Genomic DNA, 57,671 nt, shown 5'->3' with positions numbered 1-57,671 from the left:
TTAACGGCTGGGGTAACAAATATCCGCACGCTGCAGACGACGCCTTGAATCTGGCGCTATTTTCGCATCCGATTTTTAAGGGCCACCCCACCGCCACGGTCGATTTGGTGTTGGAAGGCGGCAGCGTGGAATCCGACGGCCAAGGCACGCTGATGACCACCAAGAATTGCCTGTTCAACCCCAACCGTAACCCGGATTTGTCGCCAGCCGCCATCGCCAGCCAGGTAAAAAACTATTTGGGCGCCGAACGCATACTGTGGGTGGAACAGGATAATTTGGCCGGCGACGACACCGATGCTCATATCGACACGCTGGCCCGTTTTTGCGACGCCGAAACCATCGCCTACAGCAGTTGCGACGATGCCGAAGACGCGCATTACGCCAGCCTTAAAAACATGGAAGCGCAGTTGAAGACCTTTAAAACCGCGGCCGGAGAGCCTTATAAGCTGGTCGCCCTGCCGCTGCCCAAGCCGATCAGCGACGAAAACGGCCAACGCCTGCCGGCCAATTATGCCAATTTCCTGATTATCAACGGCGCGGTGTTGGTGCCGGTTTATGACGACGCCAACGATAAACTGGCGTTGGAACGCTTGGCCGCCAGCTTTCCGGATCGTGAAATCATCGCTGTGCCCTGCCGGCCCTTGGTACATCAATACGGCAGCCTGCATTGCGCCAGCATGCAAATTCCGGCCTTTGTAAGCTTGAATTTCGAACCCTGATCCAATTTGCCGCCAGGGTATGCACTGCGTACCCTAGCCTTTTTCATAATGCACTCGATTACCCTATGAAAAAACCCATCATCGCCTGCGCCGTACAACAACCCTGCAATCGCGGCAGAGACGCCAATCTCGCCTACTCGATCAGCCAGATCGAGGCCGCCGCCAAACAAAATGCCGATCTGGTGGTGCTGCCGGAACTGCACCTGGACCATTATTTTTGCCAAAGCGAAGATACCGATTGCTTCGACATGGCTCAGGCCATCCCCGGCCCGACCTGCGAAACCCTGAGCCAAGCGGCGGCCGACAACCGCGTGGTCATCGTCTCGACGATATTCGAAAAACGCGCGCCCGGCCTGTACCACAACACGGCGGTGGTGTTCGACAAGGACGGCGGCATCGCCGGCAGGTTCCGAAAAATGCACATCCCGGACGACCCGGGGTTTTACGAGAAGTTTTATTTCACCCCCGGCGATCTGGGTTTCAAACCGATTGACACTTCAATAGGCAAATTGGGTGTGTTGATTTGCTGGGATCAATGGTATCCGGAAGCGGCACGGCTGATGGCCTTGGCTGGCGCGGACGTGTTGATTTATCCCACCGCCATAGGCTGGAATCCGGACGACGACGCGGCCGAAAAACTGCGCCAGCTGGAGGCCTGGATTACCGTACAACGCGGCCACGCCGTCGCCAATGGTTTACCCTTGATCGCCTGCAACCGGATCGGTTATGAAGCCGCGCCGGGCCAAGCCAGCGGCATCCAGTTCTGGGGCAACAGCTTCATTGCCGGCCCGCAAGGCGAATATCTCGGCAATGCCGACGACCGGCAAGACACGCTGCTGACGGCCACGCTCGATCCTAAACGTAGCGAAGACGTGCGGCGGATCTGGCCGTTTTTGCGCGACAGGCGCATCGATGCCTACGGCGAGCTGGTGAAGCGTTATATAGACTGATGTCGAGTTTATTGGCCATGGCCGAATCAGCATGATCGAATTAGTGTGGATAGGCAGCGCCTATCTGATGGGACTGATAGCCAGCCGCTTGCTGTTTCCGCCGCTGGTAGGTTATCTCATTGCCGGTTACGCTCTACATGCCTCGGGTTTCACGACCTTCACGGCCATACCGCATATCGCCGATATCGGTATCGAATTGTTGTTGTTCACGGTGGGACTCAAAATCAAACCGCGCTCGTTAATTCGAAGCGAGGTTTTAAGTGTCGGCGGCTGGCATTTACTGATAGTCACAGCCGTTTCCGCGTTGATGTTTTTCTGGCTGGGCAAGCAAATTACCGGCGGCTTGGTGCTGGGCGTCAGTCTGGCATTCTCCAGTACCGTGCTGGCCATCAAGGTGCTGGAAGACAACGGCGAACTGTCTTCGTTTCACGGCCGGGACGTGCTGAGTATCCTGATCCTGCAAGACATGATCGCCATCGCCTTGCTGGCCTTTACCGACGACCATCAACCCACGCCGTGGGCGCTGGAGCTGCTGTTAATCCCGTTTCTGCGTCCGGTCGCCTATCGCCTGCTGGAAGCCAGCCGTAACGCGGAATTGCGCCTGCTGCTGGGCGTGACCATGGCCTTGGCCGGCGGCGTGTTCGCGGAACATCTGGACATTTCCGCCGACATCGGGGCTTTGTTAACCGGCATCATGCTGGGCGGACACAGCAAAACCGAAGACATCGCCCATAAGCTCTGGGGTTTGAAAGAGCTGTTTCTGGTAGCGTTTTTCCTGCAGATAGGCCTGAACAATTTACCCACCCAACAACAGGCCTTGACGGCTTTGGCCTTGTTGGCCTGGTTACCGCTGCAGGGCGGATTGTTTTTTTTCCTGTTCATCGTCGCCGGACTGCGGGCCCGTACCGCGTTTGTGTCGTCGCTGGCGTTGACCACCTACAGCGAGTTTGCCTTGATCACCACCGAGTCGGTGGTGAACTCCAGTCTGCTGGGGCCGGAGTGGCAACCCATCATCAGCTTGGCGGTGGCCGGCTCCCTGGCCATTGCCGCGCCGTTGAACCGCTATTCGCATATCCTGTTTGCCTGGCTGGAGCCGGTGTTGACGCGTTTCGAACGCAAAAAACGCCAACCTCATCTTGATCGCATTCCGGAATCGCTGGGTGCGGCGGAATGGCTGGTAGTAGGCATGGGCCGCACCGGCGTTTCGGCTTACGCCGCCTTGCACGCCCAAGAAAAACGCGTAGTCGGCCTGGATGCCGACCCCACGGTGGTTGAAATTCACTTGGCGCAAAACCGCCGGGTGATTTATGGCGATTCCGAGGATACCGAGCTATGGAGCGGCTTGCCACTGGATAAAGTCAAGGGCGTGATTCTGACCCTGCCGCAATTTTCCTTGCGGTGTTCGGCGGTCACCCAGCTCAGACAGCGCGGTTTTCGAGGTAAAATCGGCACTATCGGCTATTACGACGACGAACAGGAGGAGCTGATGCGGCTAGGGGCCGACTTTGTGATCCATCCCTTGATCGAGGCGGGCAATCAGATGGCCAGACAGATGCTGAAAATCAAAAATCCCGATGCGTAGCACAGCCGCTCGCCGAGCTAAATCCGCTCAATTAGCCCGCCGGTTTTTCGCTGCCGCCCTTTAACGACAAGCCTATGTTTCGTAACAATCGATTGATCAGATTGATTATCGGCAGCTGCCTGGATCTGGCGCCAATCCTAGGCGTGGTAATGGTATTTCAGCTTGCCGTGATTCGCCAGCCCATCCCGAATATCGGCGAATTGATCATGGGTTCTTTGCTGGTGGTATTGGGTCTGACTTTTTTCATGCTGGGCCTGGAACAGAGTCTGTTCCCCGTCGGCGAATCCATGGCCAATGCCTTTGCCCGTAAAGGGAGCGTATTCTGGCTGCTGCTGTTTGCCTTTTGCCTGGGGTTCGGCACTACCATTGCGGAACCCGCCCTGATTGCCGTCACGGCCAAAGCCGCCGATATTGCCGGCGGCGCCCACCTGATAGCCGATAACGAGGCCGCCAAAACCGCTTATGCGCTTGGCCTGCGTCTGACGGTTGCGACTTCGGTCGGCGTTGCCATCGTGATCGGCGTATTGCGCATTCTGATGGGATGGCCGTTGCATTATTTCATTATCGCCGGCTACATTGCGGTCACGGCCATGACACCGTTCGCGCCGGCCGAAATCATCGGGATTGCCTACGATTCGGGGGGCGTCACCACCTCCACCATCACCGTGCCGCTGGTCACGGCGCTGGGTATCGGTCTGGCTAATTCCATCAAGGGCCGCAATCCGATCACGGACGGCTTCGGGCTGATTGCCTTCGCCTCCTTGACACCGATCATTTTCGTCATGGCTTTCGGCATGATGACATGATCGGCTGGCTGCACCAGTTTTTAGAGGCCTTATTGGAAACCGGTCGCGACGTGCTGCCGATTGCGGCCATCATCATCGGCTTCCAGTTGCTAGTGATACGTAAACCGCTGGTGCATCCGGGCAAAACCCTATTGGGATTCATCAATGTATTGATCGGTATTACTTTTTTTCTGGACGGGTTAAAAATGGCGCTATTTCCGCTTGGCGAATTGATGGCCCAACAAATGACCTCGCCGGCGTTTCTGAATATTCCCGGTAGCACAGCGGCTATCGATTGGCGCAATTACAGCTGGGTTTACCTATTCGGTGCCTGCATCGGCTTCGCCACTACCCTGGCGGAACCTTCATTACTGGCGGTGGCGATCAAAGCCGAGGAAATCTCCGGTAAGGCTATCAGTGCCTGGGGCATCCGTTTGGCCGTATCGCTCGGCGTGGCTTTTGGCATTGCTTTAGGCACCTTCCGTATCGTCACCGGCACCGAGCTGTATTATTACATCGTGGTCGGCTACATCGTGGTGGTGGTTCAAACCCTGTTCGCGCCCAAACTAATAATCGGCTTGGCTTACGATTCGGGCGGCGTCACCACCTCGACCGTCACGGTGCCGCTGGTGACGGCACTGGGCTTGGGCCTTGCATCCACCGTTCCGGGCCGTAATCCCTTGCTGGATGGCTTCGGCTTGGTGGCCTTCGCTAGCTTGTTTCCGATTATTACGGTTCTAGGCTATGCTCAACTCGCCGAATGGCGCGGCAGAAAACGCAATTCAAACCACACGTGAGGATTACCATGCGCTTCAAATTGATCATAGCATTTGTCGACGACACCAAAACCGAGTTGGTGCTGGATACCGCCCGTAAAAGCGGCGCCAAGGGCGCCACGGTGATTACCCAGGCTCGCGGCGAAGGCATCAAGCAATCCAAGACATTCTTCGGCCTGACGCTGGATGTGCAGCGCGATGTTTTATTATTTTTGGTGGAAGAGCATTTGAGCCGCTATATATTGGAAAAAATCGCCAAGGCCGGCGAATTCGATACCCAACCGGGTTCGGGTATCGCCTTTAAGATCGATGTGGAAGACGCCATAGGCGTGATGCATCAAGTCGAACAACTTACTCAAGAACTGGAAGATGAAATATGATCGATACCGCCAAAACCATACGCGTCAGAGATATCATGAGAACCGATTTCGCCCGCATTCATGGCTCCGAAACGGTTAAAGACGCGCTGATCAAAATGAAATCCCATAAAACCTCGGTGTTGGTGGTGGAAAAACGCCATGAATTCGACGATTACGGCCTGATAACCAGCGGCGACATTGCCCGCCACGTGTTGGCGAAAGACAGAGCGCCGGACCGGGTCAATGTCTATGAAATCATGACCTGCCCGGTAATCCAGGTAAATCCCGACATGGATATTCGGCATTGTTCCCGCTTGTTTTCAAACTATAACCTAGTCCGCGCTCCCGTCGTCGAAAACGGCACCGTAATCGGCATGGTCAGCCCCAACGCATTGGTGCTGGATGGCATGTATAAGAACCTGTAACAAAATGGCGGGCGGCTCGCCGGCGGCAAATCCGCGTATTCCGATCAAAAACAGCCGCCAATGCCGATATGGTTGCGCCAGTATGGAAACAAGACTAGGTCATAAGGATGGTTCTTGCCTATAAGGTTTTTCGTAGTGATTTCAGGCACGCATTACTACCGTTTCCACCTAATCATTGAAAAAATAGCGGTCGCAATAATTTCATTTGCGCGTTCGGTCGTATGGGCGAAATCCAGAAATACCTCGCCTTGCCTGTTGTCAAGAATATGCCGTAAATCTATTGACACAACCCCTTTAGAATTCAATAAGTTGCTCTGATCAACAAACGCGTCAATGCTAAGCGTATATACAAACTCCATTCCAGGGGGGGTTAATAAGAAATTGTCGATAAGAAATTGTTCGTGTTTAGTGCGAGCACTAAGCGAAAATATGGATGGCTGAAGAAAATGATAAAAATCAGCGCCCGATGTTTTGCTATATTGATGTGCCTGCAGAATGTTTTTAGCAAAATTACTACTTGCCTTAATTGCTCTTGCCTTTATCTCATCGGCGTTACGAACATTTGATGGAGGCGATTTTAACTTAATATATTTTAGTAACTTTGAAAAGTTATATAATTTTATGCCCTCCAAGGCCGGCAGCACTATTGACTCAACAATATCATTTTCTCCCGAGTTAGACGGAGAGTTTCTGTTGAGCCCACGTTCGTAACCTCTGTATACGTTATTGATAATATCGCAGCCGCCATCGAAAAATATTACGATATCCCCTTCTTTTAAGCTTGTCTCTTGCAATAAATAAAGCTGCTGCTCGACATTCATCGACGCCAAACCGTAATTAACGACTTTATATTCAGCTGATATTTCGTTGATTTTGCGCTGCACTTGACTCGGAATAGTATATTCATCCGGGACCTCCTGTGAATATATTGTCGATGCACCATAAATGTACACGGTATTTATCGCACCCTCCGGGACAAATGCAGTGCGCCGATGACCGTCAATCACATTGATGTACTTGCCTTCAAAATTTATTAATCTACGGACCTTATCATCGAGCTTGGATCTTTCTCCTTTAGCGGATTCACGAATAAAGTCGGCGTTAAAATAGGGAGAATTGGCATATGCGGGCGGTTTTTTTTCCCGAAAAACCCACCGAGACTCATACATCGGTAGTTTTTTGATGATGAGAAAGCTACAAACCTCTACCATAACGATTGCAACTACAAGAGTTACAATGACAATTATTAAATTGCTTATTCTGTTGAAGCTCACTATCACTAATCCTCTCTTGCAAAGTGTAATTTTGTTTTTCGCGGAAACTTCGCTCAAATCATTTCGCCATGCACTCGAACCACTCCATCAAATATATTGTTTGGATCGGCCTGTCGATAAACTTTTGCCCTCCTTTTTAACAATGTACTGCGCAATTCGTCAGAAATCGAAATAAATAAAAGTCGCTGTATTTCCCTGGCTTATAGTAATCGCCATAAGCCAACAAAACGCTAGCGTGGTCCATAGAAGTTCCGGTCGCAAATAATGAGCCGCAAATTTAACCCTCCTAATGTCGTCAAACCGATGTAGCGCAAAGAATACTAAGATCAACAACAGCGTGAAAATATGATTGTCGACGAATGAAGTCATCCCACTCCAACTACCGATAAAGGGTGCGGTCCAAATGTCTAGCGCTTTTGCAATAGTCGGGCTACGAAAGAAAACGGCTGCAAAAGCGAAAAAATGAAATGTCAACAAAACCCCTATCCAATCGGGTATTTTACCGGATGGCAATTTGCGTATAACGGGCCGCAACAGATAATTAACCGATATGCCGATGCCGTGCAGCAAGCCCCAGATCAAAAAAGTCCAATTTGCACCATGCCATAAACCGCTTAACAACATAGTAACCAGCACATTGCGGACGGCCTTGAGCCGTCCGTGCCGGTAGCCGCCGAGAGGCAGGAAAAGATAGTCGCGAAACCAGAATGAAAGCGTAATATGCCATCGACTCCATAAGTCGCTGAGCGAACGCGCGGCGTATGGGCGGCGGAAATTATTAGGCAGATGAATTCCTAGCGCGAGCGCAAGTCCAATCGCCATGTCGGTATATCCGCTGAAGTCGCAATATATTTGGACCGAGAAACCGTAAATCGCCAGCAGCCCATCCAACGCTCCCGGCATTCCATTCTGTTTATAAACATCATCGACCGCAAAACCTACCTGATCAGCAAAAACCAGTTTTTTTACCAAACCGAGCGAAAAAATAGCAAGCGGTACGGCAAAGCGGCGTAGTGTCGCAATGCGCTGCCGTTCGAGTTGCGGCAACAGTTCATCGGGGCGCAGGATAGGCCCGGCAATCAGGTGCGGAAAGAACAAGACGTAGGCGAGTACCGTTGATGCGGAGAATGTCGCCGGAAACCTTCCCTTGTAGATATCGATGACATAGGCCATGAGGGTAAAAGTGACGAAAGACAGGCCTAGCGGTAACGGCAGATCGAGCAAATTGTCTTGCCTACCGATGAACGGGCCGATCAACTCCCGAAAGAAAAAATCCGTGTATTTGTAGCAAACGAGCGGTGAAAACAGACTGATGACAGTCGCAACCGCCCGGCGTTTGCGTGCGGCAGGACTGATTGCGCCATTCATCCACATTACGCCAAGATAGGCTATCGCCGTCAATAAGTAAGGCAGCCATATGTATTCGATTCGCCACCATGCGTAAAAGATCGTGCTACCAAGAATAACCAGGTAAATTCTAAATTGCTTGGGAATGACGAAGTGGAGCAGGAAGTAAACGGAAAAAAATACAAAAAATATCGGCGAACTAAATAGCATTCCCTTTCCTGTTTACTTGTTGATCGAGGCGTCGCCTGATTGGGAAAGCATTGGCAGGATTGCCTCGGCCATCAGCTGGTGGCCTAGTGCATTGGGGTGCGGATCGGTCGGCATCGCCCAGATGTCTTTCGGAGGCACACCTTTCATTGTGGACAGTTGGTCGCAATAAGTGTATCCATACTCGGCCGATACTTGCTTCATGATGTCATGGACAAACCCGAATTTGTAGTCAACTAAGTTGTATGAGATGGGCGTCATGGCCAGATATATACGAATATTGTTCGCTTTGGCATACTCCGAAAGTTGCTTGAGCTTTTCTTTCATTTTGAGCATGCCGGGCGCCTCTGGCTGATAGACATCGCGATAGTACTGTACCATCGATTGCTCTCCCGTCTTATCGAATAGCCGGTGATAAACTCCCCATAAAATCACCGCCAGTTGACTGTGCCGCAACAGAAAATTACCGCCGCCAGCCGGCAGATCTTCGGCGTCGCGCAGGCAGTAATGCACGACTATATCGGTTGGACGCAGGTCGGTAAGTTCATCAAAGAAACGGGATACGTAGCGCTCCGTGTTGTAATTGCCGACTCCGGCGTTTAACACCTGCACGGGTTGCTTGTCGATAGCGCTTAACGCCGTCTCGAGTTTCGCCTCGACAGTGTCTTGCTCGGGAACCCCCCAGCCAAATGTGATGGAGGCGCCGAGAAAGAGGATTCGGCGTCCGCCGGGCGGCAATTGGGAAAGCGGGCCACCGCGCAAACCATGCTCGTTAAGGCGAATTTCGACATTTTGCAATATCGCCGATTTCGACTTAACGTGATCGAAATCAAGCATAGGCTCGGAACGACGGATTTTTAGCTCTTTGCCGTAGCGCCACATCTCGATATCGTAGTTGATCATGGAGCGGTTCTTTATGCGCAGGAGCCCTTCAGCGAGGCCAAGCGCGATTGCCAGAGAAAGACAGACTAAAATGATCGAGTGAAATTTTTTATTGGTTTGCTGCATAACAACCTTCGTGAGAATTGCAATTTTAAATCCGGGCATCCTAACTTCAAAAACCTTCGCTGTGCTTGGCGCCCAGCATGCAGCTGTTTACAGGGATGCACAGCTACCATGTGCGGCCGAAGCTTGTATTTGATGCATTCATTATCGAGAGGATTTATTAATACAAAAAACTTGTTGCTATTCCAGCAATTTGCCAGTCTCTTTTAAATTGACCGCTGTGTAGCGGCGCAATCAATCCGGCTCAAAGGTAGCGCTGTAATTTATTTTCAGACGGGTATCCTGTTTTTCTTTGTAAAGGATATAGTTCTCAATAACCAGCAATTCGATCTCCGATCCCATAAAACAACGAAAAGCATCCTCGGGGCTGCAAACAATAGGTTCGCCGCGAACGTTGAAGCTGGTGTTAACGAGAACAGGGCAGCCGGTGCGGGCTTTGAACGCGGATAGGAGTTCATGAAACCTCGGATTGGTCTCGCGATCTACGGATTGTATTCTTGCGGAGTAATCAACGTGGGTCACTGCGGGTATTTCGGAGCGCGGCACATTAAGCTTATCGATTCCAAATAGCGCCAACTCCCGTTCCGTCATTTTTCTGCGCTTATTTTCGACTACATTTGCAACGAAAAGCATATATGGGCTGTCGCAATCGAGCTCAAACCAGTCCGCCATATCCTCTCGCAACACTGCCGGTGCAAAAGGACGGAAACTCTCGCGATACTTGACTTTGAGATTTAAAGTTTTCTGCATCGCCGGATTTCGGGGATCTCCAAGTATAGAACGCGCTCCGAGAGCACGAGGGCCAAACTCCATACGCCCCTGAAACCATCCCACGGCTTTTCCCACTGCCAAAGCGTCTACGGTGGCCGCAATCAAATCGGAGTCATTTAACTTTTCGAAGCTTGCGCCAGCGCTGAAGAGTTGCTGTTCAATCTCGCCATTGCTGTAACTCGGCCCAAGATAGCCGCCGGACATCGCATCTTTTCCATTTGTCCGGCGCGGTTTGTCGAGATGTGTGTAATAAGCTGCCAAAGCCGCGCCAACAGCTCCTCCGGCGTCGCCCGCAGCCGGTTGAATCCAAATTTTCTCAAATTTGCCATCGCGCAAAATTCTGCCGTTAGCCACGCAATTAAGTGCCACGCCGCCGGCAAGGCAAAGATTTTTGCTGCCGGTTTCACTGGAAAGAGCGCGCGTCAGCCGAAGCACGATTTCTTCCGTAACCCATTGAATAGATGCGGCAATGTCCATGTGCTTTTGCGTCAACGTCTGATCCGGTTTTCGGGGCGGATCGCCAAAAATCTTATAGAATTTCTTGTTGACCATCTTGAGGCCGGTGCAATAATCAAAATATTGCATATCCAGCCGAAAACTACCGTCAGCCTTTAGATCAATGAGTTTGTCCAGAATAACGTCGGCATATTTTGCTTCTCCGTAAGGCGCCAACCCCATTACCTTGTATTCGCCCGAATTGACTTTAAAACCAAGATAATAGGTAAACGCCGAATATAAAAGACCAATCGAATGTGGGAAATGTATCTCTTTCGTCGTCTCCAAACGATTCCCGCATCCGATTGCTACTGAAGTCGTTGTCCATTCACCAACGCCATCCATTGTTAGTACAACCGCTTCCTCGAATGGTGAAGCAAAAAATGCGGAGGCAGCGTGACTTTGATGATGTTCAGCGAATAGCAAACGGTGTTCTATATCCGGGCCTGCACCCAGCTTTTTCAACTCATCCCGCAGTAAAGCTTTTTGAAAAAGTTTTTCTTTCAGCCAAATCGGCATTGCCATTAAAAACGATTTAAACCCACGAGGTGCAAATGCAATATATGTCTCAAGAAGTCGTTCAAATTTTAAAAAAGGCTTATCGTAAAATACAACATAGTCAATTTGATCAAGTTTCTTACCACCTGCGATGAGGCAATAATCAATTGCGTTTCGAGGAAATCCCGCATCATGTTTTTTGCGCGTAAATCGATCTTCTTGGGCGGCGGCGATTATCTGACCATCAATAATCAGACAAGCCGCGCTATCGTGATAAAATGCGGAGATACCTAATATGTGCACGAGTTTTTCGGTAAATTTTAAAATATTGCGTATATAAATGGCGCTACTGCGGACCCCTGGCTTAAAACGACCAGGCCACCTACCAAAGCCAAAACAAATATGATCGGTAAAAGCCAATATTTCTTTCGAATGGACAGGAAAACAAAAAGTTCTCGCACAATATCTAACATAATTGACTCCTCTTTAAAATTGATTTTTCATGTTTTCCCTTTTAATTTCTGCATGGGTACGAATTTGCCAATATGTTGGCCATTTTCGATCAAATTTTAGCTTAAGCAAATCCTTTTTAAGGAGACGCATAAATAAGCCGATCGGAAAAATAGTCAATAAGAATACAATTCCCATTAGAATGGGATTAATTAAATAAGATAAAATTAAACCAAGATGATACCAAAGATTGTTAAGTGGACGTAGTGGTGCCACCCAAAAATACGCAAGGATAATAAAAACTGCAGAAAAGAATAACCATGTCATCCACCAATAATCATGCAAGTCATGGACTTTATATAGCCTCAAAAAACCTATAATGAAAAATACAGCGGCAAAAGTTATTCCAAACCCCCGTTCACTTGGTTTTTCTACATTCTGTTCTTGGCGAGTTTTCAAGTAAGTAGCCTGATCGTTTATAAATGGATTTTTTCATAGATTTTGGCGAATATTGGTTATTGGTCGATACGGTGCTTAACCATCGGCAAAAAGTGGCCAACGACACTGACTAACAACGCTATCCCATTGATCGATGCACCTCCCCGAATGGCGCGAATAGATTGTTAATCAATGCTTCAACTCCGCCCTATTTCAGGGAATATCAGCCTCCGCCGCGACAATCGAAGCGATGATCGTCAAACTTTTCCCTGTTTATTATTTAGTTAACCAAATGGGCAACACATAAAAAGCACGCCAGAAACAAGAAAGTTGAATACGACTTTTAAGTCATAGGCGAACTCAAGAGTGACCAATTCAAAACCGGGTGAATTTTGTTCGTTAGCCTGTGGTATTGAAAGCATATAACCTATCCTATAGGGTAAGTTTTTAGCTATTCAGGCTAGGATAAATCAATGCGTCTAGCAATATGAATTTTAATAGAATAAGATCGCTCTTATATTTCTCAACACTCCAGTATGGGCTCGACTTCCTTGTACGCCTATTCTAGGAAGTTCAGAAGAAAAAATTTCCGTTATCCTCAAGCCGTGCCTGGCACCGCGGGTTAATAATATTATTTACGAAAATTGATTCTTGAATTTATCTATTTCCAATGAGTATAGATGAGACTTTTTGAATGCTTTGTACATCCCAATCCCATCCGTATATTTTGCCGGGAACAATATATTAATAAGACTGGTGAAAAACTTATTGGCAATTCTCGATGCGAAATCGTCATCTTCCGAAATTGCATCGCCTTTGTACCTGGACGTTACAACTATATCATAACCATCGTTTATCTTTCAATTAGCCTTGGAATATCCTCTGGAATGGAGTTGCCATCCGGCAAAAACGGAATAATGACGTCACCTTTAGCCAATTCAAACCTTTCTCAAAAGGCGGCTTTGACTCCCTTTGATTTTTGGTTAATCACGTTATATCCGCCCTCTTTCATGCCAAGCTATCGACGCAATCGCATTCCTGGAGGCAGCTATTTTTCCGAGTGGGTGAACCGAATAGTTGACGGTTTTATCCCAAGTCGCTGATGGTGACGTGCTCAACAAAATGCAGTCGCCTGATTTCGGGTATGACATCCATTTTTATCACTCCAGGTTTCTCCGGCAAAAAGCGGATCATTGAACAACCTGAGGTGAAAACTTTTCAACGTTCTTTTTCCCGGGATCCTGGAAGCTTTGCACGCCGTTTTGCAATCCAAGCCTTACTTTTTCTATGTATTGGCAAGCATCCAGAATAGCGGCGCTTCGGTGAACGGATATGTCTACTAGTGCTGATTGAGCCCTACCATAGCCGGTCATTACCAACACGGGTGTAACACCAGCCGCTACGCCGGCGGCAACATCTATTGCTTTATCACCGATCATGAAGGATTTTGCTAAATCAATATGCAAATCCCGTCGAGCGGCAAGCAACATGCCATGCGCGGGTTTTCTGCAACCACAGCCTTGGACACTTCCATATTCAGAGTGGTGCGGACAATAATAATAAGCATCGATCCATGCGCCTTCCGCCGCCAGCATTTTGTCGACTTGTCTATGCAGTTCCAAAATATCTTCTTCGTCATAATAGCCTCGAGCCACGCCTGCCTGATTCGTAACCACAACGGCAAGATAGCCCATCATATTAATTAATTTTATCGCTTCCACCGCTCCGGGAATCCATTCCCAATCATCAATCCGGAATAAATACTCCTTTTCGATGTTCAGGGTTCCGTCACGATCCAGAAAGATAGCGGGTCTAACCATTTTTATCTGCCTGATCGACAATCCACTCACTGAACGCCATGGAACTGGTAAATGCCGGAGAAATCGCATTCAAAACATGCAACATGTCGGGTGTTTTTTCGACGATATAGTCCATCTCCAGCGATCTGGATTTGATGTTTACAAGCTGCGGACGAATCCCAATTTTATCGCATGAAACCAAATCATCAGCGGAGAGCTCGTTCATAAGCTTCCGGGCCGATGCAACAAACAATGGCTTAAGGTATTTTTGTATTTCGGTATGCACCAGCAGCCTGAAGTTTTGCTTGTTTTCGAGGTACATACTCAGCAGCTCGGCGCCAATCTTCAGGCTTTCACCCAATTCCAAGCCCTCCAGAATGCCGTAATTTTCACGTCCAAATGCCGGAATTGCCGTCGGCCCGATGTAAACATCGCCATTAATAACACGCGTCAGATGTACACCCAGGAACGGTAAATTAATATCCGGCACAGGGTAGATGTTACTTCGTACCCAATGTTTACGTTCCGGGCGTAGTTTGTAATAAATGCCCTTGAAGGGTACCAACGAATAATCTTGCCCCATGCCGAATTTCTTTGCGATTAGATCGGCGCTCGCGCCGGCACAGTTATACAGAAAACCATAGGAGTAACCGCCTTGCGGAGTTTTTATCCATTTTTGGCTTGGTTGAACGTCCAGCAAAGCGGCATTGAACTCGAATTTTACGCCGCTGTCTTCCAGCAATTCGCGTAGCTTGCTCACAACGGCCTTACTGTCGATCACTGCCGTCTCCGGACAGTAAAGCCCCGCTCGATAGGGACTGGCATACGGTTCGATTTCCCGTATACCTGCTTCGTCCAATAACTCTACTCGGACCCCATTATCGCGCGCATTGCCCAATAAACGATCAAGTGTGGGGAGGTCATACTCCGAGGTAGCAATGATGACTTTGCCGGAATGGTTGCAGGCAATACCGTGTTCGGCCGCGAATTCCCGCATTCTGGCGGCTCCGGCCGCGCAGACCTTGGCTTTAAGAGTGGTACTTCCATAGTAAACACCCGAATGCATGACGCCGCTGTTGCGTCCGCTGGCATGCTTGCCCACCTCTGCTTCTTTTTCCAAAATGACGATGCGGGCAATCGGATAACGCTTTTTCAATTCTCGAGCAACCGTAAGACCGACAATGCCGGCTCCGACGATTAAATAATCGCAGGTTTTAGAGGTCATCTTTCAACCTACGGATATAAAAGTTCCAATATTCGAGCTTGCTCACAAGCAACTGCCGCCCCACACAACCGTAATTTTATGACAGACATCCAAAACACCGCACACTAACGCCGTACCGGGATAGTCTGCTTCACCGATGGCGAAAATATGACTGCTTATCCTATTATTTCGTTGATTCATTGCATGAAATTAACGAGTAAGCCATTGAGTTGTCTCGAGTGAGAAAGGATATCGTCATCATAAACCGGCTAACGCATCAACAGCCCGAAAAAACCGCGCGCGACGAGGTATCGACCGATAAACCAATACCACAGGTAAGCACGCCACTGTAATGGAAGCTGCTTGTCCAGCAGAAACTGCTGTGTAAAGTAGCCAATTGCTGCCGATAGCCCATTCGGAATATCACGGTCACCCTTCCAGGGCTCAAATGAAGGCATAGGTTCTCCTTGAAGTGCGCTCAAAAGACGCGCGGCCGCCCGGCGGCGTTGACCCGCCATTGCCACAAAGGTCGAGTCATCCGCAAACCGGCCGCGCCGCGTGTAGGTATCGTCGCAATCCGCTTTACCCACACGATAGTGCAAATGCTCGAAAATCAGGTCCTCCATATATCGGATACGGTCAAACCCCGCATATTGCAAACGTTTGAAAATATCAAAGAGATGAACATCGATAAATGCCCCGCCATAAGCTATCGGATAGGGCTCGACTAATAATTCGCAAGTTCGCCGCGATAGGATCGGAAAGGTACATAACCCCTTTTTTTTAAAAAGGTCGTTACCGTAAGCCAAATAAATTTTATCCTCCGAAGCCGCATCAAACCGCGCTATTTCGTCATCCCAGCCCTTGGTTTGTACGACCATATCGTCGTTAGCCAAAATGATGATATCTCCCCGAGCCTTGTCCAAGCATGCCGAATTGTAGCCACCCATACTCTTGGCGGGACCGATGATGGTTGTAACGCTGAAGTCCGTGCTGGTCAGGCTATGGCTGGCGGGATCATCTTCGTCCGCGTAAAGAATTACTTCTATATTTTCGAAGCGCGATACCGTCTGGCTAATGCTGTTAAACAACCGTTCAACCAGAGCTGGACGACCTCTGGTAGGTAGCAACAATGAAATAGATAGGGATGTCATCAAGTTGTAAGCTGGTAAATTTAATGCTGAATACGCGTAATTATCTCGTTCTGACTACTGCCAGTCAGAACGCCATGAAGTTCGGAAACATTGTCGTGGTTCCAATCTACACCTTGTCCGTGAGGAATTGCATAATACAAATTGTTAAAACTCACAATATTAAATTTACCGACAACCTCCACTAAAATAGGTGGCATACTTTTGGCTTTCCCATACAAACTGGGACGCTCTTGAGTCAATAACGGATGTGGTGCTAAGAATTGGGTTCTAGTATTCGAAACAAATCCAATAACCAAAATCATGGTAACCATCAAATAAGTCTGCCTAAGTAGTGAAAAAAGGCTCGCAGTTTCAATGTGGTATCTGTACCGGTCAACCGGATAATCGACGCAAATGTATATCAAAGCTGAAACGCCAACTGAACATAAGATGACTAGTGCTTCGAAAACCAAACTACCAGGTTTTAATCCAAATCGACTAAACAATATTCCTATTACAAAACCATGGACCAAATAAAGGGGATAAGAAAATTCACCCAAAAGTCGGTCAAAATAACTGTCCTTACTCGCTAAAAAAATGAAAGGGAGACATATTGCGACGCCAATAAAAAATATCCAGTGATTAACCGAATCACAGTCGGAACCTTCATAAAGGATACCGCCATGTATTAATCTGTATATAACCAATATAGTCGCTGTGCCCCAGACCATAACTCCTACCGTTTTCCCCCAATTGAAACAGGAGATTTTTTTGTACCCAAAATAACCCAATGCACCAAGGCAAAAAAACGATATGGTGCTTGGGAAAAACCAATAGCCCCAAACGATAGGAGGAAATGAATTACTTTGTGCTTGTAATAGCGCTCTTATGCTTAGTGAGATCGCTAAAATTGCTAAAATTCTGCTTCTTTTGAGGACAAAAAAAGGGGCTAGGGCATAAAAGACTAGCTCTTCCGCTAATGACCAAGCTTGTCCGATTATCATGAACTGATTCTGAAAGAAACCCAATCCCAGGAAAGCAAAAAACGAATCAGATATAATGTTATGTTTCTCATAGGCGTTGGTCATTAATATCGCTTGGAACATATCCTGCCCAAAAATAAAAAGATTTGGCAAAATAAGCCCAAGCTGCCTCCAGAAGCCTAAATCATAGTTTTCGGAAAACACTGAAGGTGATTTTATAATGGCAAACCATATCAAGGCGAAAGAGAGGACAGCATAATATGCGGGGAATATTCGATACACGCGACTCAAATAAAATCGCCAATGCCAAAATTCCATTTTTGAATATCTCTCATTAATAACAAGAGCCATGTAAAACCCGGATATTATGAAAAACACGAGTACGGCTACCCCAGCGTTTAGCCAAGCAAAAGAGCGTTGAGGCAAGTGATGAATCACTACTGATAAAGCAAGAAATAACCGCAATAAACCCACTGGGCAGATACTCCAGAACAAATAGAATTGCTTATGGCACTAGAAGGTCATTCACATAAGAGGGAGAGTAGGCAAACTCTAAATGCCTACCATCCCGATGAAAAAAGCACCCGTTAGGCCCACCAGATGGATGAGACAGCAATGTTAACGTCATACTAACCACTGAGTAAGGGCTAATGGTTGAAGCTTGATTCATTTCGGTTTTTGCTTCTCCGGGAATTAACACATTGATCTGAATGTCTTTGTCGGGAAAATGCCCCGCCCACTCGGCAGCCAAGGAAGCCCCAAGCGTATTTAGCGCGGATTTACTGATGTTATACGGTCCAAAGCCGGAGGTATATGCCCAACCAGCTTCCGATGACATAAACACGATGCGTAAGGAATCGCTATTAATTAATAACGGCATGGCAAGCTTGGTAAGCAGCCATTGGCCGGTCACGTTGACAGACATTAGCTCGTTCCAAGATGCGAGGCTAAGTTCGGTCAACGGTCGATTTCCACTGCAGGGTTGGGGCTGGGCGGCGTTATTGACAAGACCATGCAGTTTCGAAACATGCCGCGAAATCAATTCTATTGCTTGAATCAGATCCGACTCGGAAGTAATATCCGCAACAATCGGAATACACTGATCGGTCTTGATCCCGAGGCATACTCCTTCATCCAATGTCTCCTGTAATTTTTCGCTCCGCCTCCCGGTCAAAAATACCGTCGCCCCGCTTGCCGCAAGAGCCAGAGCAATGGCACGTCCGTAACCCGTGCCGGCTCCGGTAATCCAGAATGCGCAACCAGCCAATCTAGCCCACCGTGCTGGCGTCAAACCGAAAAAATGATCCTGCCAACACCGAGGATCAGCTTGCTGCAAAATACCTTGCGTGGAGAAAAACGGCAATTTACATCGCTTGCGTCTCCACCACATTAAGCCACGTGCCTTTTTTCTTCGCTTCGTGAAACGATTTCCGATTCCACAGCGTCGCGAGATACATCTCGAATTACGCCGGGCATTTCCATCACATCCACCAAGGTCAGGTCGATATTGCCTAATTGGTGCGGCATGCCATATACCCAACCTTCGTAATAAACAATATTGTAGCCCTCCTCTTCCATACTACCGAGCAGCACGGGATTGCTTGAAACAGCAGAGCCGGTCGCAACGATAGTCGCATTAACAACCTTGTCATTGCTAACCACATTTGTTTTTCTATCGATCATTGCCACCAAATCGGCAACATGCTCGCCAATCAACATACCTGGGATTGCAGAGATCGCTCCCGCCTCCCAATCGACTGACGCCCCATGCGGTACTCCGTAATACTGCCCGTCGAACTTAACGATATTGTAGGAACCTATGGTCCACATAAGTTCGGGTTGAGCATTTTTGGTTACTACGGAAATAATGGAAAAATCCTCGCCTTCCACCGCAATACCTTCAATGCCCATTGCTGAGCGATCCTCGCTAGTAAGCGTCCGACGAAGGTTTCTTAACGGCTGTTTAATATAAGTATCGCCGAGTGCGCGCAACAGCATGCCAGCCAGTTGCCTATCGCTTTTAGTCACCAAGGGGCCGGATGCGATTCCGGCACTATAGGATTGCTGGCGAATCAAACCACGTATTCTATCGACAAGTACGGGAGGAAACTTACTCACTACACGCCTCGTAAAAGTACTACCGGGAATCTGGTTGGTATTGGCAGCACCAGGCCCGCGCTGTTTAGGCCCGATTGTGTGAACAGAACTCCGATTCTTCTTGAAAGCATTTTCCAAGGAGGTCTGATTGACGGCGACATAAGTCCTACCAATTGCAAAAACTCTTGGTTTACTGGGAAGCTCGACCAATCCGGATGTTTCACCCAGACTATCCGCGCGCATGTAAGCCCCCCCCTCCCGCTGTTTTTTCTGGTCATCATATTGTCCGCGCGAATTTGCCCAGCGCTCGCTTTCTTCTATAAGTTTCACCACTTCGGCTTCACTGGCAAGGCGAATAATGCCAGGGTGATTGGCTGCCGCGGGGTCCGTGAGATCAACACCCGCTAATCCATAAGGGATCCCGTAATACCAACCATTGTAAAATATCACCTTATGGGTGTCTGTTTCCCGCAGTAATTGCGGCGATTCGCCAACGATGCCATGTAACGGCGGAGCCGCGGCGGGCTCAGCCGCCGATTGCCTCTTGGACTGAGCCGTTTTTATTGAAACAACCTTTTCGGTATGCAATTTCTCTTCGAGCGGCCTGCGGTGGCTGGCCAAATCGACAGCTTGCTCTTCTTCGGATAAAGGTTGTTTCGAAGAAATTACTGCTTTTTCACCGCCAGCAATTTCAAATTCGCCGAAACTACCGCTATCCCCAACCGCACCGCCGGTACGGGCCTTATCCCTCGATAGTTTGACATCCTCAATGATGCGATTTGCCCAAGCCCCTACATTGAACCCCGCATCGTACAGCGCAATTACGATCCGCTCGAAGCGCTCCTTTCGCACCTGGGCATCGATATAGGGATCAGTGCTATACCACTGATCAGCAGGCAAAGCCCGCGGATACTTTGCGTAGATCTGCTCCTTTGGCTCCTTAAACACAATGTTATGCGCCTCGGGATCTATCCAATACACACTGCCGTTGACTAATATCAACGGATTGATGTTAGCCAGCCTGCCTATGTATTTGCTGTTCCTTAAAATCAACTCGATACCTTCCTCAACGTCAGCATCGGTTTCGCCTGGAACACCAATAACCCAATTAATTTCTGTAAAAATTCCGACTTCCCAACAATCCTTAAGATTTTGAGAAATCATATCGACCGTGTATCCCTTCTTTTGCAGTCGTAAAGTATTTTCCGAAAAGGCATCGATACCGAACCGTAGCGCAACGAAATTCGCGGCGCGCAGCTTCTCGAAGAATGATCGGGTTTGATTTTTATTCACCCGCAACTGGCCGGTGAGTTTGACTTTATGGTGCAATCCGCGGCGTATGATTTCGTCGCATATTTCCTCAACCCGCTCAGGCATACCGCCAAGATCGCTCTCATTAAACATGAACAGGTAGCAACCTTGATTGACCAACCACTCCAATTCATCGACAAAATTTTCCGGCGTACGAATCCGCCAGTAAAATCGTTCGGCACAGAAGCTACAGCGCGACCAGCGACAACCACGGCTGGCAATAATTGGCGTCAGTTGGTAATCATTGAAATTACGATAAATCTTTAAATCGCACCATTCGTATTTAGGGAATTCGATCTTGTCCAGGTCATGGATCATCGGCGCAGGCAAGTATCTGAAATCCGGAGTATCGAAACGCGACAGAATACCCGGTTGATTGAAAGGCTTTTCTCCCCGCGCTAACGCTTCAAGCAGCGGCCCAACAGTCAAATCAGCCTCACCGATACACATATAATCGCATTCGGGAAACGCTCTGCGTCCGATATCGGAGTTATAGCAACTGAACCCGCCCACCACGATGACTATCTCGGGCAGCTTTGCTTTGACGCCGACCGCAATCTCGCGAGCCGCCGCCTCGTTACAACCTTGAATCGACAATCCAAGTACTTTTGGACGGGCTTGAACCAGTGCATCTATCGTTTCATCGATCACAGGTCTGAAAAATTCCAGTACCTCATTCCGCCCCGTTACTCCGGACGCTCCGCCGCCGGCGGCTGTCCACAGATCGTAATGCTCGGCTTGCCACGGATCTTCCGGCAATACCAGATCGCCGGGTAGCACGATTTGGCCGCCCATGTCGTACAAGCGATGTACATGGAAGCGGTGATAGGAAATAATATCCAGATCCAGTATCTGAAATACCACGCTGGTCTTTTTCAAAGCATTATTTAGATACCCGAGACCATTCGGCATCAGCGAGAGATTTCGCGATGGGGCGTCAACAATTGCAAAGTCAAGCTTTTCCCTGAAGCTGATAACCGGAATTTCGATCGGATAGATATTACGCTGCAGAGGCGTCCAGCCTCGAGCCGGAATAACCTCGGGATCGATTTTAGCCAAAATTGTCGGCTCGACGATATTCAAGGATTTAGGAAGCTGCTGTTTAATCTGCATCCTAGGTAATTCCAAGGTCTCACCGATAAAAACTGTTTCTGTGGTTTCCGGCAACAATCCGATATCCAGCGAAACGGAAGCAAGGCCATGCCCAACATATCCATCCACTGCAGACGGATAAACAATTGAACCGATAAAATGATCCGCCATATCGGGTATATTTTGAAGAAAATACTCCACAAACCGCCGCGATCCGACAAGAACCAGCCCAGGCAGAACTTTAAGATGATTGGCCAATGCGTTCAAACATGCCAAATCGTCTTTACCATTATCGAAGGCAAAACATTGATGCGGACTGAATGCCACTCTGACGCCTTCGACCTGTGTGGTAGAAGAACCCTTTTTTAGGGTCATGACAACGGTTGTATCGTTCATTTCATGTTCCTCAAATGGCTACCCAATAACATTTAGACAAAGAAGCCATAAAACTTCGGACAAACTACAAATATTTGGGTAGTTCTCTAACCCGATCTATTGTAGCCAATAACTGTAACGCATCCCAGCCACAACACTCGTCGCAAAGGATTGCCACTTCGTCGGGCACGGAATCTTCGCCCAACCCGGGGATACCGATCAGTGGTTTATTATGTTTACGAGCCATTTCGACTTCCATATCGAACCAGCGGCGAGCGCTATTGATTTTGTAAACGCCGCTCAGTAGCACAACGCTGTGGACAGGAATAATCTGGCTTTCCAGAAAATCCCGGATGAAACGTCCTCCAACTTCACTATTCGGATTCATCGCCGGATCGTGCCAAGGTAAGCTAAAGTTACGCCACGCTACGTTAGCCGTTCCATCCAGAAGTTCGGAGAACCTCTTCCAATCATCATGAAAACGCCACGCATGCGTCAAGAAAATATCATAGTTTTTTAATTTTTCCATTTTTATTAATTATTTAATTCTGCACTTAATCTATGGTTTCTAACCATTTTCAACAACTGAAAATAGTTATTCGATACCAATAATTCAGGGCACGCCCGCCCTTCGACGGTTGTTAAATCCAAATCCCCCAAGCCATGGCAAGCAGCATAAAAATTGTCTTGGAATTTAACAATATTGTGCTGCCGGTACGCACATAACAATATTGGGTTTTCCGCAAGAACCGAATAATCGATCTGATATGCTGTCACATATTCGCGATAGATACTCCGGAGTTTAGAATAAATCCTCTCTCCGAGAACCTTACGAATATTGCTTAGAGTGGGTTTCCATAGCCGATCATCAAGATACTGTCCTATAATTTCCTTCACAAGCGAAAACCATAAAACAGCAACATACCACGCCGAAAACCCTCGCGGCCCGGTCAAATTCGAATAGCGAGTCTCCAACTCCGATCCGATCTGCCTGTCACGCATACGCATCGCCCAGATTTGTGCATTCTCTTGCAGCGGCTGAAAACGGCCGCTCGAAAAAGCCTCGACGGCGGTCAATGCATGCCCGTGCAAATGAGGATGAGCTTTTTCCATCAATTGTTTAAGAGATGCCTTTTGACCGTTGGTGCCAATCGGATCCGGATGCGCGAAGTGCCATAAGGCCACGGAGCTGTCGTGCCAAATTTCGGCCCAGCCTGCATTGACGAGGCGCCAAGCCAAATCATAGGGGCCGCACAGGTAACCGATGTAGCTTGAATGTTCGTCAAAACCGCCGAAACGAATCGCATCCTCTCGCCGCACCGTCACGCACGCCCCTTCGTTGACGATCAGCGGCCACCATTGCCAGCGCTCGCTATTCTTGAGTTCTTCGGCATCCGTGAGATCGTCCGGATAAAGTAGCGATGTACGCCATTCATAGTGCATCAAAACGATAGGCCGCGCCTTAACGCCAGAGTCGATTTCGAAAGAGCGGAACACCGAACTGACAAAATCGATCGGAAATACCGCATCGCTATCGCAGATGCAAATCAAGTCTCCCCGCGCTTGCAGTAACCCGATGTTGTAGCCGAGGTGCTTGTGATAGGTGCCGCGCTGATTGCAGGTAATGACAACATCCGCTTTCTCCATCACCTCGTCCATTACCCGGTCATAGAGTTCTACCCAGATCAGTTCGTAGGTTTCTCTGGGAACATCCTGCTTATTTAACCAATCCAAGGCGGTAAAGCGTTCGCGGCAGCCCCAATCCAATAAGATAATGGATAACCGTGATGCAGTTCGTTCGGATTGTTTGTGGATTATTTCGTTCATTTTGGAATAATTCAGGCTATTACTTTAGGGTTTTAACCAACACATCAAATTACGGGGTACTCTGAAACTCTTTACTGGAATGTTGCTGCCCTACCACAGCTAATTTTAGAATCTCAGCTTTAACGTCCGCGATGCTTTCCCCTCCGACGCACTGCTTCTTTTTACTCAAAGCCGCAATATCATCTTTACTCAAACCATCCACATCCAAAGCACCGACAGATTGATCAAATCCATACCAACATCCTTTGCATCGAACGATGTTGAAACCCAGAAAACCTTCTAATATCAAGCCATTATCGGTATTGTAAGCGCCTTCCTGTTGAACAACTGCATGGACGAACTGTTCTGCTTCTTTAATGGTTGTAAACCCATCGTTTTCGTTAAAAAACGCGATTGCCTCCGATAGGGATTCGATCGATTTACCCTGGCGAATCGGGAAATAGCGTCCGGCAATCTCGACAATGTTAAACCCGAGAATTCCTTCTCTCGCCAAACGCGGGACATACAGCAAATCTTCCGGTATACCTTTGACCACCAACGGACGGTGCAATAAGTCTTTAATTCGCTTCGAAATAAACGAGCCTCTTGCATACCCTAATATTTGCATGAAATCCTGAGGCAAACGGTCAAACAACGCAAATTGCTCGTCTCCGAAACATTCCAGATGCCGGCCAATGCGGCCTTTTGAAAACGTGGCGCTGCCTTGATCATACAACTGTTTTGCATATTCTTGCGGACTACCGGCAATATGCAATTTCAGCTGCAGCGCCCAAATCGATTCTGCTTGTTGAAGATCGCACCCGCCTCCACGGCTACCTACTAATTCTTCATAACTAACAGGAATGACATTATTGAACATCATCCATCCGATATACCGCCGGACTCTGTCACGGATTGAACCCATCACCGTATCGTCTTGAATCAACTGACTCAAACGTTCCTTTTCATCGGAAAAATAATTCAAATAACCGGAAAATGCATGCTCCTCTTTCTTGAACCAATCCAGCTCGGAAACGATTATATCCAAGGGATTACGATACACAAAAATGGCTGGAGAGCGAAACAGCAACTGTCGACCTTGCGGATCGAACGCATCATTGGCCAAAAGCTCCCGACACGGCGCATGGTACTCGTATCCAACGGGTGTGGACCAGGTGCCTGGGCGTGGCCTCCGATCGGAGGACCGCTCCAGTCCCATCAATCCGAATAAGCGGATCAGCATATGGGTGCCTGCTTTCGGTATCGACAGCAGGAATACGGTTCGTTTGCTGACGTGATGTTCCGTTACTGGCGCAATCACAGCGACTGATAACCCAATGCATGCGTGAAGCGTTCTCGACACCTCGTCGCCAGCACCACCGCCAATAACAATCAGATCAATATTAACGACATCCGATGCATGAAAAATCGCCGACGGATTCTCAACCGACGAAAACCCGAGTTTATCGAGCAGATCGCTTATTTCTTCTCTGCGAGCGGGTTTTCCGGTAACCAATACTCTTCTGGCACCACGCGCATAAGCATCCGCAAGCGGTTTCTCGATTGAAGATGCTACCGTTGGCTCAAAAAAATCCAAATACCGAGTCACTGTTTAGATACCATTTCAATTGCTTGAAGAGCTTCGTCATGCGAGCGCCCAGCGAGGATTCCCGCAGGTAATGAGGATATGTCCAACTGGCTCAAATCCATTGGGCCAAGTGATTGAGGCACTGCATAGTGAATACCGCCAAACGACACGATGTTGTAGCCGGACTTACTTCCGACCAGACGAGGAGGCGCCGTCAACGAAGACGGTTGCATTAGCGCCGAAAACATGATTTCCGCCCGATCACCGAGCCATTCGGAAAAAATATCCTTGTAGCGGATACGCAGCTCCCGCAGCAAAGACTCATCCCCTTCCGCTGCGGCAATCGCCGCAAAACGGAGCGCCGTCAAATACCGATAGACAGTCTCGGAGACTGTCGCCATGCGGGACATAAACCCAGTCGCCAGCGCCTCGTCTCGCAACGTAGACTTCTCAATCTCAATTGCCCCTTGACGCGGATAGTGTTTGAACTGAAAACGGGGTGACGGCGTAAAGTTTGTCTTATTGAATGCAAAGGTAATCAAATCGTCATCGAGATTTTCTATATAGGGCTCCCCTCGCCGAATGTGCTCCTCAATAAGTATCTGGTCCGAGGTACAGTTACTTTCGTCAAAGAAGGCAATCGGATCGTAGTCAAATCGCTCCAGATACGCGCCGAACCCGGCATCCTCAAAAAGCTTGAGGTGAGTGTTCGTAATATTGAACTGCCAGTCGTTCAGCAAACCACGGCGGAAGCTATGCCTGTGATAGCGAGTGAGATTACGGTGATCCAATTCGCTCCAAACACGAGCGGCATACTCAGCGCTAACGGGCTCGCCTGCAGCTTGTGCGATGCGCCGAATCTCCGCGACAGGCTCTTGAATCAAATCTTCCCAGCGCATCAGATAATCGTATTGGCCGATGGCGGGAATAAACTCATCCAGATAATTCTTCAAAAAAACGATCAATCCGGAAATAAATTCCGGATTAGTCAACTTGTTGAGCGCAAGCTCTCGGCGAATCTGATGCTCGTCGAGCTTCAACTCACGCTGGATATATTCGCTGGCGAGCGCATTGATCGAAAAAACAGAGGAATGGATGATATCGATCGGATTGCGGATCGATGCAAACTTCCTGAATCCCGCATAGTCCGGCATCGCAGGCCAGCGTGCCGGGTGACTGTGAGAATGAATGATTTCGTCGAACGCCATCACCCAACGCGGCAAATACAGCAGAAACGTAAAGTCTCCCGCCCCCTTGATACCGAGATACTTGCGAATGCAGATCGTTTCTGTGTCGCCAGCCGAAACCCACTTCGGACCACCGACCAGGATCGAGAATTCCTTGTTGTAGAAAAGCCTGTCCTCGCCAACCTGAGAACAAAACCAATCGCGTATTGCGGCATCGAGATATTCGCCGGCGATAGCGATGTAGGGATCGGCAATTGCTTGGGCGCTTGGTTTTGCGTTACCACGATCTCTATACAGGATGGACAATACTGAAAGCAGAAGGGTGAAGCCACTGCGTGGAGGGCCAACAACCAAGAGGCTAGAGTTGCTCGTATAATTATTCATGCTGAATTGAATCAGAAATAGGCTTACATTTGAAGGGTATGTTGAAAAAACCAGAAGCGCTTTCTTGATGCGCTACAGTAAGATGAATAATCGCCCTCCGATTGTCCAAGAACGTCCATGTCTTGCCAACACGTTCACCGACGCCAAGATTGAGAAAAAAATCTCCTCCACATAGTGTGGGTTGGAGTTTAATCTCATATGCCCTTATCTCGCCTGAAACGGTCTGAGGAAGTATAACTTTCGTCATTGCAGTATTTGAGCCTGAGAGGACTATTCCTTCCGGACTAACGACAGCCCAGCCGATTTCGGGCTGCGCAATATACTTGTTGAATTTAACTTTGATGTAAATAGCTAAACTTTCATTCCCGGATAACACATCGAAATTGGCATGTCCGTCGGCAGTCACGAAGAAATCCACAATTTCGGCATCGCCATTTCCGAAGCGTCGTTCGTTCGGGTTATAAAGGCCAGAGCGCTGATACCAGGGCTCGGCACCATTCTGGAGAAAATTTACCAACTCCGAACCCGGCAAGTTACCAGTTAGAAAGGAGGAAGCGCTGGCAATTTTGTTATGACTCTCACTATTCTTGCCATTATTTTTAAGCGTCGCGCCAGAACCATAAAGCAGGTCGTGATAGATGGCAATCACTGCGTCGGCAGGCCCATACTTCACTACATTTCCGCTTTCGAGGAGAATCGCCGACTCACAATTCCGCTGGACTACCTCGGTGCTATGGCTAACGAAAAGGATGCAAACTCCTTGTTCACGCAGACTTCTAATTTTGCTGTAGCATTTCTCCTGAAACTTGGCGTCGCCGACTCCCAGTATTTCATCGACTATCAATATGTCGGGGTTAACATTAATTGCATTGGCAAAAGCAACCCGCGCATACATGCCCGATGAATAGACTTTCATCGGCTGATCGAAAAACACCCCGACATCGGCAAACTCCTCAATTGCGGCTACTCGGTCGGGAATAGCATCTTCGGCAACGCCTTGAATAGTACTAGCCAGTATCACATTCTCGCGTCCGGTTAGATCGGGATTGAAACCGGCGCCCAGTTCAAGCAATGCGGCAACTCGCCCGTTGACGCTGATTGTTCCACTAGTCGGAGTTAGCACCCCTGCAATCAGTTGCAGCAACGTCGATTTTCCGGCGCCGTTTCTACCGAGAATACCGACGCTTTCACCCTTGCGGATATCGAAGCTTATGCCGCTGAGAGCGGAAAACTCCCGATGATAGCGCTTGCGAAACGGGTGCAAGGCCTCCTTCAAACGATCTTGGTGGGACGGATAAAGCTTATAGGCTTTGTATACGTCTGCAACCGAAATGGCTAAATCACTTTCGCGGCACGCAACACTTTCGGGATTCACAAAACATCTCCAAAGTGTGGTTTGAGGCGGCGAAACACGTTGGCGCCGATCCAGGCAAAAACCAGTGCCACGGCCCATACGTAAAAGCCTTGTTCCCAATTGATCCAAAACGGCTTGTGGTACAACAGGGCGCCCCGGTATCCCTCAACCACGTAGCCTACGGGATTCGCGGCCATTAACCATTGATACTCAGCGGGCACGACACCGTCCGCAACCCAAACCACCGGCGTTACCCAAAACCAAACGTTAAGTACAACCCCAACACCTTGCCCCAAATCGCGGCTAAACACATTCAGTGCCGATAGCAGCCATTGCAGACCAAGCAGCGTGGCGCACAAGGTCAAGAAATAGTAGGGAATTTGCAGCCAATACCAAGAAACGGCAACACCGTTAAACAACAATACGACCGCCGCGAGCAATAACAACACCACATGATTGAGAGCTCCGCCGCTAAGATAGACAAACGGTAATAACTCTGACGGAAATACCATTTTTTTCACTAAAAAACTATGTGCGACTACACCTTGAGTGCCGCGCAGCAGGCTTTCCGAAAAAAACAGCCAGGGCACGTAGCCGGTAACGAAATATAAAATAAATGGAATCCCGTCCGGTCCCTTAGCCTTGAGCGCCACCGAAAACACAAACCAAAAGACCAATAAGGTTAATGCCGGATTGGCCAGCTCCCAGGCGCTACGAAACAAGGTTCCGGAATAACGGGATAGCACATCGCGGCGAGCCAGCGCCCGAATCGTGCGCCTGCCCTGATAAAGACCGATTAAAAAACGGATTACTGCGTTCATTTCGCTACAATACGATCAAACGGCGCTGCCTGCGTAGCTCCACCAGTAAACCATAGTGCTTACAAAAAACCCTAGCGCTGGCGACCAGCAGCAATTCGCCGCCAAAGTCTCGTTGCAAGCGTAACTCGAGATCGCCGGCCCGGCGAATCACCCAGACTTCATAACGCGGCAGAATATTACACAGCCAAAGCAACCAAAGCATTACCGCCTCTCTCCGGCTATCGAGAATCACGATGACGGATTGTTTCTCGGGGAACTTAAGTTTAAGACAGACAAGATTGACCAATAATGATTGAAAGCCCTCGACGAGGCCTTGGGTTTCGTCTCGAAATTGATGCCATCGAAAGGCTATACGGTGCGTTAAAAGCATGCTAAGCAACTCCTTGCGAAAACCGTAGCAAACGCCTTTGCAAATAAAGGAAAGCCAGTCCGAATGCCCTAGACAGGTAAGTCAACGTGCCTATGACCGGAAGCAACCGTCTCAAATCGCCAGATATCTCGTTATCCAAACGCTCCAGCAACATCGATTCGGTAGCGGCACGCAGTTCCAAGGCTTCCCGTGCTTTTGAAAAAAACGGATGATCGAGTACTTTGGGATAACCGACAAACCCTTCGGGAGTCCGGTCGATCACGAATCCATGCCGACTTTTCCGGAATGTATTTCCCGCAATCCACTGTTGACCGTGGCGGAGTTTGTCTTTTCGCCAAGCCTTGAAATGTGCCGGAGAAATTTCAAACCGGGTAGAGTCTGGCGCGTCACTAGACAAACGAAGTTGCCTAATTGCCGCATTTTCCAGCAAGGGATGAACGCGCTCCCTAATCAATGCATCCAGCGCTGTCGTGGACACATGGCGGCCGTCATGCGGGCCGAGATAATTGTCTTCACCGGCTTGCCCCGGATGCCAAGTATGGTACATGAACTCGGCCTGATGCCAAATTTCCCGATGCCCCGAGTTGACCAGCCGAAAGGTCATATCGTAAGGACCGCAAATATGTCCCAGGTAATCGATGTGCTCGTCCGCACCGCCAATTTCAATCAAATCGGCTCGCCGAGCGCACATACAGGCACCGTAGTTGCGGTTATGGATAGTATCCTTGTCATCCACAACTCCCCGGGTTTTTCCTCCGACATTGTTAATGCACCCTTTACCGGTAACCTCTGCAAAATCAGGATAGTTAAATGGGTAGAAATCTTTCCGCGTATTGCGAAATTGATCGATATGCAGAACGATGCCAGGGTTGTTTTCAAATTCCGTGATGATAGCTCGAATGAAGCCTTCTTTCACCATCGCATCCGAATCGCAAATCACGCAAATCTCGCCCTTCGCGGTCACTATCCCAGCGTTGTACATCAAATGCTTGTGGTAATAACAATCGTCCGGCATTTCCAGCAGTAGCCAGGAATCGACTTGAGCTTCGACGGGACGAATAGCATCCGATATTCGGGAGTAGTATTCGATGATAATGACTTCGAACAAGTCTCGATCGATGTCTTGCCTGCTCAGATAATTCAGTAAATGAAAGCTTTCCCGCACACTCCAATCGAGCAAGATCAGACTTACCTTAGGCTGCGCACGATCACTGCGCTTAATAAACTTCATGGCCTTTCATGCTGTTGAAACCAATATTTAAATAAAAGCACCAGGGTACTGGCATCCTCGATTTCGCCTTCGGCAATCAGCATTTCAATCTCGCCTCGGGAATAAAACACCATCTCGCCGTGGCCGAGTTCCCCTGCCACGGTTCTCGCCGCCGATTGCTCCACGTCCACCGCGAACAGTCTTGTCCGCGCCTTGATCACACCGGCTTCCGGAGCGGTAAATCCCAAATCGAGCAACGCGTCCGGCAATACCGAGAAACCGGCCTCTTCTTGCAACTCACGTACTGCCGCGGCCTGTATATTTTCGTCCGGCTCGACATGTCCTTTAATCGCTTCCCACGACCAACGGCCGACCGGATGCCGGAATATTCGAATCAGACCTATTCTCTCGTTGGCGACGGGTATGACCGCCACGCCGGCGATGCTGTCATCCACAAGATACTTGGGCAGAACGCTCAGATAGCGCTCAACTTGATGCCCGCTGTTATCGGCGATGTGATCGGCGAATACCGAGAACACCGTATTTTCGAAAACGACACTGCGCGACAGCAAGGTAATTTGGGGGGGTATTGACGATCTAAAATCCTTTACCATGATTATTATACATTGCCATATAGCGAGTTCTTGATCATGGTATAACCTTTGATCAATTCCGCTATCCCAGCCTCTAGCGACACGGAGGTTTGAAACCCGGTCGCCTCTATCTTTTCATTCGATACAATATAATTGCGCTGATCGGGATCCTTACCTACCGGCGCATCGATAAACACAAAGTCGGGCACCTGTTTTTGGATTGTCTCGCATAGCTCTTTTTTCGAAACATTCGCATCCGACAGACCGACATTGTATATCTGGCCTTTCATTCGATCGAAATTGGCAATACCATGCTGGAATACCCGCGAGACGTCACGCACATGAACGTAATTACGCTTGAAATAGCTTTCGAACAGCACCACGAAACGGTCGTTAACAGCCCGATAAGTGAAATCGTTGACCAACAAATCCGTCCGCATCCTAGCCGACATACCAAATACTGTGGCTAAGCGGAAACTAATGGCATTTTCGAAGGCCATCAGCTCCTTTTCAACCGCGACTTTTTCTATCGCATAACGCGAAATCGGCCTTAACGGCGATTCTTCAGTACAGAAATTATTCTCGTCGCCTGTGCCGTAAGCGCTGTTGGTAGTCGGCATCAAAACCCATTGCTGTTTAGACAACAGCTTTAGCATCATCGCAATCGCATCGTGGTTGATTGTGGTTGCGCCCACGGGATCCTGATTACACAAGGGAGCACCTACCAACGCCGCCAAGGGAATGATAATGTCAGCTTCCTTGAGCAACGGAGCCATAACGCTTTCGACGCGAATATCCCCCTTGACCACGCTGAAGTTTGGATAATGGCAGACCTGATTCAAGCTCGCTTGTCTATACATAAAGTTATCCACCACAGTGACCTGATGGCCCGCCGCCAGCAAGTCGGGTACCAAAGTGGAGCCGAGATAACCGGCTCCGCCGGTAACAAGAATTTTGTAACTCATTGAATGTTTGCCTTTTTATTGTTGTGTAAAATTTATTCGCCAAACATCGCCGCTTCCACGCATTCGCAAAGCGTATGTGCCAACACGATATGCAATTCTTGAATGGTACTCGTGGTATCCCCCGGCGCGATGATGGCATGGTCGGCCATAAGCTTGACCTTGCCGCCGTCCCGCCCGCAGAAAACGATGCTCGGCACCGCCACGCTTCGGCATTGTTCCAAGGCCTTAAGAATATTCGGCGACTGTCCGGAAGTGGTTATGCCAAGAAACACATCCTTGGCGGTTGCCTTGCCGGCCACTTGCCTTGCAAAGACTAAGTCGTAACCGTAGTCGTTGCCGATGGCGGTCAAAATCGAACTATCGACTGTCAACGCTTCGGCGGGTAATGCGGCTCTTTCACGAGCCAATTTACTAACGAATTCAGCGGCGAGATGTTGAGCGTCGGCGGCCGAACCTCCGTTTCCGGCGATATAGATCCGGCCGCCTTGCTTATAACTATCGACAACCGCCATCACGGCACGCTCGAAAAGTCGCAGACACGCCTCATCCATCAGCAATTGTTGCTTGGCTTGAATGGACAATGCCAGATTTTTCTTGAGATATTCAATCGGATCCAACGTAATGCCTTGTCTATTGCGTCAGCAGAACCGAAGCGTGGTAGTAGTCATCGGGTACACCAATATCGATGAAAGTCCCCGAAAACTCGAGACCGAACAGGCGCTGCCCGGAAACCATGGCGGCTGGAAAAATGTCGTCCTCCAGGGATACTTTGTCGCCAGCGGAAAATCTTTCATCCAGCAATGCTCCCGGGCTAACCCAATACACACCGCCGTTTGCCAATCGACCCGCTTGTCCGGCATCCGACTTAAGTGAGGTAATTTGTCCTCGCGGCGTGACATCCATACCCATATACCGCCCGTCTTCACTGGTGCGGAACAGCGAGAAGCACCAACTGGCATGGTTTGTCCGCGCGAACTCAATCAAAGTATTCAAATCCACTGCAAAATAGGTATCGCCGTTGAGCAGTAAAAACGCTTCGCGTTTGTTGACTTTTTCAGCCGCCAACAAGAATCCCCCGCCGGTGCCTAATGGGGTTGCCTCAATGACATAATCAAGCTCGGCATCTTTATAGCTATCGCCAAAATGATCGATGACGACCTCATGCCGATAGCCAACGGACAGGACAAAACGGCTCACCCCTTGTTTGATCCAGTAGTCGAGCTGATACTCAAGAAACGGCCGCCCACCGATCGGCGCCATCGGCTTGGGCAGTTCCGGAACAGCGCTACGCAAGCGCGTCCCTAAACCACCCGCGAGAATAACGGCCGTAGTCATGGCATCATCTAGGCCGCATTTAAGATCGCACAAAGCTCATCAACTTCGGCATCGCTCAAATCCGGAAAATTACCGATATAAAACCCGTAGAAATGCACGTGCTCGGTCTGCGGATATTCAAGATGATGGCCTTCCGGCACTATGCCTCTCAGATAAGGCTGTCTGATCTGGTTGCCGCCGCCGGCACTGCCGCGACGAAACTCAATGCCTGCTTCCCGCATTTTACGCATCAGACGCTGAACCAATTCCTCGTCGGCTTCTCTTAATATCAAATTGAAGGCATAGTTACTGGAGCCTTCCAGCTTGAAGTCGGTACGGAATTTTGTTGGATCGATCTTATCCAAAAAACGCAATAAATTCGCGGTTCGGCGTTTGACAATTTCGTCCAGCCGTTTCAACTGGCTGCGGCCCATGATGCCGCCAATCTCGGTGTTGCGGGTGTTATAGGCGGGGTAGGCAAAGATAAAATCCGGATTCAGTTGCGGATTTTCAGTTATATAAGTATCGCGCAAAGCCTGATCGCTAGCCTCCCGCACCATGCCGTGGGACCGCAGCATCCGCACCTGTTGATACACTTCATGATCGTTGGTGCAGATCATGCCGCCTTCGATGGTGCTCATGTGATGGGCGTAATAGTACGAAAAATTTGAAATCCAGCCGATGCTGCCGGCTTTGATGCCATTATGCGTCGCGCCGTGGGATTCGCAGACATCTTCGATCAGCGGAATGTTCCGGCGCTTAAGTTCACCGATCAATTCGTCGGTCAAACCGTTGAAACCCTGTACGTGCGTCAAAAACACCGCGCGGGTCTTATCGGTGATCTTGCTCAATATCTGCGCGGTGTCCATCGCCAAGGTGGTGGGATCGATATCAGCAAATACCGGCGTAAAGCCGTTTTGTAGCACGGAAGCCACATCGGAGACCCAGGCCAACGGCGGTGTAATCACCTCGCCGCCCTCCGGGTGGCGGATCTTCAAGATCGCCATGGTCAACAGATTCGCGGACGCCCCCGAGTTGACGAATACGCTATATTTTACCCCCAACCATTCCGACCATTCGGCCTCGAAAGCCCTCACGTTGGCGCCATGGGTCAAGATTGGATCATCTTGCTTAAGATGTTCTATCACTGCGTCAAGATCCTCGCGCAGAATATTGTTTCGCATCAGCGGAAATTTCATAGAGTTCTCGTTAATTTTGTTGAAGATGCCACGGGGAATACTATGCCGATAAGGATTTCATTAAACCGCGCACTTTTTCCGTAACACGCTCCACGCCGATACCAACATGTTCGTGTAAAACATGCCTCTCCCCAAGTTCGAAGCGATATCCGCCCTCGACGCCGATGTTGAGCATGCGCAGATCGAGTCCACGGCGAACAATATAGTCGAACATCATTGCATCCATCCCTCCGCGGCCCCGAAAACCTTCCTCCATTGTCACTATGCCACGGTAGCTCGAAAGCACCGACTGTAACAGGTCCTCCGAGAAGCCGCAGATATCGAACAAATCTATCACGCCGACCGAAATGCCGCTCGCCATTAATCTATCCGCCACTTTCAGCGCCGTATGCACCATATAGCCGGTAGCCAGCAAACAAACGGCGCCTCCGTTGCGATGTTCGTGAAAACCGTTTGCAAAAATTGGCGGTTCTTCCGAATATAGGACCGGCAATACCTGAGCATCCAAACGCAAGTATTTCGGCCCGTCGCTGGAAAGACATCGGCCTGGTAATTCGGCCGCCGCGACCTGATCCGCGGGTGAATATATCCGCATATTGGGGAATGCTCTCATCACGGTTAAGTCTTCGTAACATTGGTGAGTCGGACCAGACACCACGTAACTGTATCCGGCGCCAACACCGATCAGGTTGACGTTCATTGGCCGCACTTCGGAAAGTAACGCCAAATTCACGCGAATTTGCTCATAACAACGCATCGTAATGAAGGGAGCGATAGCATAAGCGAACACCTTGAATCCTTCCAACGCCAAGCCCGCCGAAACGTTAATCAGGTTTTGTTCGGCGATTCCGACATTGACGACCTGTTGGGGAACATCCGCGCGAATCTTATCCATGACCGGCGAGCCGAAGTCCGCCGTGACTAGAAAAATATCGTTGTCCCGCAGCATTGCCTCGTACAAAGACAGTAGCAAAGTATCCCGCATTGCTTTGGGTTGAATTGTAGCAATCGCATCCATCAGCGTTCTCCAATCAACTGATCGATCAAATCCGGTTTGATAGCCGCCACGTGAGATAATGGGGCATCCTGCAAACCCGGCACGCCGTTTCCCTTGCGAGTGTTGACGATAATTGCGCTCGGCTTCCCGGATGCTTCGCGGCGACAATCCTGCAATGCTTTGGCAATCGCCGCAACCGAGTGACCATCGGCGACCTCGATAGCAAACCAGCCGAATGCATCGAACTTTCGAATTAAACTGCGGTGAGAGATTATCTCATCGGTCGGACCCAACATGCTGATGTGATTGTTGTCTACCAATACCGTCAGATTATCCAAACGATGTTGCCCGGCGAACATAAAGGCCTCCCAGTTGGAACCTTCATGCAACTCTCCGTCGCCTGTCACCACATATACCGATTGATTCCGCCCTTTGCGTTTCAATCCTAAAGCCATACCCGCGCCAACCCCTGCCCCATGCCCTAAAGAACCATTGATCGTTTCATAACCCGGTATCACGGGATCGGGAATGCCGCCAAGAAAGCTGCCTTCCTTGCAAACTTTCTCCAACTCGGTAACCGAAAAATAGCCTAAATCAGCTAAAATCGGATACATGCACAATGAACCATGCCCTTTACTGATAATACAGCGGTCTCGCAACTCCCAAAGGGGATTGGCGGGATCGAAACGAAGAAACCCTCCATAATATAGCGTAACAAATATTTCTACCGCGGAAAGCGACGAAGCGACTCGTGTCTCCTGAGATTGGCGATGTATCTTTAGCGTCTCCCGCCATACCCAATGCGCCTTCGCATTTAGTTTTTCGAGAACGCCCGCCTCGAATTGCAGCATATTCATCATTAAACCTTATTTTTTCCGAACTCTATTTGTAAGGCCGCTAAATATCGCCTTTAGATTTTACAACCCGTTAGGTTGGTATAGTACCACCCGACTGCCTTCGTTTTCGAACCGGAAGGGTACGTGGATTAGATGTTTGAGACGCTCCAGCACTCGCGCTTGATGTTCCAGAGGCACAAAAAACAACATAAATCCGCCCCCGCCCGCGCCTAAAAGCTTGCCGCCAAGAGCCCCGGCGTCTCGTGCGGCAGCGTAAATTTGATCGATTTCGGAAGTGCTCACTCGGTCGGAAAGCGATTTTTTATATTTCCAGCCCATATCGAGTAAAGTGCCGAACTCGTTGAGTTCGCCCTCTCCTTGAAGGATTGTAATGGCCTCGTCCGCCATTTCTTTCATTCTGGACAGTTCGGCGTACCGTAGGTGCATATTGTCGATTTTTGACTTGGCTATTTCGGAAGCGATTCTGGAAAACCCGGTAAAAAACAACATCAGGTTATTTTGGAAGTTTTCCAGTCGTTCCCTGTGCAAAATAACGGGGTTGACTCTGAAGGCACCGTTGCGGAGAAACTCGATCCGGTTGAATCCGCCGTACGCGGCGGAAATCTGATCTTGGGAGCCCACGTTCTCCTGAATGATATTTTGTTCGATATGAATGGACAGAGCCGCCAAATCCCCGTTGGATATGTGTCGCCCCTTCAACGCTTTTAAGGCATTTAATAATCCTACCGTAAATGAGGAACTCGATCCCAGTCCCGAACGAGCCGGTAAATCGCCGTCATGATGGATTTCCAAACCTTTGTCGCAATTCATGTATTTCAGGACTGCCCGGACGGCGGGATGTTGGATCTCGTCATGATTTGTGACATTTTCGATTTTAGAATACACAACCCGGTATTTATGGTCGAAAAAAGGCGGTAAATAACGACAGCTGATATAACAATATTTGTTGATGGAGGTTGCCACGACCACGCCGCCATGTTCCTGAAACCACGTGGGATAATCCGTACCGCCTCCGAAAAAAGAAATCCGAAACGGTGTTCGCGTAACGATCATTTATTAGTCCCCCAGTAACCTTCTTTTTAGCTTGATAGAGGCCATGTCTTCGACATTTTTGCGTTCCCTCCCCCCAAAGCGGGTTTCGACCAAATCCAGGTAAGCCGGATTGGTAAAGTATTTTTGCCAAGCTTCGTCGCGGAATTTCAATACCTGGGCGGCGCTTAGATATTTGGTCGGCAAGGGTTGGCATTCATACGATAGGAAAGCATAACCCTCGAACGAGTCAGGCAGCGTCCAGCCATTTCTTTTGGCGAGTTGATGCATCGGGCTGCCAGGCAATGCTTGGCAAGGATACATATTAGCCATCTCATTATTCAGTTCCATTGCTAAATCGAGGGTTTGTTGCATGGTTTCCAGCGTATCGTCGGGAAAACCGAAGATATAGTTACTGATAATGTTGATGCCGGCCGCGCTGATAGTCTTGCTAACGTCGCGAATATTGACTTCTTGAAATGAGCCCTTGGAAACCTCTTGCCGCACTACCTGATTTCCAGCTTCGACGCCCAGGGCTAGCCAGTTGATGCCGGCTTGCTTAAACAGATCAAGACAATCCTTGCGAACTGTGTCCACTCGCGAATAAGCCCACATATTAAAATCGAAACCGCGGTCTATGACTTGTTTCAACACCGGTTCATAGTATTTGCGGTTGAGAAAGAACATTTCATCGCTAATCCGTAATGTGCGCACCCCCATGGAAGCCAGCTTCTCCATTTCCCTGCCAATCCACTCCGGACTCCAAAATCGCATGCCACGAGAATGCGAGGCATCGACATCGTCTCCGTTATCGGTACGATTCACTATATTGATCATGCAAAAATTACAACCGAAATTACATCCCAGCGAGGTATAAATTGCGGCAAAAGGTGTACGTTTGGCATAGTCAAACTCCGCATGCCAGAAATGCGCTCGGTACAAATCCAACGGTTTTCCTTTGTAAGGCAACAAATCCCAGGCATAACCCGGCAAATCGATGTCCATACGCTCCTGAGGCACTATCCGTTGCGGCATGTTTAATGTCGGAATCGCTGTGCCTCCGGGGTCTCGTTTTTTATATCCGATACCTTTAATCTGCTTCAGGTCATCTTTCAGGTCGCTAGACAATACTTCATGCAATGCATAAACGCCTTCGTTTAAAAACACGATATCGACACAAGGGTATGCCATGACTTCCATGGGCAAGGCACTGGTGTGCGAACCGACAAAAGCAATCGGATAATCCGACGATTCCTTCAATGCCTGGGCAAGACTCAACGCACCTATCATACTTGTCGTGCCCGAATTCGGATTTTGCCCGTACACTACAAACACAACCAGCCGCGGATTGATCTCTGAAATTCTTTGTACGGCATCTTCCAAAGTTAAACGTTCCGCGTCACAGTCCAGAATCGCAACGCCATAACCTTTGGAGCGGCAGGATTCAGCCAATAACAAGGCCCAAGTGGGGGGTTCGACTGCTGAATATACCGTTGCAAGCCCTTGATAAGCAATGGCGGACGAATCCGGATTTATAAAAAGCGCGTCAAGCTTTCTATCCATTTACAATCTCTATCATTATGTTAAACGACCTTATTGCATAAACCGAGGTTTTATAAAAATTGATCAAGCTGCTTTGCCAAGCAACACGGCAATCAATAGCTTGTTGGCATTTACCGACCCTAGAGCAAAGTATGTTATGGCAACCTAGCTTACCATATCAAATAACATGGCCGCCTTAGTGATTATCTGTAACCGTTCAGCCCCCTATCTTGCCTAAGTTTCACAGGCACTAGCCAAAAGAGTAAGCTTCTATATCCCCGAGGAGTCATACGAAAACGAATCGGCCAAACCCAATCGCTATACATCGCAATTTAAACGGGGCCCTGGCATTCGCCCGATAACCGATCGGCCGTTTAGCCGAGCATGTTTGGTTGTGCTGGGTCTGGATATCGGGATTGACAAAAAACGGTCTGCACCTTAGCGTTTTGCAGCCTGGGTTTTTGCGCCGTCAATGATCGCTGTACTTGGTTATGCACACCTTTCGTTCATCGCAGGATACCGTCTTCTTAATAGTGGTCACTTTCGGGGCAATGGGTTGAGAGGTTTCATTTTGAAATGCGGAAGCCGGCATGCCCCGAGCCTTGGATACTTGCGGATCGGCAAGCAATGTCATGCTGTCGCCACTCTGGGTCATCTTGAAATAACGCAAGGTGCTCATGCCTATCAAGACCTCGTGTAAGTGGTCGTTCATTTGAGCATTGAGGTTATGAACTACCGCGTTACCCATTGTCAGGCTGTCGATTAATGTCTCGCGCACCGCGACTTTACCCCCAGCCGTACTCGCCTGCACGTAGCGTCCATAAGGCAATTTCGCTGCTATCGCCATTTTGGCGGGAACAACGGTATCGGTGGCGCCGGTATCGATTAAAAACGGCATGGGCACATTGTTGATCAATAACATACCCCTGAAATGACCTTTGGCATCGGCTTTGATAATGACTCCCCTCGAGTCATCGTTGCTGTTGTTCGGTATAGGGCGCGGTTGCGAATGCTTGGCTTCCGCGGCAGGCCAAGAGGAATCGGCGGCGGACATATAAATTTTCTCCTGTGCCACCGGCACCGTTGGCTTTGGCATGGCACCGCGCGCTAAAAAAGTATCCGCGGCGCACCACAACGAACCCATCATCAACGCGGGATACAAAAGAAAACGCAGACCGCCGGGTTTACGAGGTTCGCCATAACCGTTATCCGCTGTTTTGTTAGACAGACTCCCGAACGAATCGCCAAAATGGGGTTTACGGGTTTCTTTACGTTTTTCCCAATAATAATTGCGGTCTTGTAGGCCCATGTCTCCCCCCCCTGACGGTAACGTTCGTAATCATGCGCCGATTATGCCATCATTGAGCCTAATGCAAATGGACTTTTTGCGACGCTTTCCCAACCCTATCAATTTTCCACGCAGCTTAGGAGGTTTCTGATGGCCGAATCGAATTACCTACCCTACCACTTCGTCAACTATCTCAGGTCGCCCGGTCTGCAAGCCAAAGCCGGCACTATTCCATTGGCGCAATATCTTTGTAAAACCAAATCGAACGGCGGTAACGACAGCGCGACCAGCTTGATAGGCAAACTGCGTTGGATGAAGGACGGCGGCACGGGTAGCCAGATGAATACACTGGTCGGCGGCGTTGCGGTCGACCTGGCCTTAAAAGGACAGGGCTCGGGCGAAACATTCATCGCCATCTGGGATTTTATGTGCCGCAACAAGGAGCAGCTGAAAAAACTCAATGTCGAGGTATGCGGTCGGCGCGAACGCGGAGACAGCGATACAAAAGTCGTGCTAAAGACCGGTAACGTTTACGACCTGTATTTCAAGGGTAAAAGCGATAAAGCCGCGATTCAAGCCATGATCAATGATCGCTTCTTCGGTATAGACTGCATCGGCTTTACCGGCACGTTTCTTATGTTTACCGGCGAATGGACCAAATACAAAGGCGCCACGCCCCGTCAGTGGGCCGATTGGCATTGCTCAAAAAAGATCAACCATGCCAAGGACATCAAACCGCTGGATTTTATGATCTGGACGGGTGGCGGCCATATCGCCATTGTTGATTGGGTTTGGAGTATGGTTGACGACAAAACCGTCAAAGTCGATGTCTGCCAGTCGTCATCCGGCGAGCAGATAGGCCCCCAATGCAATGAATTCGTGCATTTACGCGAGGGTTCCATAGACGGCAGCGGACGCAGGCAATATTACATTTCCCATCGAGGCTCACCGCGCATGCCGGTGGATGGTCATGTCTACGTCATGCGCCGGAATGGTTTTTTTTGGTGATGTCTTAATCGGATACAGCGCTTTGGATCGGCTGGCCGGATACGACTAAGCGGGATAAAAGAATGAGCTATGCGAGAAGCGATTACCGGGCGGCAAGGTGACATAACGACCCTCTGAAGACGGTTGGCCGATCTGATTCAATGGCAGCAATCCATACATTATCAGCCATAATTACTTGCCACCGAGGTAACCGGATGGGAAAATTATATGTTAATCAATTAACTTTCATGCCAAAGATCATTTTTCAGAAGATATACAGAAACTATCTAATTTCTTGTTAAGGATTAAAATGCATTTCAAACTTGAATACACAGTAAGAGAGTTTAATCTTCAGAAAGAAGATGTATTTCAGTTTGATGTGCAGGGTATTCACCCAGTGCATGTGGAGTTGCGCGCACCAAGCGAAGAAGAGCAAAAAATTGGTCATAATTCACAACATGCATTTTGTACTGCACAGGTGGAAATTGAGGCATCACCTAAGAACGAAAAAGTATTTGAGAAAATAGAGAATAATTCAATTATTGAGAACGAAGATGAATGGCGTCAAAAATACAAGAATCAGAAAGACCAAGAAATTGTACTGCCGTCAATTAATGAATTTCCAAACCACTTCAGATCATATTTGGATTTAATCAATGATGAACTATCCAGTGCCTGCAGACTGGTTGTAAATGCGGTACGCTGGAGAACTAATACACTTGGCCCGCATAATCCAATCAGCACAAGGGGTTTGTTTTGGTCAAGGGATAAAGAGTTTTGGCATCCAGCACCATCATCGCTTTCACTAAGACTTCTCATTCATTCATCAGGTGTATATATTTCTGAGGATGCAGAAGCAGATGTAAAAGAAATCATAATAAGCGATACTCAAGAGCCTGTGCATCATGAACTATTTAGAGAGGCCTGGGAGCAAAGAAATGGAAATGCAAGAAGCTCATTGATTACAGGACTTTCCGCACTTGAAGTGGCGATTAAGACAACGATAAGTACACTTATTCCAAATACCTCTTGGTTAGTCGAGAATATTCCTAGCCCTCCAGTGTCTAGGTTATTAATTGAATATGTTCCAAAATTGCCGGCGATGAACACCGTAGATGGAAAGGTTCTTCCTCCGCCAAGATCAATAATGGCATTAATCAAAAAAGCAGTAACTATTAGAAATCAGATTACCCATATAGGCGGCAAACCTCCAGATTATGAAACGCTGGATCAAATATTGGAGGCAATACAAGATACGCTGTGGTTACTAGATTATTACAGTGGGCATTCATGGGCATACAATCATATTAGTGAAAGCACCAAGCATGAGATAAAAGGGTGATTTTTGAGCCCCCCCTGGCAATGGCGTAAACTCGGATATAACCGGCCATTCAAGAATCGACCTCTACGGTCGGGTATTGGCCTGTTTTTTGCTTTTAACAAAATTCGTCACCCTCTTTCCGGCGATATCCCCATAACTTACACAGACTGCCGATTACTGCCTCTAGCTGCCTCATAGCCGGAATGAAACAAGTGAGGAAAATAATCCCGGCTTCCTTACGCTTAAGAGCCAAATCCTAATTTTCTGGTGTTAACCCATACGCCAAGAGCGCGATGCGGATGCTGTGCCGCGTTCAACCAGCTTATAATACGTTGACCGATGAAGCCGATGACGTCGCAACCTTGCCGGCATTCAAGAATAAACTGGTTAAACCGCCAACTCAAAGACCAGTTGGAGAAATTTTACCCAACGAGCTGATGTTGGCTCGTTGCCTACCTTAACTACGCAACGCGAGCATTTTTGGCAATGGCCATCCAAACCGATAAAACAATAGCGTCCCTGGACCGCACGGCTATTCTGGCTGCCGGCGGACCTATCGTCGAATTGATAAAGGCGAGCTTTCCCCAGGCGCTGGCAATTTATGCGTTCGGCAGTTATCCGACGCCTGCCGCCCATGCCGGCAGCGATCTGGATTTGGCGGTATTGCTGCCTGGTTATGCCGATCCCCTGCAACTTTGGGAGTTATCCGGCCGGCTGGCCGATATTGCCGTTTGTCCGGTGGATTTGCTGGACATGCGGACAGCATCGACCGTCATGCAATACCAAATTCTGCAAACCGGCCGCCGTTTATGGGGACAAGAGCCGCAAACCGGTTTGTTCGAATGTTTCGTGCTTAGCGAAAAAACCGCATTGGATACCGCGCGCGCACTGTTACTGCAAGACATTCAAAACAGGGGGTCTGTATATGGCCGATGACGTGTTGCTCAACAAGGTAGCGACTATCGAACGTTGCGTGGCGCGCGCCCGTGAGGAATATTCAAGCGATCCGGACGGTTTCGCCTCCAACCTTACCCGCCAGGATGCGGCGATCCTGAATATTCAGCGCGCCTGCGAAGCGGCCTTGGATATCGGCCAGCACCTGATTCGCAGGGAAAAACTGGGCCTACCGCAAAGCGCCCGCGACGTGTTTGCCTTGCTTGCGGCCGCCGGTTGGATTGAGGCGGATTTAGCCGATGCGCTAAAACGCATGGTGGGTTTTCGTAACATTGCAGTGCATGATTACCAAAGTTTGCAATTACCAATTACCATTAATGTCATCGCATTGCATCTGGACGAGTTTTTACGCTTTTCCGCAGCCATTCTGCAAAAGGATGCCGCCGGTTAGCCAACCGCTGTCTCTGCCGCTTTCGACGGCCACCTGCGCGTCTGGAGCATCATCATTTGCCCGAGGCATTTAAAGAGTTTACCGAGGCTTATGCGACGCGTTGACTAAACAACTGAGGAACGGCCAATTGCACGTAGCGAAAGCCTCACGCACCTTGAACTTTGCGCCGGGTTGACGAAACGCCGACAGCGTTAGCGGTTCAGCCACTCCATGTACACCTGCACGCCTTGCTCGACGGTTTTGAATTGATACTCGCAACCGGCGGCCCGCAGCTTATCCAGATTCGCTTCGGTGAAACTTTGATAGCAACCTTTCAGGTGTTCGGGAAAAGGGATGTATTGGATTTGGCCGCGCCGGTGAAATTTGATCACCGCGTTGGCGACGTCATTGAAGGTCTGGCTGCGGCCGGTACCGCAATTGAATATACCGGATACGTGCGGATTGTCCAGAAACCACAGATTGATATCGACCACGTCGCCGACGTAGACGAAATCGCGGCGTTGTTCGCCGTCGCCGTAACCGTCGCAACCTTCGAACAAGCGCAGATTGTCGGAGTCCTTGATTTGATTATTCAAGTGAAACGCCACGCTGGCCATGCTGCCCTTGTGGGCTTCGCGCGGGCCGTAGACATTAAAATAACGCAGGCCCACCACTTGCGCGGTCAGTTTAGGCAGATGCCGGCGCAGGTATTGGTCGAACTGAAATTTGGAATAACCGTACACATTTAGCGGACCTTCGTAAGCCGGTTCTTCCTTAAAGGTCAAATCCGAACCGTAAGTGGCGGCGCTGGAGGCGTAAATAAAGGGGATTTTGTGGCTTTGGCAATAATGAAACAGCACCTTGCTGTATTCGTAATTGTTCTCCATCATGTAGCGGCCGTCCCACTCGGTGGTGGTCGAACATGCGCCTTGATGGAAAATGGCCTCTATGGTTTCGGCGGGAAATGCACCCTGCCGGATTTTCTCCAGAAAGGCGCTTCTGTCCATGTAATCGGCGATCCGGCAATCGACCAGATTTTTGTATTTGACCCCATTGGCCAAATGGTCGACTACCAGAATCTCATCGTAACCGCGGGCGTTCAAACCCAGTACCAGATTGCTACCGATAAACCCGGCACCACCGGTTACGATGATCATGGAATTATTCCGAGACGATTTTAATCGGCAGAGTAACCACTACATCGGTATGCAGATTGATAGCGATGTCGTATGTGCCGACTTGGCGAATCACGCCGTTCGGCATGCGCACTTCGCTTTTTTCAACCTTAACGCCCGCCGCGGTAATGGCTTCGGCAATGGTATGAGTACCGACGGAACCGAACAAGCGGCCTTCGTCGCCGGTTTTGTGAGCGATGGTTACGCTCAATTTGCCGATGGCTTCGCCACGCGCGTTAGCGGCGGCCAGTTTCTCGGCGGCTTGTTTTTCCAACTCGGCGCGACGCTCTTCGAATTCCTTGATTTTGGCGGCGGTGGCTTTGGCGGCCTTACCTTGCGGAATCAAAAAGTTTCTGCCGTAACCTGCCTTAATGGTGACTCTGTCGCCCAAGTTGCCCAGGTTTGCTATTTTCTCAAGAAGAATGACTTCCATCTTTACTTACCTCGTTAATCGACCTATGTCGAAATGATGACCGCGTTTAGCCGGCCGTTGTATTTGAAATTTTATTACGTAAGTTCAACCAGTTATCGATCAAGCCAACGACGGCTATGATCGCCATCACGTGCGGAATGATCACCAACGTCAGGTACAGAAACGGCACCATGAACCGGCTGCCTTTCATGACCGCGAAACAAGCATGCAGTACGGCGGTACCGATAAAGGTATACAGCACGAACAGCACCAGCAGCATGTTCCAGCAAACCTCGGCCAGCGCGCCGGACGATAAAGCGGCTACCGCAATCAATAGCATCGTGGCCACCGCCAGCTGAGCGTGGCCTTTCATGGCCAAAAACTCGGTTCTGAATCCGCCCGGATTGTAAAGCGCCGCCTGCCACCATCTGGCCAGGAACAAGCCGAACAACAAGCCGTACACACTGCCGGCGGCAATAGCCCCGGTCATGAAATGGGCAAAAGCTTGCGCCGATTGCTTGATTTGTTCGATAGGCACATCCGGTTTCGCGTCCAACATAGGTTGCATCATCACCGATAACACCCCACCCCAGACTTGGGCCGGTTGCGGTTGATAGGCGTAGAAAGCCAACACGGCCGCCACGCCCAGCAACACGGCAATCTCTATCGCCACCGCCAGATTTCTACCTTCGCGCAGCACTATGGAGATCAGCCAAACCGGCGTCCACAACACCACGCCGTACAACAAGGCGAATTGATAACCGATTTTCAAGAACACGCTGAGTATAGCCGCCGCCAAACAGGCGCACACCAGCACATACAAACCTTCTTTACCGCCCCTACGCAAAGTGACCAATGCGACCGAAGCCGAACTTACGATACTTGCCGGAGGAAATTTCAATGACAGCAATGCAAAGGCAGCCGCAACCGTCATGGCTTGCAGACGGCCTTTCATGATGTAGGCTGCCAAAAACTGCACGACCGCTCTCCGGCTTACCTTAAATTATTTGTGCGCGTCGCAGAACGGCAGCAGCGCCAGAAAACGGGCCTGTTTAATAGCCGACGTCAACTGTCTTTGATATTTTGCGCTAGTGCCGGTGATGCGGCTGGGAATGATTTTGCCGGTTTCGGTGATGTATTCGCTCAGCAAATCCAGATCTTTATAATCGATCACGGTTGCATCTTCACCGCTGAAGCGGCAGCCTTTTTTACGTCTGATATTGTTACGTGCCATATTAATTCTCTTGATTTAAAAAGTTTATTCGGAATCCGCTTCGGTTTCGCTTGCAACTTCTTCCACAACGTCCGCTTCTTCAGTCTCTTCTTCAACTTCTTTTACGCGGTTGCTGGTTTTTTGACCGTCGTTACCGCTGGTGGCAATGGCGGAAGGCGCGGTAACGGCTTCTTTTTGCAGCAAGGTTTGGCTGCGCAGAATCGCATCGTTAAAGCGGAAACCCGCTTCCAATTCTTCAAGAGTGGCTTGATCGCATTCGATATTCATCAACACATAGTGTGCTTTATGAATTTTTTTGATAGGGTAAGCTAAATGTCTACGGCCCCAGTCTTCCAGACGGTGGATTTTACCTGCAGCCTCTTCGATGGTGGTTTTGTAACGTTCTATCATGGCAGGCACCTGAGCGCTTTGATCAGGGTGTACCAAGAAGACGATTTCATAATGACGCATGATTTCTCCTTACGGTTCAAAAAGCCTCCCGCTCGGACGAGCAGTGAAGCAAGGATTCGGGATGGAATATCCCAAAAACAGACCATTATAAAATCAGGCAAGATTCTTGCAAACTTATTTTTCAACCGCTGCCGGCTTTGCGGCGGCGGGCGCCGTCAAAACGCCAGCCGCTCCATTAAATAACACAGGCAATCCTGCCGAATCACCCGTTCATTCAGGGTCAACATCGACGGCATGGTAGGCCTGGTAATTTGTAATTGGCCGTCCGCCAACCTAAAAAACTTTTCGGTAATCGGCTGTCCATCATTATCTCGCGCCAGCAGCGGCATTCGGGCGCCCCTGACCTTACCGAATACCGTTCCCGCTTGAATTTCGGTGAAATTCAAGCGTTCCAAGTCCCGATCCAGCGACAAATCCGCGGCGGCGTCGTTAAAACCGAAAGCGACATGCTCGTCTATGGTCACCTGCGCCACGGTGTGATAAATATCGACATCCTGCTTGGCTACCGGGTGAGCTGGAAACGCCTGCAAATGCAGGCAACTATCGATAAACTGAAAAGCGTGCTCAACGCCGTGCGGTTGGTCCGGGCGCCCGCATTCCAGGGTCACCGCCGGACAGAGTTCCGCAAAAGCCGCCGATTGCACACCCTTGGGATGGGTAAAATGCACCATCAAACGGCCGAACAGCGCCCCCAGATGCAGGAAATCATCCTCCAGCTTGTTAATGCAGGCATAGTGCGGGTTGAGCCCGGTATTGTTATGCACATCGATACTGGCGAATAACTCGCGCGCCCGCATCGCATCGCAAATCTGTTGCGTCCAGACCGTTTCCGGCGAATCGGGCAGCGGCGTACCCGGCCAGATGCGATTGAAATCCGGTTGACGATCCAGCCGCCGCAGATTAAAACGCGCCGCTTGGGTATTACCGAAAAACAGACTCAAATTTCTCGGCAGCAGTTGGTTACGATATTTCCGCAACAGCATTTGCAGCGCCAGAAAACCGGTCGGCTCGTTACCGTGCAACAACACCGACACGAACAGCGTATCCGAACGCTTGCCGGGCAAATGAAACAAGGCCGGCTCCGGTATCAGCGTGTAAAGCTGCTCGACGGCAATATCCAGCAGGCCTTCGGGCAAAATATCAAATTGTTTAAGCACTGGGTTGGCGGTCTGATTCGTTTGAATATTAAAAAATAACCTTAAAGCTATTTTATCGCTAAAAATCCGCTATCGTGGCGGGAAAGACGAAACGGTCCATTCATTCCCGACTTGTCCGCTTATTGCATGGGAAACGGCAACACATCCGTCCAGCTGCTGTCGCCGGCCGCGGCATCGCTATCCGGCAAGCTGCCGTCATCCCAGCCGCCGCCCAAGGCCTTGACCAGTTGCACCGAGTAACTCAGCCGTTCGCCCAATACCGCAATCGACGATTTTTCATTCGTCAACGCCGCCGCTTGCGCGGTCATGACGTTCAAATAGCTCACCGTGCCGGCCTTATATTGGTTCTCGGTAATGGTCAATGCGGACCGGGCGGATTGAACCGCCTTGTCGAGCACCAACTGCTCTTCCTGTAGTGTTCGCAAGGCGGACAAACTGTCCTCCACCTCCTGAAAGCCGGTCAACACGGCTTGCCGATATTGGGCAACGCTGACATCGAAACTGTCGACAGCCTGCTTCAGCTGGGCATTTTTGGCACCGCCGTCCAGCAAGGTCCAGGCCGCGGCGGCCGGGCCCAAGGCCCAATAGCGGCTGGCCATGGAAAACAGTTTGGATAGATTGACGGTTTGAAAGCCGTTGGTGGCTGACAAGGTCAGACTGGGAAAATAAGCGGCTTTGGCCACGCCGATTTTGGCATTGGCGGCGGCCACCAAGCGCTCGGCATTGGCGATATCCGGCCGGCGCTCCAATAAGGTCGACGGCACCCCCACCGGAATTTGCGGCAAGCTGCCTGGGAGCTGTTCGGTACGCGGCAAATTCAATTCCGCCGGCGATTTGCCGATCAACACCGCCAAGGCATGCTCCATTTGCGAACGCGACACCCCCACATCGATGGCTTGCCCCCGGGCCGCTTCCAGTTGCGCCTCCGCCTGCAACACATCGTTGCGCGCCGCCACGCCGGCCGCGTAACGGTTGCGGGTAATATCCAGGGTCTTTTGATAAGCGGCCACGGTTTTTTCCAGTAACTGCTGTTGGGCATCCAAGGCCCGCAACTGAAAATAATCCTGCGCCAAAGCGGCCTGGGTGGAAAGCCGCAAGGCCTGCAAGGTGGCGGCGCTGGCTTGGGCGCTACTGGTATCGGCTTCCACCTGGCGGCGCACGCTACCCCACAAATCCGGCTCCCAGGCGATGTTCAACGCCGTACCGAACAGATTGCGGATACCGGATACCGCCACACTCTGCCCGCTGGCCGCCTTGAAGCGGTTGACGCTGCCGGTGACCCCGGCCGTCGGCAGATAAGCCGCGCGCGCCGATTGCACCAAATGCTGGGCCTGCCGGTACTGAGCTTCGGCCGCGACCAAAGACTGGTTGCCGCCGGCAACCTGCTCCTGCAAGGCGTTTAGTTGCGCATCGCCGAAAATTTCCCACCACTTGCCGGGCAGACTATCGTCTCGGGGTTGCGCCTGTTTCCAACCTTTCATTTCCTTGAATTCGGCGGGCACGACCGCTTGCGGCCGTACATAGTCCGGGCCCATGGTGCAACCTGCCAGCAGCACCTGCAAAAACGACAAGGCTAATACGCGCATCGGCATCAACTTTATCATCGGTTTAAATGGCGCGAACGGCATGCCTGCCCTTAAACCAATGCCGGCTGGCGAGACTGAGCCGGTCCAGATACAAATACACCACCGGCGTGGTATACAACGTCAATAACTGACTGACCAACAAGCCGCCGACGATGGAAATCCCCAGCGGCTGCCGGAATTCGGCGCCGTAGCCGGAGGCCATCGCCAAGGGTAACGCGCCCAGCATGGCCGCCAAGGTGGTCATCATGATGGGGCGAAAACGCAACAAACAGGCCTGAAAGATGGCCTCTTCGCTGCCAAGGCCTTGCTCCCGCTCGGCCTGGAGGGCGAAATCTATCATCATGATGGCGTTCTTTTTAACGATACCGATCAGCAAAATCACGCCGATCAAGGCAATGATGCTGAATTCGGTATCGCAGACCATCAGCGCCAAAATGGCCCCCATTCCGGCCGACGGCAAGCTGGACAAGATCGTCAGCGGGTGAATGTAACTTTCGTACAGCACGCCCAACACGATGTAAATGGTTGCCAGGGCCGCCGCGATCAGCCAGGGTTGATTGCTCAACGATTCCTGAAAGGCCTTGGCGCTGCCTTGAAAACTGCCGCGCAGGGTATTCGGCGCACCGATCTTTTTCATACTGTCTTCGATCAATTGGGTGGCATCCGATAACGACACGCCCGGCTTAAGGTTAAAAGACAAGGTGGCGGCGGCGAATTGTCCCTGATGGTTCACGGTCAACGGCGCATTTGTGGATTGAAAACCGGCCAGCGCCGCCAAGGGAATTTGGGCCGTCGAATTTTGCCCGCCGACGCCGGCGGCCGGGCTGACATACAGTTGATTCAATACCCGCGAATTCTGCCAATATTCCGGCGCCAATTCCATGATCACATGGTATTGGTTGAGCGGATTATAAATAACCGACACCTGCCGCTGCCCGAAAGCGTTGTTCAAAGCCGTATCGATGGCCGCCTGACTGATGCCGTAACGGGCGGCTTTGTCGCGGTCCACCCGTAGCGAAACTTGCTGGCCCTTATCCTGTTGGTCGCTATTCACATCGAGCAACTCCGGCCGGGCTTGCAGGGCGGCCAGAATTTTGGGGGTCCACTCCCGCAAATCGTCCAGATTTTCGGTTACCAAGGTAAATTGGTACAGCGCCGCCGAAGAACGGCCGCCGATGCGCAAATCCTGTATCGGCTGCAAAAATAAGCTGGCGCCCGGCTCGTTGGCAAGTTCTTTCCGCAAGCGCTTCATGATAGCGTCGATTGAATCCCGGCGCAGTTCGGGTTCCCGCAATACCGCAAAAATGCGGCCGGTATTGCTGTTTTGCCCGCCGCCGGCAAAGCCGACCACCGAGGTAACCTCCGGGTCTTTTTGCAAAATATCCGCAAACTCGAGCAATTTCTTCTGCATGGCCTGAAAGGAGATACTCTGATCGGCCTGAATGCTGCCGGCCAGCCTGCCGTTGTCCTGCACCGGAAAAAAACCCTTCGGCACGATGGCGTACAAATACACGTTCAAGGCAATGCAGACCAACAAAATCGCCAGCATCAGCGGCGCATGCCGCAAAGCCCAATGCAAACTGACCCGGTAACCGCCCTGGACCCATGCAAACACCCTCTCCAAACCGCGCGCCAGGCGCCCCGGCCGATTCAATTGCGCCGGTTTTAACCAGCGCGCGCACAGCATGGGCGTGACGGTCAGAGACACCAGCAGCGACACCAAAACGGCCGCGGACAAGGTAACGGCAAACTCGCGAAACAACCGGCCGACAATGCCGCCCATCAATAGAATCGGAATGAACACGGCCACCAATGACAGACTCATCGACACCACGGTAAACCCCACTTCGCGGGCGCCGTGCAGCGCGGCCTGAAATGGGGTTTGGCCTTTTTCAATATGCCGGCTGATGTTTTCCAGCACCACGATGGCATCGTCGACCACGAAGCCGGTGGCGATGGTCAGCGCCATCAGGGACAGGTTATCCAGACTGTAACCGCATAAATACATAATCCCGCAGGCACCCAACAAGGATACCGGCACCGCAATGATGGGAATCAGCGCCGACTGCAATTTGCGCAAAAACAGCAGTATCACCATGATCACCAATGCTATGGCGATCAGCAAACTGCGCTCTACCTCGTCGACCGAAGCGCGGATGGTCAGCGACCTGTCCACCGCCACGGATAACGTCATGGCATTGGGCAACAGTGCCTGCAATCGCGGCAGCATGGCCTTGACCCTTTCCACGGTTTCGATGATGTTGGAGCCGGGTTGTTTATTTAGAATCAGCAATACGGAATTGCGGCCGTTCCTGACCCCGGCATTGCGGACGTCTTCCACCGAATCCACCGCCTCGCCCAGATCGGCGACCCGGATCGGCGCGCCGTTGCGGTAAGCTACGATCAGCGGATTGTAATCGGCCGCCCGTTTGACCTGATCGTTGGCCTGAATTTGCCAATGCCGGCCCTGCTCTTCAATGGCGCCCTTGGGACTGTTGACATTGGCGGCGACGATGGCTCCACGCACATCTTCCAGGCTCAGCTGATATTTGGCCAGCATATGGGGATTCAACTCCACCCGTACCGCCGGCAGCGAACTGCCGCCCACCCTGACCTGGCCGATGCCGTCGATTTGGGCGATTTTTTGCGCCAAAATCGTGGAGGCGGCATCGTACATTTGCCCGCGATCGAGGATATCGGAGGTGAGGGATAAAATCAGAATCGGCGAATCGGACGGATTGACCTTGCGGTATACCGGCCGGCTGGGCAATTCGGCGGGCAACAAACGGCTGGAGGCATTGATGGCGGCCTGCACGTCCCGCGCCGCGCCGTCGATGTCGCGGTCCAGATCGAATTGCAGGGTAATGCCCGTCGTCCCGGCGGAACTGGCGGAAGTCATTTCGGCGATGCCGGCAATCCGGCCCAGCGAGCGCTCCAACGGCGTGGCAATGGTGGCGGCCATGGTTTCCGGGCTGGCGCCGGGCAAGCCGGCCGACACCGAAATGGTCGGAAAATCCACCTGCGGCAACGGCGCCACCGGCAACTGCACAAAGGCCATCACGCCGGCCAATGCCAAACCGATGGTCAGCAGGGTGGTTGCTACCGGGCGCCGAATAAACAAAGCCGAGAAACTCATATCGTCCCGGCGTCGCCGGCCCATCCGGCGCGCCAGCGCCGCGACAGATCGTCCAGAGCCAAATAAATCACAGGCGTGGTATACAGCGTCAACAGTTGGCTGAATAGCAATCCGCCGACCATGGCGATTCCCAAGGGATGCCGCAGCTCGGAACCGGCCCCGGAACCCAACATCAAAGGCAGGGCGCCGAGCATGGCCGACAAGGTGGTCATCAAGATCGGCCGGAAACGCAACAGGCAGGCTTGGTAAATGGCCTTGCGCGGCGGCAGGCCTTGTTTGCGCTCGGCCTCCAGCGCAAAATCGATCATCATAATGGCGTTTTTCTTGACGATACCGATCAACAATATGATACCTATCACGGCGATGATGCTCAGGTCCTTACCGGCCGCCATCAGCGCCAACAATGCCCCCACGCCCGCCGACGGCAAGGTCGACAATATCGTCAACGGATGGATATAGCTTTCGTACAGCACGCCCAACACGATATAAACCGTGACGATGGCGGCCAGAATCAACCACAAGGTGTTGTTCAGCGAGGCATTGAAAGCCAGCGCCGCGCCCTGATACTCGGCTTGCACGCCGATCGGCAAACCGATGTCCCGCTTGGCCGTCTCGATGGCGCCGACCGCATCGCCGAGCGAAGCGCCGGACGCCAGATTGAACGAAACCGTCGCCGCCGGAAATTGGTCCAAATGCCCCATGACCAGCGGCGCCATCCGCTCGGATACGCTGGCAACCGCCGACAGCGGCACCAAGCTGCCGTCCGTGCCGGGAATACGCAATTCTTGAATGCCCGCCAGACCGTTCCCGCTGTCCGGACTGGCTTCCAGCACCACCCGGTATTGGTTGGACTGGGTAAAAATGGTAGACACCAAGCGTTGGCCGTAGGCGTTATACAAAGCATTATCGATGGCCGCGGCGGACACGCCCATCCGGCTGGCGGTGGCGCGGTCGATATTCACATACAATTGCAGCCCCTGGTCTTGCATGTCGCTGGCCACATCGCTGAGCTGCGGCAATTCGCGCAACCGAGCCACCAACCGTTGCGTCCAAGCGCTGAGTTCGCTCCAATCCACGGTTTGCAGCGTAAACTGATACTGAGTGCGGCTGACCTGGCTTTCCAAGGTCATGTCCTGCACCGCCTGTAAATAAATGTCGATGCCGGACAGTTTCGCCAATTGCACCCGCAAGCGCCGGATCACGGCCTCGGCGCTGTCTTCGCGTTGGGCATGCGGTTTCAGGTTGATCAGGAAGCGGCCGCTGTTCAGGGTCGGATTGGTACCGTCGACACCGATAAACGACGACAAACTGGCCACCGCCGGATCGGCCAGAATGGCTTCGGCCAGTTTGGCCTGCCGTTCGGCCATGGCGGCGAACGAGATACTGGGCGGCGCTTCGGAAATGCCCTGTATCAACCCGGTATCCTGCAGCGGAAAAAAACCTTTCGGGATGACGGCATACAGCGCCACGGTGAACAGCAAGGTGGCGGCGGCCACCAGCAAGGTCAGACGCCGGCGATTCAATACCCACTCCAGGCTGCGGCCGTAAACGGCAATCACCCGCGCATACCAACCGCCGGCATCGGTCTGTTCGGGCGTTCGGCGCAGCATTCTCGCGCACATCATCGGCGTCAGCGTCAGCGAGATAATGGCGGAAAGCAAAATCGCCACGGCCAGCGTGACGGCGAACTCCCGGAACAGGCGGCCGACCACGTCGCCCATGAATAGCAGCGGAATCAATACCGCCACCAGGGAGACCGTCAGCGAAATAATGGTAAAACCGATTTGTTGCGAACCTTTCAATGCCGCTTGTAAAGGCGGTTCGCCGCGCTCCCGGTAACGGGAAATATTCTCGATCACCACAATGGCATCGTCCACCACAAAGCCGCTGGCGATGGTCAAGGCCATCAGCGTCAGATTATTAATACTGAACCCGGCCAAATACATCACCGCAAAGGTGCCGATCAGGGATAGCGGCACGGCGACGGCTGGAATCGCCGTCGCCGCCGGGTTGCGCAGAAACAGGAAAATCACCATGACCACCAGCGCCACCGCCAGCATTAATTCGAATTGCACGTCCCTCACCGAGGCACGAATGGTCACGGTGCGGTCCGTTAGCGGCGCCACGTCGACGGCGCCGGGCAGCGAAGCCTGTATGCTCGGCAACATCCGTTTAATGCGGTCGGCCACCTCGATCACATTGGCGCCGGGCTGGCGCTGAATATTGACGATCACCGCCGCGGCATTATTGGCCCAGGCGGCCAGCCGCGCGTTTTCGTTGGCCTGCACCGCCTTCGCCACCGCCGACAGTTTTACCGGCGCGCCGTTGCGGTAGGCGATAATCAAGTCTTCGTATTCCGCCGCGCCGCGCAGTTGATCGTTATTATCGATGATGGCGGAACGCGCCGGGCCGTCGAACATGCCCTTGGGCTGATTGACATTGGCGGCCGCAATGGCGGTACGCAAGTCTTCCAGGCTCAAGCCATAAGCCGCCAAGGCTTTTTGATTGGCCTGGATCCGCACGGCCGGGCGCTGGCCGCCGCTGATGCCGACCAATCCGACGCCGGGTAGTTGGGCGATTTTTTGCGCCAGACGGGTATCGACCAGATCCTCGACCTGTGTCAGGGCCATGCTGGGCGACGTGACGGCCAAAGTCAAAATCGGCGCATCGGCCGGGTTGATCTTGTTATAGATCGGCGGCATCGGCAAGTCGTCCGGTAAAAAGTTAGCGGCGGCATTGATGGCGGCCTGCACCGTTTGTTCGGCGACATCCATTGCCAACGCCAAATTAAACTGCAAGGTAATCACCGAAGCCCCGCCGGAGCTGGCGGATGTCATCTGCTTCAGCCCGGGCATTTGGCCGAATTGCCTTTCCAGCGGGGCGGTAACCACCGAGGTCATCACCTCCGGGCTGGCTCCGGGATACAGCGTTACCACCTGTATGGTGGGATAATCGACCTGCGGTAGGGCCGAGATCGGCAGCAAGCGATAGGCCAGGATACCGACCAACAGCAACGCCACCATTAACAGCGAGGTGGCGACGGGCCTTAGAATAAAAATGCGCGACGGGTTGAAGTCCTGCCTGGATGGGGTTTCCGCGGCCATACTCAGGCAGGGTCCCGCCGATGCATCGTGCGGTCGTTTGCAACAGGCGCGCCGTCGGCCGGAATCACCTTGACTCGGCTACCCTCCCGCAGTTTGTCGGCACCGTCGACCACCACCTTTTGCCCCGGCGCTAGCCCTTCCAGTACCGCAACGGTTTCGGCCAGGCCGGGACCGAGTTTGACCGCGCTAACCGTGACGGTATTATCGTCCTTGACCACATATACAAAGCTGCCGGTGGCGCCTTGCTGGATGGCGGCGGTGGGCACCAACGTGGCCGAGGGCCAGTTGTCCAATTTCATCTTGATGTTGACGAACTGATTCGGAAACAAGGCCTTATCGGTATTTTCGAATTGCGCTTTTAGTTTAAAGGTACCGGTGGCAGGGTCGATTTGGTTATCCAGGGCCAGCAACTTGCCGTCGGCCAATTTTTGCCGGCCGGCCCTGTCATAGGCTTCGACGGGTAGCGTACCCGCGACATGCCAGCGCCGCATGACCGCCTGCACACTGTCTTCCGGCAAGGTAAACAACACGCTGATAGGCTGGAGCTGGGTAACCACCACCAAACCGTTGGCATCGTTGACATGCACCAGATTGCCCTGGTCGACCAAACGCAAACCCGCCCGCCCGCTCAGCGGCGCGGTGATTTTGGTATAACTCAACTGTATCTCTGCGTTTGCCACTTGAGCCCGGTCGACCTCTACCGTACCGCGGTATTGCTTGACCAGCGCCTCCTGCGTCGCGGTCTGCTGGGCGGCGATGGAGTCCTGTTCCAGCAGCATCCGGTACCGCTCCAGATCGATCTCGGCATTTTTCAGCAATGCCTCGTCATGCAGCAATTGCCCCTGGGCCTGCTGCAATTGCACCTGAAAAGCACGGGGATCGATTTCCGCCAGCACCTCGCCTTGCTTGACCTGCTGGCCCTCGCTAAAGGCCACCCGGATCAACTCCCCGTCCACCCGCGAATGCAGCGTGACTGTGCGTAGCGGCGTAACGGTGCCCAACCCGTTCAGATAAATCGGCATATCGCCCTGGGTGACGGGCGCAACAGCCACGGCCACCGGGTTTTGGTCGCGGTTTTCGGACGCTCGCTCCGCTCCTGCCTGTTCGGCGCGATGCGGCCAGCCGATGAAATAACCGGCCGCGGCGAGCAGCGTCAATACTATTACCGGGCCCCGCCAAGCCCATGCGCCGGCTTTGCTGGATGCC

52 protein-coding genes (1 of these 52 running past the window's edge) are annotated in these 57,671 nt (G+C 50.8%); 12 read left to right on the top strand and 40 right to left on the bottom strand.

Annotation, left to right across the window (positions count from 1 at the left end):
• The 7 genes from NP596_RS03055 to NP596_RS03025 form a co-directional block, all read left to right on the top strand.
• Positions 1-719, top strand: the 3' portion of a protein-coding gene (locus tag NP596_RS03055; protein WP_256613745.1) for an agmatine deiminase family protein. Its footprint begins 319 nt before the window's first position; 719 of the gene's 1,038 nt are visible here — the last part of the coding sequence; the start codon falls outside the window, past its left edge; its stop codon occupies positions 717-719.
• 65 nt (positions 720-784) lie between these two features.
• Complete coding sequence (locus NP596_RS03050) at positions 785-1,669, top strand: carbon-nitrogen hydrolase (RefSeq protein ID WP_256613744.1); 885 nt, start codon at positions 785-787, stop codon at positions 1,667-1,669.
• Between the two features lie 31 nt (positions 1,670-1,700).
• Positions 1,701-3,251 carry a cation:proton antiporter domain-containing protein gene (locus NP596_RS03045; protein WP_256613743.1) on the top strand — a complete coding sequence of 517 codons (1,551 nt, stop codon included), beginning with the start codon at positions 1,701-1,703 and terminating at the stop codon, positions 3,249-3,251.
• Positions 3,252-3,325: 74 nt separating this feature from the next.
• Positions 3,326-4,057 (top strand): DUF1538 domain-containing protein, encoded by a 732-nt coding sequence (locus tag NP596_RS03040; protein WP_256613742.1) that lies wholly within the window; start codon positions 3,326-3,328, stop codon positions 4,055-4,057.
• Positions 4,054-4,833 (top strand): DUF1538 domain-containing protein, encoded by a 780-nt coding sequence (locus NP596_RS03035; RefSeq protein WP_256613741.1) that lies wholly within the window; start codon positions 4,054-4,056, stop codon positions 4,831-4,833. The genes NP596_RS03040 and NP596_RS03035 overlap by 4 nt, the downstream gene beginning before the upstream one ends.
• Before the next feature lie 8 nt (positions 4,834-4,841).
• The gene (locus tag NP596_RS03030; RefSeq protein ID WP_256600263.1) at positions 4,842-5,192 is read left to right on the top strand and encodes a P-II family nitrogen regulator; all 351 of its coding nucleotides are present in this window, start codon (positions 4,842-4,844) and stop codon (positions 5,190-5,192) included.
• Complete coding sequence (locus tag NP596_RS03025; RefSeq protein WP_256613740.1) at positions 5,189-5,596, top strand: CBS domain-containing protein; 408 nt, start codon at positions 5,189-5,191, stop codon at positions 5,594-5,596. The genes NP596_RS03030 and NP596_RS03025 overlap by 4 nt, the downstream gene beginning before the upstream one ends.
• A 155-nt stretch (positions 5,597-5,751) precedes the next feature.
• Here the strand turns inward: NP596_RS03025 and NP596_RS03020 are convergent, their stop codons facing one another.
• The 6 genes from NP596_RS03020 to NP596_RS02995 form a co-directional block, all read right to left on the bottom strand.
• Positions 5,752-6,927 (bottom strand): hypothetical protein, encoded by a 1,176-nt coding sequence (locus tag NP596_RS03020; protein WP_256613738.1) that lies wholly within the window; start codon positions 6,925-6,927, stop codon positions 5,752-5,754.
• Between the two features lie 102 nt (positions 6,928-7,029).
• Positions 7,030-8,427 (bottom strand): MBOAT family O-acyltransferase, encoded by a 1,398-nt coding sequence (locus tag NP596_RS03015; protein WP_256613737.1) that lies wholly within the window; start codon positions 8,425-8,427, stop codon positions 7,030-7,032.
• A 12-nt stretch (positions 8,428-8,439) separates the two neighbouring features.
• On the bottom strand, positions 8,440-9,432 hold the full coding sequence (locus NP596_RS03010; RefSeq protein ID WP_256613735.1) for an SGNH/GDSL hydrolase family protein: 993 nt from the start codon (positions 9,430-9,432) through the stop codon (positions 8,440-8,442).
• Between the two features lie 231 nt (positions 9,433-9,663).
• Entirely contained in the window at positions 9,664-11,496 is a 1,833-nt protein-coding gene (locus NP596_RS21970; RefSeq protein ID WP_256613734.1) for a carbamoyltransferase family protein, read from the bottom strand.
• A gap of 17 nt (positions 11,497-11,513) precedes the next feature.
• Positions 11,514-11,666 (bottom strand): DUF5989 family protein, encoded by a 153-nt coding sequence (locus NP596_RS03000; RefSeq protein ID WP_256613733.1) that lies wholly within the window; start codon positions 11,664-11,666, stop codon positions 11,514-11,516.
• A gap of 13 nt (positions 11,667-11,679) precedes the next feature.
• Complete coding sequence (locus NP596_RS02995) at positions 11,680-12,102, bottom strand: hypothetical protein (RefSeq protein WP_256613732.1); 423 nt, start codon at positions 12,100-12,102, stop codon at positions 11,680-11,682.
• Between the two features lie 659 nt (positions 12,103-12,761).
• Here NP596_RS02995 and NP596_RS02990 point away from each other — a divergent pair.
• Positions 12,762-13,184, top strand: a complete 423-nt coding sequence (locus NP596_RS02990) for a hypothetical protein (RefSeq protein ID WP_256613731.1) — start codon at positions 12,762-12,764, stop codon at positions 13,182-13,184.
• A gap of 87 nt (positions 13,185-13,271) precedes the next feature.
• Here NP596_RS02990 and gmhB read toward each other — a convergent pair whose 3' ends face one another.
• The 24 genes from gmhB to NP596_RS02870 all read right to left on the bottom strand — a co-directional run bounded on the left by gmhB (position 13,272) and on the right by NP596_RS02870 (position 40,600).
• Positions 13,272-13,901: a D-glycero-beta-D-manno-heptose 1,7-bisphosphate 7-phosphatase gene (gene gmhB, locus NP596_RS02985; RefSeq protein ID WP_256613730.1), complete on the bottom strand. Its 630-nt coding sequence runs from the start codon at positions 13,899-13,901 to the stop codon at positions 13,272-13,274.
• Positions 13,894-15,105 (bottom strand): L-2-hydroxyglutarate dehydrogenase, encoded by a 1,212-nt coding sequence (lhgD, locus tag NP596_RS02980; RefSeq protein WP_256613729.1) that lies wholly within the window; start codon positions 15,103-15,105, stop codon positions 13,894-13,896. The genes gmhB and lhgD overlap by 8 nt, the downstream gene beginning before the upstream one ends.
• 248 nt (positions 15,106-15,353) lie before the next feature.
• A complete protein-coding gene (locus tag NP596_RS02975; RefSeq protein WP_256613728.1) occupies positions 15,354-16,175 on the bottom strand; it encodes a hypothetical protein in 822 nt (273 codons plus the stop codon).
• 83 nt (positions 16,176-16,258) lie between these two features.
• The gene (locus NP596_RS02970) at positions 16,259-17,674 is read right to left on the bottom strand and encodes an acyltransferase family protein (RefSeq protein WP_256613727.1); all 1,416 of its coding nucleotides are present in this window, start codon (positions 17,672-17,674) and stop codon (positions 16,259-16,261) included.
• Between the two features lie 31 nt (positions 17,675-17,705).
• Positions 17,706-18,563: an SDR family NAD(P)-dependent oxidoreductase gene (locus tag NP596_RS02965; protein WP_256613726.1), complete on the bottom strand. Its 858-nt coding sequence runs from the start codon at positions 18,561-18,563 to the stop codon at positions 17,706-17,708.
• A 26-nt stretch (positions 18,564-18,589) separates the two neighbouring features.
• The gene (locus NP596_RS02960) at positions 18,590-22,096 is read right to left on the bottom strand and encodes a B12-binding domain-containing radical SAM protein (protein WP_256613725.1); all 3,507 of its coding nucleotides are present in this window, start codon (positions 22,094-22,096) and stop codon (positions 18,590-18,592) included.
• Between the two features lie 64 nt (positions 22,097-22,160).
• Entirely contained in the window at positions 22,161-22,604 is a 444-nt protein-coding gene (locus NP596_RS02955; RefSeq protein WP_256613724.1) for a TIR domain-containing protein, read from the bottom strand.
• 5 nt (positions 22,605-22,609) lie between these two features.
• Positions 22,610-23,902 carry a glycosyltransferase family 2 protein gene (locus NP596_RS02950; protein WP_256613723.1) on the bottom strand — a complete coding sequence of 431 codons (1,293 nt, stop codon included), beginning with the start codon at positions 23,900-23,902 and terminating at the stop codon, positions 22,610-22,612.
• 49 nt (positions 23,903-23,951) lie between these two features.
• Positions 23,952-25,490, bottom strand: a complete 1,539-nt coding sequence (locus tag NP596_RS02945) for a sulfotransferase family protein (RefSeq protein ID WP_256613722.1) — start codon at positions 25,488-25,490, stop codon at positions 23,952-23,954.
• On the bottom strand, positions 25,487-27,040 hold the full coding sequence (locus NP596_RS02940) for a sulfotransferase family protein (protein ID WP_256613721.1): 1,554 nt from the start codon (positions 27,038-27,040) through the stop codon (positions 25,487-25,489). Before NP596_RS02940 ends, NP596_RS02945 begins: the two co-directional genes overlap by 4 nt.
• Positions 27,033-28,415 (bottom strand): ABC transporter ATP-binding protein, encoded by a 1,383-nt coding sequence (locus tag NP596_RS02935; RefSeq protein WP_256613720.1) that lies wholly within the window; start codon positions 28,413-28,415, stop codon positions 27,033-27,035. Before NP596_RS02935 ends, NP596_RS02940 begins: the two co-directional genes overlap by 8 nt.
• Complete coding sequence (locus NP596_RS02930) at positions 28,412-29,215, bottom strand: ABC transporter permease (protein ID WP_256613719.1); 804 nt, start codon at positions 29,213-29,215, stop codon at positions 28,412-28,414. Before NP596_RS02930 ends, NP596_RS02935 begins: the two co-directional genes overlap by 4 nt.
• 4 nt (positions 29,216-29,219) lie before the next feature.
• Positions 29,220-29,417 (bottom strand): hypothetical protein, encoded by a 198-nt coding sequence (locus NP596_RS02925; protein WP_256613718.1) that lies wholly within the window; start codon positions 29,415-29,417, stop codon positions 29,220-29,222.
• Positions 29,418-29,586: 169 nt separating this feature from the next.
• A complete protein-coding gene (locus NP596_RS02920; protein ID WP_256613717.1) occupies positions 29,587-30,816 on the bottom strand; it encodes a glycosyltransferase family 2 protein in 1,230 nt (409 codons plus the stop codon).
• Positions 30,813-31,409: an NUDIX hydrolase gene (locus tag NP596_RS02915; protein WP_256613716.1), complete on the bottom strand. Its 597-nt coding sequence runs from the start codon at positions 31,407-31,409 to the stop codon at positions 30,813-30,815. The genes NP596_RS02920 and NP596_RS02915 overlap by 4 nt, the downstream gene beginning before the upstream one ends.
• A 5-nt stretch (positions 31,410-31,414) precedes the next feature.
• Complete coding sequence (locus NP596_RS02910) at positions 31,415-32,353, bottom strand: NAD-dependent epimerase/dehydratase family protein (RefSeq protein WP_256613715.1); 939 nt, start codon at positions 32,351-32,353, stop codon at positions 31,415-31,417.
• A 32-nt stretch (positions 32,354-32,385) separates the two neighbouring features.
• Positions 32,386-32,970: a D-sedoheptulose-7-phosphate isomerase gene (locus NP596_RS02905; RefSeq protein ID WP_256613714.1), complete on the bottom strand. Its 585-nt coding sequence runs from the start codon at positions 32,968-32,970 to the stop codon at positions 32,386-32,388.
• Positions 32,971-32,983: 13 nt separating this feature from the next.
• Positions 32,984-33,688, bottom strand: coding sequence for a nucleotidyltransferase family protein (locus NP596_RS02900; RefSeq protein WP_256613713.1), 705 nt, complete (start codon positions 33,686-33,688; stop codon positions 32,984-32,986).
• An 8-nt stretch (positions 33,689-33,696) separates the two neighbouring features.
• On the bottom strand, positions 33,697-34,866 hold the full coding sequence (locus tag NP596_RS02895; protein WP_256613712.1) for a DegT/DnrJ/EryC1/StrS family aminotransferase: 1,170 nt from the start codon (positions 34,864-34,866) through the stop codon (positions 33,697-33,699).
• Between the two features lie 40 nt (positions 34,867-34,906).
• The gene (locus tag NP596_RS02890; protein WP_256613711.1) at positions 34,907-35,884 is read right to left on the bottom strand and encodes a transketolase family protein; all 978 of its coding nucleotides are present in this window, start codon (positions 35,882-35,884) and stop codon (positions 34,907-34,909) included.
• Positions 35,884-36,723, bottom strand: coding sequence for a transketolase (locus tag NP596_RS02885; RefSeq protein ID WP_256613710.1), 840 nt, complete (start codon positions 36,721-36,723; stop codon positions 35,884-35,886). The genes NP596_RS02890 and NP596_RS02885 overlap by 1 nt, the downstream gene beginning before the upstream one ends.
• Positions 36,724-36,780: 57 nt before the next feature.
• Positions 36,781-37,605, bottom strand: coding sequence for a GHMP family kinase ATP-binding protein (locus tag NP596_RS02880; protein WP_256613709.1), 825 nt, complete (start codon positions 37,603-37,605; stop codon positions 36,781-36,783).
• Between the two features lie 171 nt (positions 37,606-37,776).
• Complete coding sequence (locus tag NP596_RS02875) at positions 37,777-39,312, bottom strand: B12-binding domain-containing radical SAM protein (RefSeq protein ID WP_256613708.1); 1,536 nt, start codon at positions 39,310-39,312, stop codon at positions 37,777-37,779.
• 448 nt (positions 39,313-39,760) lie between these two features.
• Complete coding sequence (locus NP596_RS02870) at positions 39,761-40,600, bottom strand: retropepsin-like aspartic protease family protein (RefSeq protein ID WP_256613707.1); 840 nt, start codon at positions 40,598-40,600, stop codon at positions 39,761-39,763.
• 129 nt (positions 40,601-40,729) lie between these two features.
• Here NP596_RS02870 and NP596_RS02865 point away from each other — a divergent pair, with 129 nt between their 5' ends.
• The 4 genes from NP596_RS02865 (at position 40,730) to hepT (ending at position 44,232) form a co-directional block, all read left to right on the top strand.
• Entirely contained in the window at positions 40,730-41,587 is an 858-nt protein-coding gene (locus NP596_RS02865) for an elongator complex 1 family protein (RefSeq protein WP_256613706.1), read from the top strand.
• A 289-nt stretch (positions 41,588-41,876) separates the two neighbouring features.
• Positions 41,877-42,908 carry a hypothetical protein gene (locus NP596_RS02860; protein ID WP_256613705.1) on the top strand — a complete coding sequence of 344 codons (1,032 nt, stop codon included), beginning with the start codon at positions 41,877-41,879 and terminating at the stop codon, positions 42,906-42,908.
• A 465-nt stretch (positions 42,909-43,373) separates the two neighbouring features.
• Positions 43,374-43,823, top strand: coding sequence for a type VII toxin-antitoxin system MntA family adenylyltransferase antitoxin (gene mntA, locus NP596_RS02855; RefSeq protein WP_256613704.1), 450 nt, complete (start codon positions 43,374-43,376; stop codon positions 43,821-43,823).
• Positions 43,813-44,232 (top strand): type VII toxin-antitoxin system HepT family RNase toxin, encoded by a 420-nt coding sequence (gene hepT / locus NP596_RS02850; RefSeq protein WP_256613703.1) that lies wholly within the window; start codon positions 43,813-43,815, stop codon positions 44,230-44,232. Before mntA ends, hepT begins: the two co-directional genes overlap by 11 nt.
• A gap of 191 nt (positions 44,233-44,423) precedes the next feature.
• Here the strand turns inward: hepT and rfaD are convergent, their stop codons facing one another.
• The 10 genes from rfaD to NP596_RS02800 form a co-directional block, all read right to left on the bottom strand.
• The gene (gene rfaD, locus NP596_RS02845; RefSeq protein ID WP_256613702.1) at positions 44,424-45,368 is read right to left on the bottom strand and encodes an ADP-glyceromanno-heptose 6-epimerase; all 945 of its coding nucleotides are present in this window, start codon (positions 45,366-45,368) and stop codon (positions 44,424-44,426) included.
• Between the two features lie 4 nt (positions 45,369-45,372).
• Positions 45,373-45,819: a 50S ribosomal protein L9 gene (gene rplI / locus NP596_RS02840; protein ID WP_256613701.1), complete on the bottom strand. Its 447-nt coding sequence runs from the start codon at positions 45,817-45,819 to the stop codon at positions 45,373-45,375.
• 46 nt (positions 45,820-45,865) lie between these two features.
• Positions 45,866-46,777, bottom strand: a complete 912-nt coding sequence (locus NP596_RS02835; RefSeq protein WP_256613700.1) for a hypothetical protein — start codon at positions 46,775-46,777, stop codon at positions 45,866-45,868.
• A gap of 24 nt (positions 46,778-46,801) precedes the next feature.
• Entirely contained in the window at positions 46,802-47,032 is a 231-nt protein-coding gene (gene rpsR / locus NP596_RS02830) for a 30S ribosomal protein S18 (RefSeq protein ID WP_256613699.1), read from the bottom strand.
• Between the two features lie 24 nt (positions 47,033-47,056).
• On the bottom strand, positions 47,057-47,482 hold the full coding sequence (gene rpsF, locus NP596_RS02825) for a 30S ribosomal protein S6 (protein WP_256613698.1): 426 nt from the start codon (positions 47,480-47,482) through the stop codon (positions 47,057-47,059).
• A 155-nt stretch (positions 47,483-47,637) separates the two neighbouring features.
• A complete protein-coding gene (locus tag NP596_RS02820; RefSeq protein ID WP_256613697.1) occupies positions 47,638-48,639 on the bottom strand; it encodes a M14 family metallopeptidase in 1,002 nt (333 codons plus the stop codon).
• Between the two features lie 119 nt (positions 48,640-48,758).
• Positions 48,759-50,243: an efflux transporter outer membrane subunit gene (locus tag NP596_RS02815; RefSeq protein WP_371927889.1), complete on the bottom strand. Its 1,485-nt coding sequence runs from the start codon at positions 50,241-50,243 to the stop codon at positions 48,759-48,761.
• Positions 50,244-50,247: 4 nt separating this feature from the next.
• Positions 50,248-53,361 (bottom strand): multidrug efflux RND transporter permease subunit, encoded by a 3,114-nt coding sequence (locus NP596_RS02810; RefSeq protein ID WP_256613751.1) that lies wholly within the window; start codon positions 53,359-53,361, stop codon positions 50,248-50,250.
• Positions 53,358-56,465 (bottom strand): MdtB/MuxB family multidrug efflux RND transporter permease subunit, encoded by a 3,108-nt coding sequence (locus NP596_RS02805; protein WP_256613696.1) that lies wholly within the window; start codon positions 56,463-56,465, stop codon positions 53,358-53,360. The genes NP596_RS02810 and NP596_RS02805 overlap by 4 nt, the downstream gene beginning before the upstream one ends.
• A gap of 2 nt (positions 56,466-56,467) precedes the next feature.
• Positions 56,468-57,622 carry an MdtA/MuxA family multidrug efflux RND transporter periplasmic adaptor subunit gene (locus NP596_RS02800; protein WP_305891661.1) on the bottom strand — a complete coding sequence of 385 codons (1,155 nt, stop codon included), beginning with the start codon at positions 57,620-57,622 and terminating at the stop codon, positions 56,468-56,470.
• Positions 57,623-57,671: the final 49 nt, after the last annotated feature.

Origin of the sequence: Methylomonas rivi (assembly GCF_024505165.1) — a bacterium.
GTDB classification, from domain to species: Bacteria; Pseudomonadota; Gammaproteobacteria; order Methylococcales; family Methylomonadaceae; genus Methylomonas; species Methylomonas rivi.
Note: the sequence above shows the minus strand (reverse complement) of the source record. Positions and strands in the feature narration are given on the sequence as shown.

Coding starts and splice junctions, on each gene's coding strand:
- NP596_RS03050 (WP_256613744.1), top strand. CDS start 785: ATGAAAAAACCCATCATCGCCTGCGCCGTACAACAACCCTGCAATCGC.
- NP596_RS03045 (WP_256613743.1), top strand. CDS start 1,701: ATGATCGAATTAGTGTGGATAGGCAGCGCCTATCTGATGGGACTGATA.
- NP596_RS03040 (WP_256613742.1), top strand. CDS start 3,326: ATGTTTCGTAACAATCGATTGATCAGATTGATTATCGGCAGCTGCCTG.
- NP596_RS03035 (WP_256613741.1), top strand. CDS start 4,054: ATGATCGGCTGGCTGCACCAGTTTTTAGAGGCCTTATTGGAAACCGGT.
- NP596_RS03030 (WP_256600263.1), top strand. CDS start 4,842: ATGCGCTTCAAATTGATCATAGCATTTGTCGACGACACCAAAACCGAG.
- NP596_RS03025 (WP_256613740.1), top strand. CDS start 5,189: ATGATCGATACCGCCAAAACCATACGCGTCAGAGATATCATGAGAACC.
- NP596_RS03015 (WP_256613737.1), bottom strand. CDS start 8,427: ATGCTATTTAGTTCGCCGATATTTTTTGTATTTTTTTCCGTTTACTTC.
- NP596_RS03010 (WP_256613735.1), bottom strand. CDS start 9,432: ATGCAGCAAACCAATAAAAAATTTCACTCGATCATTTTAGTCTGTCTT.
- NP596_RS03000 (WP_256613733.1), bottom strand. CDS start 11,666: ATGTTAGATATTGTGCGAGAACTTTTTGTTTTCCTGTCCATTCGAAAG.
- NP596_RS02990 (WP_256613731.1), top strand. CDS start 12,762: ATGAGACTTTTTGAATGCTTTGTACATCCCAATCCCATCCGTATATTT.
- gmhB (WP_256613730.1), bottom strand. CDS start 13,901: ATGGTTAGACCCGCTATCTTTCTGGATCGTGACGGAACCCTGAACATC.
- lhgD (WP_256613729.1), bottom strand. CDS start 15,105: ATGACCTCTAAAACCTGCGATTATTTAATCGTCGGAGCCGGCATTGTC.
- NP596_RS02960 (WP_256613725.1), bottom strand. CDS start 22,096: ATGAACGATACAACCGTTGTCATGACCCTAAAAAAGGGTTCTTCTACC.
- NP596_RS02955 (WP_256613724.1), bottom strand. CDS start 22,604: ATGGAAAAATTAAAAAACTATGATATTTTCTTGACGCATGCGTGGCGT.
- NP596_RS02950 (WP_256613723.1), bottom strand. CDS start 23,902: ATGAACGAAATAATCCACAAACAATCCGAACGAACTGCATCACGGTTA.
- NP596_RS02940 (WP_256613721.1), bottom strand. CDS start 27,040: ATGAATAATTATACGAGCAACTCTAGCCTCTTGGTTGTTGGCCCTCCA.
- NP596_RS02930 (WP_256613719.1), bottom strand. CDS start 29,215: ATGAACGCAGTAATCCGTTTTTTAATCGGTCTTTATCAGGGCAGGCGC.
- NP596_RS02925 (WP_256613718.1), bottom strand. CDS start 29,417: ATGCTTTGGTTGCTTTGGCTGTGTAATATTCTGCCGCGTTATGAAGTC.
- NP596_RS02920 (WP_256613717.1), bottom strand. CDS start 30,816: ATGAAGTTTATTAAGCGCAGTGATCGTGCGCAGCCTAAGGTAAGTCTG.
- NP596_RS02915 (WP_256613716.1), bottom strand. CDS start 31,409: ATGGTAAAGGATTTTAGATCGTCAATACCCCCCCAAATTACCTTGCTG.
- NP596_RS02910 (WP_256613715.1), bottom strand. CDS start 32,353: ATGAGTTACAAAATTCTTGTTACCGGCGGAGCCGGTTATCTCGGCTCC.
- NP596_RS02900 (WP_256613713.1), bottom strand. CDS start 33,688: ATGACTACGGCCGTTATTCTCGCGGGTGGTTTAGGGACGCGCTTGCGT.
- NP596_RS02895 (WP_256613712.1), bottom strand. CDS start 34,866: ATGAAATTTCCGCTGATGCGAAACAATATTCTGCGCGAGGATCTTGAC.
- NP596_RS02890 (WP_256613711.1), bottom strand. CDS start 35,884: ATGGATGCGATTGCTACAATTCAACCCAAAGCAATGCGGGATACTTTG.
- NP596_RS02885 (WP_256613710.1), bottom strand. CDS start 36,723: ATGATGAATATGCTGCAATTCGAGGCGGGCGTTCTCGAAAAACTAAAT.
- NP596_RS02875 (WP_256613708.1), bottom strand. CDS start 39,312: ATGGATAGAAAGCTTGACGCGCTTTTTATAAATCCGGATTCGTCCGCC.
- NP596_RS02870 (WP_256613707.1), bottom strand. CDS start 40,600: ATGGGCCTACAAGACCGCAATTATTATTGGGAAAAACGTAAAGAAACC.
- NP596_RS02865 (WP_256613706.1), top strand. CDS start 40,730: ATGGCCGAATCGAATTACCTACCCTACCACTTCGTCAACTATCTCAGG.
- NP596_RS02860 (WP_256613705.1), top strand. CDS start 41,877: ATGCATTTCAAACTTGAATACACAGTAAGAGAGTTTAATCTTCAGAAA.
- mntA (WP_256613704.1), top strand. CDS start 43,374: ATGGCCATCCAAACCGATAAAACAATAGCGTCCCTGGACCGCACGGCT.
- hepT (WP_256613703.1), top strand. CDS start 43,813: ATGGCCGATGACGTGTTGCTCAACAAGGTAGCGACTATCGAACGTTGC.
- rfaD (WP_256613702.1), bottom strand. CDS start 45,368: ATGATCATCGTAACCGGTGGTGCCGGGTTTATCGGTAGCAATCTGGTA.
- rplI (WP_256613701.1), bottom strand. CDS start 45,819: ATGGAAGTCATTCTTCTTGAGAAAATAGCAAACCTGGGCAACTTGGGC.
- rpsR (WP_256613699.1), bottom strand. CDS start 47,032: ATGGCACGTAACAATATCAGACGTAAAAAAGGCTGCCGCTTCAGCGGT.
- rpsF (WP_256613698.1), bottom strand. CDS start 47,482: ATGCGTCATTATGAAATCGTCTTCTTGGTACACCCTGATCAAAGCGCT.
- NP596_RS02815 (WP_371927889.1), bottom strand. CDS start 50,243: ATGATAAAGTTGATGCCGATGCGCGTATTAGCCTTGTCGTTTTTGCAG.
- NP596_RS02810 (WP_256613751.1), bottom strand. CDS start 53,361: ATGAGTTTCTCGGCTTTGTTTATTCGGCGCCCGGTAGCAACCACCCTG.
- NP596_RS02805 (WP_256613696.1), bottom strand. CDS start 56,465: ATGGCCGCGGAAACCCCATCCAGGCAGGACTTCAACCCGTCGCGCATT.